Below are 56608 nucleotides of genomic sequence, written 5' to 3'. Positions count from 1 at the left end.
AAGCGCAAGTTCGACGAAGCCGGCGTGCACCCCTCGGACCTCCGCGAACTGAGCGACCTCGGCAAATTCCCGTACACCACCAAGGAAGACCTCCGCCTGGAATACCCGTTCGGCATGTTCGCCGTGCCCCAGGACCAGGTGGCACGCATCCACGCGAGCTCGGGAACCACCGGCCGCCCCACAGTGGTTGGCTACACCAAGCAGGACCTCGCCAACTGGGCAACCCTGGTGGCCCGATCCTTCCGCGCCTCCGGAGTCCGCCCCGGCATGAAGGTCCACAACGCCTACGGCTACGGCCTCTTTACCGGCGGCCTCGGCGCACACGCCGGCGCTGAAGCCCTCGGCTGCACCGTCATTCCGATCTCCGGCGGCCAGACCGAACGCCAGATCCAGCTCATCCAGGACTTCAAGCCGGACGCCATCCTTGCAACACCCACCTACCTGCTGACCATCGCCGACGCCATGGCACACCAGGGCATCGACCCCACCTCCACCTCCCTCAAGTACGCCGTTCTGGGGGCCGAGCCGTGGACCGAAGAGATGCGCCACGAGCTCGAAACCACCATGAACATCAAGGCCTCGGACATCTACGGCCTCTCCGAAGTCATGGGCCCGGGCGTCGCCGGGGAAGCCGTTGAAACCCAGGACGGCTGCCACATCTGGGAAGACCACTTCCGCCCCGAAATCATCGATCCGTTCGATCACTCCACAGTGTTGGGCGACGGCGAACCCGGTGAACTCGTCTTCACGTCCCTGACCAAGGAAGCGCTCCCGATCATCCGGTACCGCACCAAGGACCTCACCCGCCTGCTCCCCGGCACCGCGCGCCCGGCGCACCGCCGAATGGGCCGCATCACCGGCCGCAGCGACGACATGATCATCCTCCGCGGCGTGAACCTGTTCCCGTCGCAAATCGAGGAAATCGCGCTCCGCATCCCGGAACTCAGCCCGCACTTCCAGCTCGAAATCACCCGCCCCGAAGGCAAGCGCATGGATTCGCTGACCGTCAAAATCGAACGCCGCGAGAACGTCTCCACCGATGCAGGCACGACGGCGGCGCACACCTTGCGTGAGCAGATCAAGATTCACGTCGGGTCATCTTGCGTTGTCGACGTAGTAGAGCCCGGTTCCCTTGAGCGGTCCAACGGCAAGCTTCGCCGGATCTACGACATGCGCCCCAAGGGCTGACCTTGCTTGAGATCGTGAGAAAATGCCAGCATGCCTACTGAGACCACCACCAAGCGCGGACGGCCCGGTTATGACCAGCAGTCGGTGCTCCGCATCGCCGTCGACGTCTTCAACCGCCACGGGTACGACGCAACGTCCATGGGCATTCTGGCCGAGAACCTCGGGATCTCGAAGTCAGCTATCTACCATCACGTGCCGTCCAAGGGCGATCTGCTGAAGCTCGCCCTGGACCATGCGTTGGGTGGCCTTGAGGCCATCCTCGAGGAGCCCGCCGCCACCTCCGGGCCCGCTGACGCCCGGCTCGAGTTCGTGCTGCGGCAGACCATCGCGGTACTGGTGGACCGGCTGCCCTTCGTTACCCTGCTGCTGCGGTTGCGGGGAAACACGGAGATCGAGCGCGATGCCCTGGAACGGCGCCGTGCGTTCGACCACAAGGTAGCCGAACTCATCTCCGCGGCCCGCGAGGACGGTTCCCTGCGGCAGGACATCGATCCCCGAACCGTGACGCGCCTGCTGTTCGGCACCATCAACTCGATCGTGGAATGGTACAAGCCGGGCGGCTCGCTGTCCCCGGAGAAGCTCGCGGACGACGTCATCACCATGGCCTTCGACGGCCTCCACACGGCCGCCTGACCGTCTCTCACCTCCCACGCGCTTGAGCCGAACCCTCTTCCACATCCCACGGGCTCGAGCCGAACTCTCTTCCACATCCCCCGGGCTTGAACCAAACCCTCGCTCACATCCCACGGGCTTGAGCCGAACCCTCGCTCACATCCCACGGGCTTGAGCCGAACCCTCGCTCACATCCCACGGGCTTGAGCCGAACCCTCGCTCACATCCCACGGGCTCGAGCCGAACCCTCGCTCACATCCCCGGGCTCGAGCCGAACCCTCTTCCACATCCCCCGGGCTTGAACCAAACCCTCGCTCACCTCCCCCGGGCTTGAGCCGAACCCTCTCTCACCTCCCACTCGGTGGCGCGGCGCGGCAACGGTGCAGCCGTCATGCAGGCCCTCTCGGAAGCGTCCGAGCAGCGGTGAAACCAGGGGTTAGCCCGATTGCCATCGACGTAAATGGACGAAGCACCATCCAAGTCACCGAAGACACCAACCACTTCACCGTGCAGATATGCACCCCTTGGAAAGAGCGAAACGCCTTCCCACATGCCGTGGAAAGGCGTTTCTTCGACGTGAGAGAGGGACCCACCCAAACCCGCGGGACGTGAGAGAGGGACCCACCCAAACCCGCGGGACGTGAGAGAGGGACCCACCCAAACCCGCGGGATGTGAGAGAGGGACCCACCCAAACCCGCGGGATGTGAGTGAGGGTTACTTCTCCACGAGGGTGAGGACGTCGTAGGTGGCCACGATTTCGTCGTTCTGGTTGGTCAGGACAGCGTCCCAAGCAACTTCGCCGTATTCGTCCGTCTCACGCGGAGTGATCTTCTTGGCTGTCAGCGTGACCCGGATCGAATCTCCTGCCGCCACTGGGGTGATGAAGCGCAGGTTCTCGAGCCCATAGTTGGCCAGAACGGGGCCCGGCGCAGGCTCCACGAAGAGTCCGGCGGCCCAGCTCAGGAGCAGGTAGCCGTGGGCCACGATGCCGGGGAAGAACGGGTTGGCTTCGGCGGCTTCCTGGTTGGTGTGGGCGTAGAACGTGTCGCCCGTGGAGTTGGCGAACGCAGTGATGTCCTCGAGCGAGACCTCCCGGAGTTCCGAGCGAACAGCGTCGCCGATGCGGAGGGTGGAGAGGTGCTTGCGGAACGGGTGCTCGCCCTCGGTTTCCACCGTGAAGTTGCGGTCGGCGCCGGTGTGCCACTGGCCCGTGACTGCGGTCAGCATGTTCGGGGAGCCCTGGATGGCGGTGCGCTGCATGTGGTGCAGGACGGAACGGATGCCACCCAGTTCCTCGCCGCCACCGGCGCGGCCCGGACCGCCGTGAACCAGGTGCGGAACCGGGGATCCGTGACCGGTGGAGGAGCGGGCGTCTTCACGGTTGAGCATGTGGACGCGGCCGTGGTGGGCTGCGATGCCAAGCACCAGCTCCTGCGCCACGGAAGGATCGTTGGTGCACACCGAAGCTACCAAGGAGCCGGAACCGCGCGCTGCGAGGCGGACGGCATCGGCCAGATCCGAGTAACCGAGCACGGAGGAAACCGGACCGAAGGCCTCGAGCGAGTGGACTTCCTCAGCTTCGGCGTCCGCCCAGCTCAGGAGAACGGGCGACATGAACGCGCCGTCCTCCACGACCCCCACGGTGCCCCCAACCGAGGTGACCGACGGCGTATCCAGAGAACCGTACGCAAGCTCGCCACCGGCGTCGAGCATTGATTGAACAGCCGCGCGGACATCGGCGAGCTGCTCCAGCGATGCCAAGGCGCCCATGGTGACGCCCTCGGCTCGGGGGTCGCCAACGACGACGCGCTCCTTGATGCGCGCGCCAACGGCGGCGGCGACCTCGGCGGTCAGCGCCTGCGGGACGATGATGCGGCGGATGGCCGTACACTTCTGGCCGGCCTTGACGGTCATTTCGGTGACGACGGCCTTGACGAAGGCGTCGAACTCCGGAGTACCGGGAACAGCATCCGGGCCGAGAATCGCGGCGTTGAGGGAGTCGGTCTCCGACGTGAAGCGGACGCCGCCCTGGACCACGTTGCGGTGGCCCTTCAGCGAGTTCGCGGTTGAGGCGGATCCTGTGAAGGACACGAGGTCGCGGTAGTCGAGTTCATCCAGGATGGTGCGGGCGGAGCCGGAGATCAGCTGGAGGGAACCTGCCGGGAGAATGCCCGATTCAACCATGGCCTTGACCGCGGCGGCGGCGACGTAGCCCGTGGGCGTAGCCGGCTTCACGATGGTGGGGACACCGGCGAGGAAAGCGGGAGCGAACTTCTCCAGCATGCCCCACACGGGGAAGTTGAAGGCGTTGATCTGCACTGCGACGCCGGGGATGCGGGTGTAGATGTGCTCGCCGGCGAACGAACCATCCTTGGAGAGCACCTCCATGGGGCCGTCCACCACAACCTGCGAGTTGGGCAGTTCACGGCGGCCCTTGGAGCCGAACGTGAAGAGCACGCCGATGCCGCCGTCAATGTCGATCATGTTGTCGATCTTGGTGGCGCCGCTCTGGGACGAGGACTCGTACAGCTCCTGGCGCCGGCCGTTGAGGTATTGGGCAAGCTCCTTGAGCTTGAGCGCACGCTGGTGGAACGTCAGCTTGCCGAGTTCAGTTTGGCCTGTGGTGCGGGCGAAATCCACGACGGCGGCAAGGTCCAGTCCGTCGGTGCTCACGTTGGCCAGGACTTCTCCGGTGCTGGCATCGCGGACCGGGACTTTCCTGGCATCAGGCGCCGGCGTCCACCAGGCATCCTGGACGTAGCTGGGGACGGTTGCAACGGCTGTGGTTTCCGGGGCGACTGCGGTAGTGGTCATCGTCGACGGGTCCTTCCAAGGCACGTGAAATCGGCACGGTCTGTCATGCTGCCCGAGGGCAAACATTACTGACCGGCCGTTCGGTAATATATACAGGGTACATGAATGCCCGGAGGAGTACAGCAGTTATTTCGCGGGCGGCCTTAGCCCCGGCCACCCAGCTTCTTTGCCAACAACATCGGCTTCTTGAGGAACTCCCCCACGCTGGTCCGGGCAATGACCGTCTGGTTCAGGGCATCCAGCCGTTCCAGAACATGGTCCAGCTTGGCTCCGGTTTCGTCGAGGCGTCGCTGCTGGGCGCGGATGAGCTCCTCCTGCTCAGCCAGGACGCGCGTCAGGTACAGCATCCCGCCAAGCCCTCCCTGGGCGACGCCATCGCGAAGATGCTCGTCGCGGACCAAGGCATCGTAGCGGGCATGCTCGGCGGCCTTTGCGAAAATGCTGTTGCCCTCATGGCCTTCGGACTCCGGCCGTTGCGACCAGAACGCGAGCGGTTCGCCGTCGATGAATCCCACGCGCGAGTGGCTCAGGGTGCGCAGATGGAACTCCCAATCGCCCACCACGGGGAGGTCCTCGTTGTAGTAGCCCACGGCGTCGTGCAGACTCCGGCGGTACAGGAAGGAAATGGGAACGGCCCGGTTGATCTTCAGCATGTCCGCAAGGGTGATCTGTTGCATGTCTGCCCAGAAAATCTCCCGGCGGATCGGCTCAATCCGGTCCTCCAGCAGTTCTTCAATGACAATCTCCGTCCGGACCATGACGCCACTTTCGGCACCATGCCCAGGATCGTCCAGATAAGCCACAGTGCGCTCAAGGAAGTTCGGCGCCCAGAAATCGTCGTCGTCATGGATCACAATGAACTCACCGGATCCGGCTTTGATACCCGCGTTGGATGCCGCTTCCATCCCCACGGACTCGGCATGGTGGAGCGTGGTGATTCGCTCCCGCTCGCCGTCGGTCCGCTGGGAGGTGAGGCGATCGACGTCGGCCGGGTTGCCGCCGTCGTTCACAATCACCAACTCGAAATCCTGGAACGTCTGGGCGAAGACATCGTCCAGGGCCCGGGCCAGGAAAATCGGACGGTTCTTGGTTCGGGTCACGATGGTGACGCGGGCACCGGCGTTCATGGCGGGTCCATTCCGTTGGGGAAGTGTGATCAATCCTGCATGTTAGCAGCGGTGGTGGCTCCCGAGCCGAGCTTTGACCTCAGTGCGTCAACCTCGTTTTCCGCAACGCCGTGCGCCCTCAAGAAAGCCACGACGTCCAACCCTTCGAGGAACTCGCGCAGGCCCGCCCTTTTCTGTTCCAGCATGGCCTCGAGTTCGGCATCGGGGAGGTACGGATCATGGGCATGCGGGGCACCATGCGTTCGATGCCGCTCATTGATTCCCCGGGCCGCGAGCTCGTAGCCGCTAACAATGTCCTCGTCGCTCATACCCGCCAGCCGCTGCAGCATCAGCGCGATCACGCCACTGCGATCCCTCCCCGCCGAGCAGTGAACCACCACTTTGCCGGGCGACGCCGCGATGGTTTTGAATACCGGCGCGATCTTCTCCGCGAACAGCTCCACGTAATCGCCGTACTTCGCCGGATCCTTCAAGTACGGGCCGAACAGCTCGCTGAAGCGGCGGTGATCCGGATCCTCCGTGGGGCAATGTACGACGTCGATACGCGCCTTCACATCCTCCGGTACCTCGGGATCGGTGTCGCGTTGGCGACGCTCGCGGGAGGCGCGGAGATCGATCACGGTGCGGACGCCGTCGTCGTACATCTGCTGCCAGCCGACCTCGGTGACCCACTCATGCCGGCCCATCCGGTAGACGTCCCCGGCAATCCGCCACGCGTTCACGGCGCCGTCCCAGTGGACGCTTCGGTGAGCTTCAGATGTCCCCTCCATAGCAGCCAGCTAAGCACATGGGAGGGCGCGAGTGTGAGCTTTGAGGTGCGCCGAGGGGTTGGCTCTCAGCACTTTCGGGTACGCCGAGGGGTTGGCTCTCAGCACTTTCGGGTGTGCATACTGCCGAAAGCCCGCCCCTTGACGAACGGGTAGACCTACCGCTTGGCGAGCTGGGCAGGCTTGACGGCGGAGACCAGCGCGGCTGCATAGGCCTGGTGCCCGGCAATGTTCGGATGGAAGTTGGCGTCCGGGAGAGGCAGCCGAAGGTCCAGGACGATCCACGGCACCAAGGAATTTGCCGCGTGGCCGGCGAACCTCTTGGTGACGTCGATGAACTTCGCGTTGGTCCGGCTGTCGGCGACCGCTTTGGCGATGGTGGAGTTGAGGGCGTCGATGGCCTGATTGACCTTTATTTGGTTCGGGACGGGAATGACCGGCACACCATTCACGGGATCAAAGAGACGCGGGTACCCCAGGACAGCGATGGTTGCCTGCGGAGCCGATGCTCGGATGGTTTGGTAGATACCCTCAAGGCCGGCCTCAAGCACGGGGAGGTTGGCGATGATCGCGTCGACGGTCCCTGCGCACGTCACGGTGTCCGGAGTCGCGCAAGCCTGAAGTGCCAAAAGGCTTCCCGCATCGATGGCACCGGCGGTGATGCTCACCAACTCGGCATTTCGGAGTGCGGTCTGGCCCAGTGCGATCTGCTCAATTACGGACGGTGCACCGTTGTAAAAAGGACCACCGGGCACGAGCAGGGCTCCGTGGCATGCGAGGTTCCGAAGTAAGTTGACCCGGCCAGTGTCAGCAACCACATCAACGTACCCTGGATGACTCTGCCAGCAACCCACTGGATCCGGTGCGTACAGCCCGCCCGCCCCGGTCCCCGCAGTGTACGAGTCACCGAGTGCCACGTAGTCAGCGGATGGTGGAGGTGCGGCAGTGGCAGGACTCCCCACGAATCCCAACGAAAGTCCCAAGACAGCGAGCCCGCCCGCTAAAGCCGCCAGCCGTCGTCGTGCTTGATGAGTTGCCATGATTTTCCCCTTCGTACTGCTCAAATGGGGCTCCGGCACTCCGAAGGTGCGGAGGTCACGGCTCGCCCCACCACTCGGCCGTATACCGGGGCAATGTGTTGGCTAGAGTACGCCTGCGGGGGTGCCGTGGAAAGACCTTGACAGTGCGCCGAGGGGTTAGCTCTCAGGTGTATCGGCGCCTGGATACGGGCGAGAGCTCACCCCTCGACGCACGCACTCCCCCGCCACCCTCGCCGAAGGGTTAGCTCTCGGGGGTATCGAGGGCACAAACAGGCGAGAGCTCACCCCTCGGCGCACGCACTCCCAACACCATCGAAGCCTCGCCACCCTCGCCGAGGGGTTAGGTCTCGGGGGTATCGAGGGCACAAACAGGCGAGAGCTCACCCCTCGACGCACGCACTCCCAACACCATCGAAGCCCCGCCACCTTCGCCGAAGGGTTAGCTCTCGGGGGTAACGAGAGCACTTACAGGCGAGAGCTCACCCCTCGGCGCAAACACTCGGGCCACTCTCCGCGTCTACGCGCCGTACTTCGCCAGCCGGAACTCCAGGCCGTTGCGCACAGCCGGCCACTCGTGTTCGAGGATGGAGAACACCACGGTGTCGCGGAGGGCTCCGTCGGCGCTGCGGGAGTGATTCCGGAGCACGCCGTCCTGCTTGGCGCCGAGCCGGGCAATGGCTTCGCGGGACTGCTGGTTCATCCAGTGTGTGCAAAACTCGACAGCCGCGCAGCCCAGCGTCTCGAAGGCATGCCGCAGGAGCAGGAGCTTGGAATCCGGGTTGGTTCCAGTGCCATGAGCCGACGCGGCGTTCCACGTGGATCCGATTTCCAAGCGGGGAGTCACGGCGTCGATGTTCATGTACGTTGTCATGCCAATCAGCTTGCCCGTGGCGTTGGAGCGCGTGGCGAAGGGCACCATGGAGCCTTTCGCCAGCAAGTCCAGGCGGCGATCGATTTCAGCTGCCATGCCTTCCGGGGTCGGGACCGAGGTGTACCAAAGCTTCCAGAGGTCACCGTCGCGGGCTGCATCCACCAGCCCGCCATGGTGTTCCTGGCTCAACGGTTCCAGCGTCACAAATTTTCCGGTCAGGGTGATGGGTTCGATTGAAGTCACCCGGTTAGCCTAACCGCCCGCGGGGTTCAGTCTTTCCAGTCGAAGAAACCCTTGCCCGTCTTACGTCCGAGTTCGCCGCGAGCCACCTTGTCGCGCAGGATCTGCGGCGGCGCAAAACGGTCGCCAAGAGTCGAATGGAGGTATTCCGCAATACCCAGCCGGACGTCCAAGCCCACAATGTCGGTAGTTTTCAAAGGGCCCGTGGGGTGCTTGTAGCCAAGGACCATGGCCGCGTCGATGTCCTCGGCAGAAGCCACGCCTTCCTCCACCATGCGCATTGCCTCAAGGGCAATCGCGACGCCAAGCCTTGAGGAAGCAAAGCCGGGAGCGTCATTGACGACGACGGCGGTCTTGCCGAGTGCCTCCGTCCAGTTTTTCGCCGCAACAGCGAGTTCGGGAGACGTCTTCTCGGCCAGCACCACCTCAATGAGGGTGGAGGCAGGCACCGGGTTGAAGAAGTGGAGGCCCACAAAGTTGGCGGGCCGACGGAGCTCGTTGGCAAGCCCGGTGACGGAGAGCGAGGACGTGTTCGACGCCAGGAAAGCATCGGCGGACAAGTGCTCCTCCACAGCTTTCAGCGCCGAAACTTTGAGGTCGTAGTCCTCAGGCACGGCCTCCACCACGAGGCCACAGTGGATGAACGACTCGTAGTCCGTGGAGGTGCTGAAGCGGGACATTGCTTCGTCAGGGGTTTCGTTCAGGGTGCCCCGGGCAGCGGACTTGGCCACGGCGTCAGCAACGCGACCTTGCGCTCCGGCCGCTGCCTCGTGATCGCGTTCCACCACAATCACGGTGGCACCTTTGACGAGGAAGGCGTGGGCGATGCCGGCACCCATCCGGCCTCCGCCCAGGACTCCGACGACGTGCGGGATGGCGGGAGCTTCTGTCATTTCTGGGTCCTGTCGTCGGTGCCGGAAGTCGGAGCGGAAGTGGCGGATGCGTCCGTGTCTTGCCTTGCCTTCGCCGATTTCTTATCAAGGAAAGCCTGCATCCGGTCAAACTTCGCCTGGGACTCGAAAAGGATTCCCTGGGCCAGGGTGTCGATCAGCGGGTGCGCTTCGGCCGGGGCGTGGAACACGGATTTGGTGATGCGCACTGCCAAGGGATCCTGGCGTCCGATGCGGTCGGCCAGCCTATGCGCTGCGTCCATCAGCTCGGGGGCTTCGTGGATCTCCGTGATGAGGCTGATCCGCAAGGCTTCTTCGGCGCGGAGCACAGTGCCGGCGAGGAGAATTTCCTTGGCCTTCGGTTCTCCCACGAGTTCCTTGAGCCGCCAACTGGCACCCGCTGCGGCGAGGATTCCCAAGCCGGTTTCCGGGTTTCCAATCCGGACACTCGGAGTGCCGATGCGGAAGTCCGCCGCGTAGGCGAGCTCAGCGCCCCCACCCAGGCAGTATCCATCCAAGGCCGCGATGACGGGCATGGGAAGCTTGGCGATCCGGACAAAGATCGTGGAGTTGATCCCCTGCAGGGCGTCGTCACGGCGCCGTTCGCGCAATTGCCCGATGTCGGCGCCGGAAGCAAACACCCCGTCCGTCCCGGCAATGATCAAGACTTTGGGGTTCCGCTCCAGTTCAGCACACACCTGGTGAAGCTCGTCCACCATGGTCTGGTCAATCGCATTGCGTACCTCTGGGCGGTTCAGCAGGACAGTGAGACGGTCTTCGCGATCCTCGAGGAGGAGGGTGGTGAAGTCTTCCGGGTTCAGTGCCATTACACGCCTTCCAGCAGCATTGCGGTGCCCTGCCCGACGCCGATACACATCGTGGCCAATCCGAGCTTAGGTCCGGAAAGTGAGGCGAGTTCACGCTCCATACGCCCCAGCAGCGTAATGGCAATACGCGAGCCGCTGGAACCGAGCGGATGCCCCAGACTGATGGCGCCGCCGTCGTTGTTCACAATGTCCGGGTTCAACCCGAGGCGGCGCATGCTGGCGAGCGACTGCGTGGCGAAAGCTTCGTTGAGTTCAACAGCACCCAACTGGTCCACGGTGAGCCCGGTGCGGGCCAGGATCTTCTGCGTGGCCGGGACCGGACCGATGCCCATGATCTCGGGCTCGCAACCCGCTGAAGCACCGTCGACGATGCGGGCGCGTGGCGTCAATCCGAACTTCTTGATGGCTGCTTCAGAGGCAACGATGATGGCCGAGGCGCCGTCGTTGAGCGTGGACGAGTTGCCGGCTGTGACTACGGATCCGCCGGGCACAACGGGTCGCAAGCCCGCCAGGACGTCCATGGTGGTGCCTTCGCGGGGTCCCTCGTCGGTGTCCACCACGGTCTCGGACTTCCGGGTCTTGACCGTCACGGGAACAATCTCGTCCTTGAAGCGACCGCCCGCAATGGCAGCCAGCGCGCGCTCGTGCGAACGGACGGCAAAGGCGTCAGCGTCTTCACGTGAAATCTGGTCCACGCGGCCTACTTCTTCAGCCGTTTCCGGCATGGAGTAGGTCATTTTGCCGTCGCGTGAGAGCTCGCCCTTGGTGAAGAGCGGGTTGGCAAAGCGCCAGCCGATGGAGGTGTCGAAGGTCTGTCCGGGCTTGGCGAACGCCGTGGTGGGCTTCTCTTGGACCCACGGGGCGCGGCTCATGGACTCAACACCACCGGCCACCACGATGTCCGCGGCACCGGACTTGATCATGTGGCTGGCCATGATGATCGCGCTGAGGCCCGAGGCACAAAGCCTGTTCACCGTGATGCCCGGGATGTGGAGGGGAAGTCCGGCAAGAAGGGTGGCCATACGCGCCACGTTCCGGTTTTCTTCGCCGGCGCCGTTGGCGTTGCCGAGGATCACCTCGTCAATGGAGTCAGGATCGACCCCGGCACGCGCCACTGCTTCACGGACCACCAATGCTGCGAGATCGTCCGGGCGGACGGAGGACAGCGCCCCACCGTAGCGACCTACAGGCGTTCGTGCGCCGCCAACAAGAAAAGCCTCGACCATGAGAACATCCTTCGCGAAAGTGAAAGGGACCGGCCCGGAATAATATACCGACCGTTCGTTCTATAAAGATTACACGGCCCGGCGGGCCGGTCAACAGCTGACGTCATCTGTTGACCGGCCCACGGCGGACCTGAACCAGTCCCGAACCCGGGATCACACCACCCGGATGCCGAGGTGGCCAGCCAGAAGGGGCGCCATGAGGCTGAGTTGGTAGTCGTCGATGACAACCCCCGCCAGCCCGGCCAATCCGTTGATGCCCCGGAACTCGGACGTCCGCAGATCAACATCCTTGAGCTTGGCCCCGGTGACGTCCAAGGTACCGATGGTGCAGTTCTTCAGGGCGATCCTGGTCCCGGCGCAGCCACCGAGATCCAACTCATTGATGATGCAGTCCGAGATCTGGAGGTCCATGAGTTTGGAGCCGCGCAGATTCACGTAGTCCAGCTTGCCGCCGTCGATCCGGACGGATCGCCAGTTGCCCTCATAGAGTTCAGCTGAGCCCCATCGAGGGTTACTGATTTCCACATCCTGCCAGGAGCTCCGTGCGGCGGTGAAGACGGGCGCGTACGGCTCGGCCAGAATGCACTCGCGGAATGTTGCGCCCCGAAGCTGCGCCTCGTTGAAGGAGACACCGTTCAACTCGCATTCGATGAAGTCGGAGCCGCTCAGCTCTTCTCCGTCGGCGGAAACCTTGGTCCACCTGACACCGTCATACCGTTCGCCACGCTGGAAGTCCGGAGCGTCGTCGTCGCGCAGTTCTTCCAAACGGACCGGTGAAATCTTAGGGGCCGCAACCTTCGCAGCCGCCATCAGAGGGATTCCGCCTTCGCTGCGATCTCCGTCAGGTCCTTGGCGAGGGCCTTGCGCGTCATGCTCATGCCGATTTTCCCGAAGAGAGCCATACCCACCTTGCTCAGGAACGACGGCTTGAGGACCTCGGCGCCGAACGTCAGCGTAAGGTCCGTACCGCCGTCGCGGTCGGACAGGGTGAAGCGCGAGGTGTAATCAGCGCCGCCCTGCAGCGCCTTCACGGTAGTGCTACGCGGCGGGTCTGCCTGGGACACCCACATTTCGACGGTTTCCTGCTTGCCCATCAGGGTGCGGGTCTCCTTCCAGCGCGTGCCTTCGCCGTACGGGCCCTCGCTGAGCAACTGGACGGAGTCGATGCCGGAGAGGGTGCCGGCCGAGCCCGGGATGTCCGAGATAACGGCCCAGACTTTCTCCGGGTCTGCCTTAATGTGCTGCGTCAGGGTGGTGGTGTGTTCCATACATCGAGCCTAGACCCGACCCCTGACAGTCCCAATTAAGGCGGTCAGCCAGGTGACCACAGCGCTGACACCAACACCCCAGGCAATGTCGGTCACCGCCACCATCAGCGGGAAGTCCTTCAGGACTGCGAGCGCCGTCAACGCCCAGGTGGAGTACGTGAAGAAGCCAAACAACGCTCCACCCGCGACCCGCCGGCCCAGCGTGAGGTCCGCCCTCCTTGGCCGCACGCCATAGTGAACGATCCCCGCAACGAAGACCACGTAGAACAGCATGGCCGCGACGGGTTGCGGACTGGATGCAAGAAGGTGTCCGATCTGGCTTTGATACTGCCGCTGCGCCACGGTGACGATCCATACGACGTCGATCACTGCAAAGATCACGGCTGCCAGCGCGTAGGACAGAAGCCAGCGCTTCATGCCGGGGCTCATCCCTGGCGCCGGGTGTCAGCGTAGAGGCTGTCCACGATGTGCCGTGCACGTTCTGTGAAAGCCCCCCGCTTGAGTTTCATGGTGGGTGTCACGATTCCGTTGGCCTCCGTGAGGTCGGTCAGCAGCAAGACGAACCGGCGCACCTGCTCGGAGCGTGCGATTTTCGCGTTCGCAGCACCGACGGCCTTGCCAATCACAGCGAGAAGCCGGACATCGTCGATTTGGACTGCACCGCCGTCGTCGGGAATCCGGAGACCCTTCAGATCTGCAATGCCCTCGCGCTCGGCCCACGCCGCCAAGGTTTCGGGGTCCAGCAGCACCAGGCCCCCGAGGTACGGCTTGCCCTCCCCCACCATCACGGCATGGGCAACCAGCGGGTCGCCTTCAACGTAGCCTTCCCAAATGGCCGGAGAGATGGTTTTCCCGCCGGCCGTGACAATGACGTCCTTGATCCGGCCTTTCAAGGTGAGCCGTCCCAGGTGGTCCAGCTCGCCAAGGTCCCCGGTCCGGAAGTAGCCGTCGACGAACGCTTCGGCATTGTCTGCCTGCCGACGGTAGCCGGCAAAGACGCCCCCACCGCGGGCCAGGACTTCACCTTGGCCTGAGAGACGCACGGTGGTACCGGGCATGGGGACGCCCACGGACCCCGAGTTGATGGACCCTGGCAGGTTGCCCGTCAGTGGGGCTGTAGTTTCCGTGAGGCCGTAGCCTTCGATGACGGGAAGTCCCAGTCCCCGGAAGAAAAGTGACAGGTCCGCATCGAGCGCGCCTGCGCCGGACAACAGGTAATCAAGGCGTCCGCCCACCAATTTCCGCAACCGGGCGTAGAAAAGGCGGTCGAACAGAGCCCGCCGGACGCGAAGGGCGGCGGAGGCACGGACGGTAGGGTCGGCGTCGTGCGCTTCTGCAAACCGGCCCCACTCCACTGCCGTGCTTTGCGCCGAAGCCCACACGCGGCCCAGCCGTTTTTGCGTTGCGGCGGCAGCGGCCGATGCCTGGATTTTCTGCAGCACCCGGGGAACCACCACCAGGAACGTGGGTTTCAAAGCGCCCAGCGCGGGCACCACGTCCCGAGGATCTGAGAGGTGGGCGATCCGCATGCCGTTGGCCAGGCAGATCAGTTGCAGGCCTCGAGCCAGGACGTGGGCCATCGGCAGGAAGATGATGGTGTTTCCACCCTCGCGGACCACCTCGGTGTAGGCTCCGGCGACGTTCAGGACCTGCCCCACGAAGTTGCCGTGGGTGATGAGCGCACCTTTGGGCGCCGCCGTGGTGCCGGAGGTGTACACAATGGTGGCCACGGAGTCGAGATCGGCCAGCAGGCGGCGCTCTTCCACGGTGCCGTCCGGGATCCCGACACCGCGGGCCACCAGATCTGCCAGGTCGGCGCCGGGGCAGGCATCAATGGTCCAGATCCCCAGGGGATGGATTCCTGCGTTGCCGAAACCCTGCTCCAGCAAAGCCGCGTGCTCCGCCGTGCCGCCCACGGCAAGCCTGACGTCGGCATCGGCCAGGATCGCCGTTACCTGCGGTGCCGCTGAGGTTTCGTAGACGGGAACCACGACGGCGCCGGCGAACCAGGCGGCCATATCGGCCAGCGCCCATTCGTAGCGGGTGGGGGACATAATGGCCAGGGACTCCCCCGGCTGGATGCCGGCCGCGATGAAACCCTTGGCCAGCGCACGGACCTCGTCAACGAACTGTTCCGTGGTGACTTGCCGCCACGGATCGGTGATGGCCGTATCTGCCGCACGGACTTCAAAAGCGATGTGCCCGGGGTTCGTCCTGGCGCGCTGCATGAGCAACTCGGTGGCGTTGCGGTGGTTGGCCGCGTCAACCAGCGGCGGGGAGGTGAATTCTCTCAACGGACACCTTCAGCAGACAGGGATTGCAGGTGCTCCTGCATCAAGCCCAGAACGGCCTCGAGAAAATCCCCGACGACGGCTTGGTGTTCAGCGGGCAGCGCGTCCACGTGCGCAGTGGCGGCAGACAGGAGCGGATGCAGCAGTTCCTTGACTTGGAGGGATGCCGAACTGGTGACGTTGACGTGCACTTGTCGCCGGTCTTCCGTGCTGCGGAATCGTTCAACGAACCCGTGCGACTCCAAACGACTGACCAGCGCAGTAGTGGTGGCCGCTGTAGCACCCAAGTCCGAGGCGAGGGCCCCCACGGTGACGGGCCCCGAATCGGCCAGGACGGTGAGCGCCCTGTAGTCAGTGAGGTTGAGTCCGAGCGCCCGGGCTACCTCGCGTTCGGTCTCATTAGCCAAGCCAAACAGACCTTGCAACGTCCGGGAGGTCGGGTGGGCCAACTCTCCGGTAGCCTTTTCATGGTTTTGCATGGTTATATAGTAATCAAATTAGTTTGAACATCAAACAGGCTAGGAAATCGGCACTGTCAGGGAAACGCCGCTGGTGCCGCCGTGAGAGGAACACTGTGAAGGATTCAGAGAGGAAGGGCCTCATTGCCCTTCCGGTGGTGGTACTGATGGGCGGACTCGTCGCCGCGGCCGGAAGCCACCACGGAGCAAGCCTGGCCGCGATCCCGGTCTTCGCCGCCGCAGTCGCCGCCGCGTTCATCATTCAATGGCTTGTCTTCATCCCCTCCTTCAAAGCGCAGACAGAGAAGTACTTCGACCTCACCGGCTCTCTGACCTATGTAGCCATCACCGTCCTATTGGTGCTTGCCACGCCCGGGGTTGATGCCCGATCGCTGCTCCTTGCGGCCATGGTTGCCGCATGGGCGCTCCGACTGGGCACGTTCCTGTCCCGGCGGATCCACAAGGCCGGCAAGGACGACCGCTTCGACGAGATCAAGCCATCGTTCGTTCGCTTCCTCAACGTGTGGACCATTCAAGGACTCTGGGTGGTCTTCACTGCCGCAGCGGCATGGGTGGCCATCACCAGCACCAACCGGGTGGCTTTGGACTGGCTGGCCGTCCTCGGATTCGTGGTGTGGGCGGCAGGATTCGTCATCGAGATCGTGGCCGACCTGCAGAAGAGCCGGTTCAAGGCCAACCCCGCCAACAAGGGGAAGTTCATCTCCAACGGACTGTGGTCCAAGTCCAGGCACCCCAACTACTTTGGCGAGATCCTCCTGTGGACCGGAGTGGCCATCATCGCCATCCCGGTACTCCAAGGCTGGCAGTGGGTTGCGTTGGTCTCCCCGATCTTCGTGACCCTCCTGCTCACCAAGGTCAGCGGCATCCCCTTGCTGGAGAAGAAGGCCGACAAGACCTGGGGCGGGGAGGCCGTGTATGAGGAGTACAAGAAGAGCACCCCGGTGTTGATCCCCAAGCTCGGCTAGCCCGCACAGCAGGCCTCGCAACGCAGGCTGATTTCGTTACGGGGCCCGCTCTGCGCGCTTCACACCCGTTTTAGGCCGCACAGCGGGCCCCGCAACAGCAGGCCCACAACGCAAACGGCGCGTGCCCCCGGAAGGAGGCACGCGCCGTCGTACGTTTGAAACGCAGTGAACCGGACGAGTCTTAGCTGAAGAGCTCGCTCTTGGGTTCGTTGTTCTTGACCTTCTGCCAGCCGAGCCACAGGACCAGGGCGAAGAACGGGATGGTAGCGAGGGTCCACAGGCCCAGCAGGAAGACCTCGCCGGTTTCCTCGTCCGTCATGGAATCGAACCCGATCAGCACGGTGATCGCCAGCAAGGCAATGAGCCCCACCCAGCTGGTCCACGGCGAACCGGGCATCGGCAGGCTGGAGACGTTGCCGCGCTTCTTCCGCAGGGCAATCTGGCTCGCGAAGATGGAGCCCCAGGTGAAGATCACGCCGATGGACGCGGTATTCAGTGCGAGGTCGAACGCGTGCGAGCCACCCAGCCAGATGTTCAGGAGGATGCCTACGAGGTAGACGCCGCCGATCGCGAGAATGGCTGCGTACGGCACGTGGCGGGTGGACATCTTGGTGAGCCACTGCGGGGCGTGGCCGTTGTTGGCCATGGTGCGGAAGATACGGCCGATCGAGTACAGGCCCGAGTTGCAGGAGGACAACGCGGCGGTGATGACGATCATGTTCATGACATCGCCCATCCAGCCGAGGCCCATCTGGCCGAACACGGTAACGAACGGCGAGGTGCCGGCAACGTACTGGTCGGACGGCAGCAGCATTGCGAGCAGCGTCACCGAACCAACGTAGAAGACCACAATACGGACCACGACGGCGCGGATCGCCTTGGGAACTTCGCGTTCCGGGTTTTCCATCTCACCTGCGGTGATACCGACGAGCTCGATGGCGTTGTAAGCGAAGATCACGGCGTTGAGCACCAGGATCATCACCAGGCCGCCCTTGGGGAACATGCCGCCGTCTTCGTGGAAGAGGTTGGCGACGGACGCGTTGCCGTCGCCCACCTTGGCGTTGGTGACAACCATGAACGTGCCAACAGCCAGGAAGATCACGATGGCCGCGACCTTGAGGCAGGAAGCCCAGAATTCGAACTCGCCGAACGCCTTGACGCTGAACAGGTTCACGGCCACCAGCAGCACCAGCGCGGCGATGGCGGACAGTTCAATGGGCACGTTGGGGAAGAAGAACTGGAAGTACAGGCCGATGGCGATCAGCTCGGCGATGCCCGTCATGGCCCAGTTGATGAAGTACATCCAGCCGGAAAGGAACGCGCCCTTCTTGCCGAACATTTCACCGGCGTAGCTCACGAAGGAGCCGGACGTCTGGCGGTACATGATGAGTTCACCGAGCGCGCGCATCAGCAGGTAAGCGATGACGCCGGCAATGGCATAGGAGAAGATCAGGGCCGGGCCTGTGGAGGCCAGACGGCCACCGGCACCCATGAAGAGGCCGACGCCGATGGCGCCACCCATGGCGATCATGGTGACGTGGCGGCGGCTCAGGGTCTTCTGGTATCCCTCGGCGCTGAGGTTGGAGTCCGAGGCTGCAGATGAGGCCTTGGAGCTCTGGAGATCTGTGGGAGTACTTTGCGGCACAGCTGTTCCTTGTGGGTTGGGGTGTTGCTGTAGGTGTCACGCCCATGCCGGAACACAGGCGGCTTTGGCACACAAAATTCGAGCTTTTCCTCGTTGGAGGACCCGAAGTGTGACAAAGAACGCAGAACGCCGAAGCTTCGCGCAACCCGTCTATCTTACGGGATTAACCCCAATGCCCGTGACGCAGGCAACAAGGAGCTGTGGACAAGGGCCCGGGCTGCCCTTGGAATTGGTGCTGTTCAGCCCAGTTCAAGCACCATATTTCCGGCCTCATCTGCGAAGACTTTGTAGGACCTCAAGGGCTTGGCGCCCGTGGTGGAGCAGCCTGTTTGGAGTTCGAAAGCGTGTTGATGAAGCGGGCACACCACCACTTGCTGGTCGATGGTGCCGTCCGCGATCGGACCACCTTGGTGCGGGCAAACACCGGACACGGCCCTCAGGTTTCCATCCCGCAGGCGGAACACGGCCACCTGCTCGCCGTCGATTCCAAATGCCCGGCCTTCACCGAACGGGATTTGGTCAACGGGGCCCAGGAGGTGCTGGACGTTCGATCCAGCGGCGCTCCCGGACCCGGCGGCGCTCCCGGACCCGCCGGCCGAACTCAACCCGGCGATCACTGGCTGCGCACTCATCGGACCGGCACCTGCGGCAGGACTGTCAGGGGCAGGGAGGTGCGGAACTGGCCGGGCGTCAGTGGATCATCGCGTTCGCTCCAAGGGTCCACATAGCTGTCCACCGAAGCTTGCATGGAAGCGTCCAGGCGGGCAGCGATCCCCTCGGAATCGTCCAGGATGACACTGCGGATGTGCTCGATCCCCACCCGCGGCACGAACGCATACGTCCGTTCCAGCCAGTTCGCGTTCTCCCGGTAGTACTGCATGAACCGGCCTGCAAGGAGAGTGACCTCTTCCGGAGTATCCACAGTGACCAGCAGATCGCCCTTGCGGATATGGGCACCGGCGGCTCCCCCGAGGTAAATTTCCCAGCGGCCACCTTCCACGGCCACCACACCCACGTCTTTGACCAGGGACTCGGCACAGTTGCGGGGGCAGCCGGAGACGGCGAGTTTCAGCTTGGCCGGCGCTTCAATTCCCTGGAACCTGGATTCCAGTCCGATTCCCAAGCCCGTGGAATCACCTGTTCCGAAACGGCAGTAGTCCTTCCCTACACAGGTCTTGACCGTGCGGAAGCTCTTGCCGTAGGCGTACCCGGAGGGCATGTCCAGATCGGCCCAGACCTGCGGAAGCTCTTCCTTGGGCACCCCCAGGAGGTCGATCCTCTGCCCACCGGTCAGCTTGATCAGGGGAATGTTGTGCTTCTCGGCGACGTCCGCGATCCGTCGGAGCTGCTGCACCGAAGTCACCCCGCCTTTCATTTGCGGGACCACGGAGAAGGTGCCGTCGCGCTGGATGTTAGCGTGGACGCGGTCGTTGATGAACCGGGCGTCCCGTTCGTCCACATAGTCCCCGGCCAGCATCATCTTCATCAGCGACGCCAGCCCCATCTTGGATTTGGCATCCTCAGCACTGCCCGGAGCCAGGGCGGCGAAGACCTCTGACACGGAACGGAGCCCACGGGACCGGATCTCCGCCATCAGGGAAGCCTTGTCCAACGGAATTCCGGGAACGTAGTAGTTGGCGGCCGGGTCTTCCTCCACAGCACCGCCGGCGGCCCACTCCACCACTTGGGTAACCATGAGCTTGCACGAGCCGCACCCTTTTCCAGCACGGGTGGCGTCCATGGCAGCGGACACTGAAGCGCACCCGCCACGAACGGCGGAGACCAACGCCCCTTTGGAGACGCCGTTGCAATTGCAGACCTGTGCGCTGTCCGCCAGTTCGGCGACGCTCTCTGCCTCCCCCGGCGACCCGAGATCGAACATCAGCGAGAGCCGCTCCTCCGGAAGGGGCAAGCCTTGATCAAAGGCCTGGGTCAGGTAGGCCACCTTGCGGCTGTCACCCAGCAGGGTGGCCCCCACCATTTTGTTGTCCCTGATCACGATCGACTTGTACACACCGCGGCTGGGCTCGGAGAACACGATGTGCTCGTCGCTGTCCCGTTCCGGACCATGAAGCCCCATGGAAGCGACGTCGACGCCGGCCACCTTCAGTTTGGTGGCGGTCCTGGACCCCAGATACATCGACGAGCGGTCCACGCCCGTCACATGGTCGGCCAGCACGGCGGCCTGTTCCCACAAAGGCGCAACGAACCCGTACACCTCGCCGCGGTGCTGGACGCACTCCCCCACCGCGTAGATCTCCTCTTCGTCCATCACCCGCAGGTGGTCATCCACCACGATTCCGCGCTCCACTGCCAAACCACTGACGACGGCGACATCCACGTTGGGTCTGATGCCTGCAGTGACCACCACCATGTCGCAGTCGATGGTGGGTTGATCGCGCAGGGCCACCCCGGTGATGCGGTCCGATCCCAGGATGGCCGTGGTCCGGCTTCCGGTGTGCACCCCGATGCCCAGCGCCTCAACGCTTCGCCGCAGTATTGCACCGCCGTCGGGCCCCATCTGGGCGCTCATCAGGTGCCCGCCCGAGTGGACCACGGCGACGTCCAGGCCGTAGGCCTGCAACCCCCGGGCTGCCTCCAGCCCCAGCAATCCACCGCCGATCACCACAGCCTTGCTTTGCTGATCGCGGTGGTGTTCGCGCCGGGCAAACTGGATCATTCGGTGGGTGTCATCCATGGTCCGGAAGGTGAAGACGCCGTGCCGCACCGTGCCGCTGGGCGTGTAGATGCCGTCCATGGGTGGCAGGAAGGAGCGGCTGCCCGTGGCGATGATCAGGTGGTCGTACTGGACCACACGGCCATTGGCGGCGAAAACATGCCGGCTGAACTTATCTATCCGATCCACGCGGACCCCGGAGTGGAGGGTGATGTTGTTCTCCTGGTACCAGGGCAGGTCATTGAGGAAGATGCCCGCATCGCTTTCCTCGCCGGAGAGGACGTGGCTGAGCATGATCCGGTTGTAGTTCCCGTACGGCTCGTCGCCGAACATGGTGATGTCAAAAAGATCGGCACCACCCCGGGCCAGGATCTCCTCCACAGCCCGGGCGCCGGCCATGCCGTTTCCGATCACTACCAGCCGCTTTTTCATCAGTGCTCCACCATTCCGAGATCCACCACCACGGTTCCCCGTACCCCGGCCGGAGCCACGAGGAACAGTTCGATCACGGACCCGCCTTCGGTGTCTTCCACCACCCTGAGCGGGATATGGACATCGCCCTTGGCCCCGATGGGGAAATAGCGCAGGGGAATGCGGTCGCGCATCAAAACCACGGTGATCAGTTCAGGGCTGGAATTGCCGCCACGGAAGTACAGCGTCTGATTGACCACGCCATCCGGAACAAAGTGTGAGAGTTCAGCGTGGATGGGAACCGGTTTATCCAGCCCGGTGCCTTCGAAGTGGTAGATGCCCTGCAGGAAGAGATTCTGGATGATCACGGGACAAGTCCTTTCGGCCGGTTCCCTTCCCATGGTGCTCCGCCGTTGTTTCAGGACGCTCGATGCCGTGTTTCCGCCCGCAGGACAGGGGGTAACGATCCCTTTGCGAACAACTCACCGGAGCACAGAGGACTACAGCAATTCGCCGCCCTGCATCCCGTAGCGGACCCACGAACCTGCCGAAGCGCCCCGGCCGGAGCCGGCGACGCGGCCGCCGTCGACGCGGCCGCCGTCGACGCGGCCGCCGTCGACGCGGCCGCCGTCGACGCGGGCGCAGTGATCGAACCACTCAGCCAAGGCGCGGTCGTGGCTCACGATCACCAGTGTCCCGGCGAACGACGCCAATGCTGCCTCAAGTTGTTCCACCAATACCGGTGCCAGATGGTTGGTGGGCTCATCCACAATCATGGTTTGGTACCCGCCCAGGAGCAGCCGGGCCAAGGCGAGGCGGCGTTGCTGCCCCGCGGACAGGCCACCCACGGGCACGTGGAACTCGGCGGGCCGGAAAAGACCCAGGCGAAGCAAGCCTTCCGCGTGTTCATCGATGTTGCCACCCAGACCAGCGGCGAATGCCGGAAGCAACCGCAGCCCCGGCCGCGTGGGAACGTCGAGCTCCTGCTGCAGGTAGCCCACCTTGCCGCGGACGCCCACCGACCCCGTGGCCGGTTCCAGGTTCCCCGTCAACACGGACAGCAACGTGGATTTGCCGGCTCCGTTGGGCCCGGTGATGAGTACCTTCTGGCCGGTTTCAACCCTAAGGTCGGTGGGCTGAAGCCGCCCTGGGACGCTGACGCCGTGGGCTTCCAGCGCGGGTTCGGACATCACGTCGGTCGCAGAACCCAGCGGAGCTGCCAGTGTCAGCGGCACTGGTGGGCGGTCCACCGGGTTCTCTTCGAGCCGGCGGAGCCGTTCCTGGGCGTTGCGGACCTTGCTGGTGACCGCGCTCTGCCAGGTTCCGGCCTTGAAATCGAAACCCATCTTGTCGTTGTCGCGCTTGCGTCCGTAGCCCATACGGTCGGCCACTGTGGCAGCTTGGAGCCGTTCGGCAGCCATGGCGTCCAGCCATTGATCGTATTCCTGGACCCAACGGGCACGTTCGGCGGCTTTCTCGCGGAGGTAGCCTTCGTAGCCGTTCCCGTAGCGGTTCACGGCACGACGGTCGGCGTCCACTTCGATGATGGTGGTGGCGACTTTGCGCAGCAGGACACGGTCGTGCGAGACCACAACTACCGTGCCGCGATGCGCAGCCAACCGGGACTCAAGCCAGGCGGTACCGTTCGCGTCGAGATGGTTGGTGGGCTCGTCCAGGAGCAACGCTTCGGCAGGATCGGCCAGCAAGCATGCCAGCGCTACCCGCTCCTGCTCGCCGCCGGACAAGGAACCAAGCGTTCGACGGCGGTCCAGGCCTCCCAGCCTCAGCTTGTCCAGCGCTGCTTCCACCCGGGATTCGGCGGCGTAGCCCTCGCGGAGTTGATACTCCGTTTGCAGGCTTCCGTAGAGCTCAAGTTCCTCGGTGTCGGCGTCGGCCAAGCCTGATTCGAGGTCCAGGATGCGGGTTTCAAGGGAACGCAGTGAAGCCAGGGAGGAATCGATGGCATCTCCTACGGTCACCGACTCGGAGAAGCCATGGGTCTGCGCCAGGTAGCCCACGCGATAGCCGGGGTTGCCACTCAGGCCGGCCGCGCCGTCGTCGGGCGTTTCCACGCCGGACAAGAGCCGCAGCAGCGTGGACTTTCCCGCGCCATTTTCGCCGACGATGGCAACGTGCTCGCCGTGGTGGATGACGAGGTCAACGTTGTTGAGAAGTTCGCGGTCCCCATAGCCGTGGGAAACGCCGGAAAGGTAAAGGTGGTCAGTCAAGAGGAATCCTCGCAAGTCCGCAGTGGGTGGCTCAAAGCCGTGTGGGTACTGGGGATGCAGCCGCAGATAAGGGCTGCGCTCAAGACTTCATCGCTCCAGCCTGCCCGGCGAACGCGGCGCCGTCAAGCTGGGACACCACGGATGACACCAGGAGGAACCGGAAAACCCTTGTTGTGGTGACACCATAATGACGTCACAATGGTGTCATGCAGCTAAATCAGTACGTTACCGCCGTCCAGCATCAACTGGACACCGCTGCCGAGGCCGGAGGTCCGGAAGCACGGGCCCTCAGCGAGCGACTCACGGCCGCAGTGGAATCCACAGTCCGGCTGGTCCTCCTCGAGGCCCTCTCCGACGCCGCACGCGAGATCACCCTGGAGCTTGCCCCGGGCTCGGTGGAGGTGAGGCTCCGCGGCCGCGACCCCGAATTCGTGGTCAGCAATCCGCCAAGCGGGGACTTCGAAGCAATGATCGAGCAATCAATCCTGGGCACCATAGCCCCGGAGGACTTCGACGCCACCAGCATCTCGCGCACTACGCTCCGCCTTCCGGATCAGCTCAAACAACACGTTGAGGAGGCCGCCGTCAGGGATGGCGTGTCCGTGAACTCGTGGCTGGTCCGGGCCGTCGCCGAGGCGCTCCACGGCAGCCACCCGGCCAACAAAAGCAAGCGCCGCGAACCCGGCGAGCAGAACTTCACGGGATGGGCGCGCTGATGGCGACCTTCCAGACTCCCCAGCCGATCGCCGTCGTGGTTGACGTCTCACTCCGCGGCGATGTGTTGATCGTGGCCCGCGACCACCCCGAAACCGAGGTAACGGTCCAGCCCCGCAAGGCAAAGCGAAGCCTGGACGTCAGGATGGCTGAGCAAACCACCGTGGACTACTCGGATGGCCGCTTGCAGGTCAGGCTTCACCCCGCCTTCCGCCACAGCTGGTTCAGCGACGGCGGCGCAGTGGAAATAACCGTGGAGGTTCCCTTCGGCAGCAGCCTGGAGCTGAAGACCGCCATGGGCGACCTCCGCTGCGAGGGCGAATTCAGCACCGCCGACCTGAAGACCGACTTGGGCCACATCCGCATCGACCACTGCGGCGAGCTCCGAGCCCACACGGACATGGGTGACGTCACCGTGGAACGCGCGTCAGGACGGTCCAGGATCAAGACCGGCTCAGGCAAGATCCGCGTCCGTAACATCGACGGGGTTGCCACTGTAAAGAACGGCAACGGCAGCACCTACATCTCGCACGCTTCCGGCGAACTCAGCGTCAGCGCCGCCAACGGCGATGTCTCCTTGGAGCAGGCCGGCCTCTCCACGACAGTCAAAACGTCCAACGGGGACATCACGGTAGGGGAAGTGGCCGCGGGCACCCTCACGGTGCAGACGGCAGCGGGCGCACTGTCCATCGGCGTGCGCCAAGGTACCGCGGCCTGGCTTGACCTCAAGACCAAATATGGACGGGTACGCAACGCACTCGACCTCGCCCATGGACCTGGCGAATCCACGGACACAGTGGAGATCCGTGCCCGCAACGCCTACGGCGACATCACAGTGACGCGTTCACCCGCAACAGCGCACGCCTAAACCTACGCCGTGGCCAGGGCCCGCTTCCGACGAGCCTTGGCCAGCCGCGTCCCTATCAGCCCCTGCCGCGGGCTGAACAGATACACAAACGCGAACACCACGCCTTGGGTGAGCACCACCATGGCCCCCGATGCTGTGTCCAGGTAATAGCTGAGGTAGATGCCGGCCACGGAACACACCACGGAGATCACCGGCGCAAGAACCAGCATCCGCGAGAACCGGTCCGTCAGCAGGTAGGCGGTGGCGCCCGGGATGATCAGCATGGCGACCACCAACACCACGCCAACCGTCTGCAGGGCTACAACCGAGGTCAGTGCCAGCAAACCCAACAACAGCGCGCCAAGCCTGCGGGGTGAGAGGCCGATCGCGTGCGCATGCGTGGGGTCGAAGGCGTACAGCGTGAGATCGCGGCGTTTGAGGATCAGTATTGCAAAGGCAACCACGCCCAGCACCACCACCTGGATGAGGTCGGGGATGCTGACGCCCAACAGGTTGCCGAAGATGATGTGGTTCAGGTCGGTCTGGCTTGGAGTCACCGAAATCAGGACCAGGCCCAGGGCAAACAGCGACGTGAACACGATGCCGATCGCAGCGTCTTCCTTCACCCGGCTGGTGTTGCGGACCACCCCGATCAACGTCACCGCGATCAGCGCGAACACCAACGCACCCAACGCGAACGGCGCACCCACGATGTACGCGAGGACGACGCCGGGAAGCACCGCGTGCGAGACGGCGTCGCCCATGAGGGACCAGCCGATCAGGACGAGCCAGCAACTGAGCACCGCACAGACAACCGCTGCGATGGCCGTGGTTGCGAGCGCCCGCACCATGAAGTCGTAGCTCAGGGGTTCCAGCAGGAATTCCACGGTTCAGCCCCTGTTCATGACGTCGAGGCCGAAGGCCATGGCCAGGTTTTCGGGCTGGAGCACGGTGTCAGGACTGCCGTGCATGAGCACCTTGCGCATCAGCAGCACCGCTTCGTCGCAGAGCTGGGGCAAGGCATGGAGGTCATGGGTGGAGACCAGGATGGTGGCGCCGTCTTCCGCCAGCTCACGGAGGAGCCGGGTGATGGTGGCCTCGGACCGTTTGTCCACGCCCGCGAACGGCTCATCCAGCAGCATCATGGTGGCTCCCTGGGCGATGCCACGGGCCACGAAGGCTCTTTTCTTCTGTCCACCGGAGAGCTGACCGATCTGCCGGTCGGCGAACTCGCTCAGTTCCACCCGTTCCAAGGCGTGCCCGACGGCGTCCCGGTCGGCTTTGCGCGGCCGGCGCGTGAATCCGAGGTGCCCGTAGCGGCCCATCATCACCACGTCCCGGACGGACAAGGGGAAGGCCCAGTCCACGTCTTCGCTTTGGGGGACGTAGCCGATCCCGGCGTCCTTGCGCATCTTCACGGGTGGCTCTCCGTTGATGAGGACCCGGCCGGAATCGGGTTTCACCATGCCCATGATGACTTTGAACAGGGTGGATTTGCCCGAGCCGTTCATCCCCACCAGGCCGCAGATCCGGGAATGCTGCAGGGTCAGGGACGCGGAGTCCAAGGCCAGGACCTCACCATAGTGGACCGTGACGTTCTCTACGGCGATCGCGGGGGTGCTCATGACGTTCCTCCTGTGAGTGCCGTGGTGATGACTTTGGCATCGTGGCGGATGAGGTCGAGGTAGGTGGGAACCGGTCCGTCGGCTTCGGACAAGGAATCCACGTACAAGGTTCCACCGAACCTGGCGTCCGTGGCACCCACCACCTGCTGCATGGGGGCGTCTGACACCGTGGATTCACAGAAGACTGCAGGTACCTGGTTTTCCTTCACGAACTCGATGGCCCGGGTGATCTGCTGCGGCGTGGCCTGCTGCTCTGCGTTGACTGCCCAGATGTAGACCTCTTTGAGGCCGGCGTCGCGGGCCAGGTAGGAGAAGGCACCTTCGCAGGTGACCAGGGCCCTTTGCTTCTCCGAGAGGACGGACAGCTTGGACACCATCTCGTCCTGCACGGTCTGCAGTTGGGCGTTGTAGTCCTTGGCGTTGGCTTCGAACTCTGAAGCATGGGATGGATCCAGCTTCGCGAAAGCCTTGGCCATGTTGTTGGCGTAGATCTGGACGTTCTTGGGCGACATCCAGGCGTGCGGGTTGGGTTTGCCCTGATAGGAGTCCTCGGCGATGGGCATGACCTCGACGCCGTCGCTCACCACGGCGTGCGGCACGTCCAGGTCTTCGACGAACTGGGCGAACCAGGCTTCGAGGTTGAGCCCATTGTCCAGGATCAGGTCCGCTTGGGCAGCTTTGCGGATATCGCCGGGTGTGGGCTCGTAGCCGTGGATTTCGGCTCCGGCTTTGGTAATGGACTCGACCCGGAGCTTGTCCCCGGCCACGTTCTTGGCGATGTCGGCCAACACAGTGAACGTTGTGAGCACCACGGGTTTGTCATCACCTCCCGCGGAGGAATTCCCGCCACAGGCGGAGATCCCCAGGGCAAGGGCGATGACAGTCAGGACAGCAGCGAAACGGCGGACATCTTTGGCGCGCCGAAACGAAAAGTTAGGCATACCGAAAAGTGTAGCCAAGCGAGGGCCACCCGGCAAAGCTAGGCTGGTTACATGGGCACTCTTTCCACCAAAGCATCTCTCTATAGATTCACTGCCCTTGACGCCGTCGCAGTGGCTGTCTACCTCGCCTTCACTGTCTACTTCACGTTCGCGGGTGAATCCGTGGAACGGCTGATGCTCCAGCTCTTTCCCGAGCCGGCCACCGCATCCTATGCCGTCAATGCGGTCTTCTATGCCGGCGTCGGAATATTCGCGGTGGCATCAGCCTGGCGGGTGATGGGCAGGGACCTCAAGATCCTTGGCACCCGGCCATGGTTCACCCTGGGCATGGTCCCCTTGGCGATCGTGGTGATGCTCATTCTCACGGCCCTGCTGGTGGCGGCCTTCGGCACGGCTCAAAGCTCAGAGAACCAGCTGGGCATCCAAGGCCTTCTGCAGCAGGTGCCTGCCTGGCTCATGGCGCCCTTGCTGGTGCTGCTGGGCCCCTTTGTTGAGGAGTATCTGTTCCGGCACTTGCTGATCGGCAAGCTGTCGCGGTACCTGAACATTTGGATCTGCTGCGTGATCTCCGTGGTGGTCTTTGCCTCCATCCATGTGGTGGGCCGCGAGGGACTGGTCCTGTCAGCGTTGGCGCCCTATCTGGGCATGGCCGTGGTGCTAGTGGCGGTCTATGTCTGGACGGGGAAGAACCTGATGTTCTCCTACTTTGTCCACGCCGCCAAGAACCTGATGGCCGTTGTCCTGATCTACGCGATCCCGTCCGAGCTGCTGCCCAGCTAGAAGCTGGCCTGCCCAGCTAAGCCACGCTCTTGCCCGTCAGCACCACCCGGTGGCTGCGCGAGGTCCGCCCCGTGATGTAGACCTTCACGCCGTAGCTGGCGTTCGAGCCTCCCGGATAGCGGTAAGCCTCCCCCGGGTTGTAGACGGGCGGGCTGTCCGGGTCTGCTGCGATGCCGGGTCCGAACCCGATCACGTCGTTCCCCACACGGTAGGCACCCATCCCGGAGGTCAGCTGGAAGGTCCCGGACCCAGCGCCGGCCTCCTCCACCCCGCTGAGCTGCCCACCTGCGCGGAAGGTCAGCTCCAGGGCGTACGAGGTTTCGGCACCGTTGAAGTCCAGCTCCAATTCCACTGTTCCGTCCGCCACGTTCGGCGTGACCGTGATGGACGTTGCCAGACGATGCTCCACGGTGGGCCTGTTGCCGAAGTCCATGGAAGCACTGAAGCGTCCTTCGTTGACCAAAGGGTAGATGCCGTCCGAACGCTGCACATCCACCGGCAGCGGAAGGTAGAAGTTGGCGCTCAGCTCATCTCCCAGGCGAACCGCGGGACCATCAACAACTGCGCGCCGGCTGCGGAACGGCCCGAGGTCGAAGAAGCTTCGCGAGAGCCGCACATCCGTCAGGACCGCCTCGCCGTGACTGAAGCGCAGGAAGGTGGGATTGGTGGCAAGTCCCGAGCCGATGCCGGACGTGACATCGTCACACCCACCAAAGACCGTGACCGCACTCCGGCCACCGCGGAAGCGATGGATTCCACAGCTGGCCAAGCCCGCATGCCCGGGAGCCATCGCTGCCGGGAGGCTTTCCCCCACCTCCCCTGCTGGAAGCTCCACGGCTGGAAGCTCCCCGGCCAACCACGGATCAAGCCGGACCCTCGCCAGGGCCTTGGCCGGTTCCAGCAGCGGGAATTGCCGCAACCAGGCCGCAGCAGCAGCGAAGTCGCCGTTCCCGTCCTGATTGGCCAGCCGGCGGTACAGCAGCTGGAAAGCTTCGCCGTCAAACCTGTTCCACTGGTCCTGCCTGCGCGAGAACAAGGACTCCGCACTGCCATCGCTGCCGAACCACGGCAGGAACGCCGTCAGGTTGGCCCGGACATGGTCAAGGAGTCCGGGCCGGCCGGCGTGGTCGGCGATCGCCAGCAGTGATGGGTTGGTCACGGCGGTGGCGTAGAGCGGGCTCCTTTCGGAGTACATTCCATCCGGCAGTTGGTCGATCCCCTCGGCCAGCCATTGGCCGATACGCTGCTGGATGTCCGGACGCGGAGTTCCCTCCGATTCGTGCAGCGCGTGGATGCGGGCCAGCGCGGCACACAGCTCCCAACGGTGGTTGGGGGTGTGAACGCCGCCGCTGATCAAGGCGTCAGTAATACGCCCGACGACGGCGCGCAGCCGGCTGACGGTCCCGGCCAAGCCATCTTTCGGGGAACCCAGGATGTCCAAGGCCATGCAGGCGTCATTGATGGTGAAGGCAGAGTCCGGCGGCGAACTGAGGTTGGTGCCGTCGAACAAGCCGGTGGGCCCTTGCAGGTGCTCAAGCCTGGCCACACAGTCCGCCATGAGCCCGGGCAGCCTGGCCGAGCCCGCGTGAACGGATCCGGGTTGGGTGTAGACGGTGGCCAAAGCCAGCAACCTGCCCATGGCGGGGCGGTGCGCCAAAGCCGGCACGCCGCCGTCGGACGCTTCCAGCAGCGTGTCCACTTGGCGGTCGGCCGCTTTGATCAGTTCGCCGAGGAACGCTGCATCCACCGCAACTGACGCTGTTTGGTGATTCACTCCGGGCCCCTAATCCTTCAGTCCTGCGCTGACGTCAGCGTTGAGCACATATTTCTGGAACACCGCAAACACCAGCACCAGCGGGAGGATGGAGATCACGGAGGCACCCAGCAGCACGGGCCAGTCGATGTTTTCCGCGCCCACAATGCTGCGAAGTGCCACCTGCAGGGTGTACCACTTGGGATCGTTCAGCACGATCAGAGGCCAGATGTAGTCGTTCCAGCGCCACTGGAAAGAGAAAATGGCCAGCGTGAACAGGATGGGCTTGGACAGCGGGAGCATGATCCGGAAGAAGATGGCCAGTTCGCTGGCGCCGTCGATCCTGGCCGAATGCAGGAGATCGTCCGGGACCGTCAGGAAGAACTGGCGGAACATGAACACACCCGTGGCTGTCAGCACGGAGGGCACAATGATGCCCGCCAGGGAGTTGTACAGCCCCAGGTCGCGGATCACCGAGAACGTGGGGTTCAGGATCACTTCGGTGGGCAGCATGGTGGTAGCCAGGATGCACACGAAGAACAGCCGCGTTCCCTTGTTGTTGTACTTGGCCAGCGCATAGCCGGTGCAGGCACTGAAGAACACCGTGAGGACTGTGGTGACCAGCGAAACCGTGGCCGTGTTCAGGAAGTACCGCGCAAAATCCACCCGTTCCCAGGCATCCACGAACCCCTGGAACGTCCATTCCCGGGGAATCATGGACAGCGGATAGCTGAAAAGCTCGCTTCCGGGCTTGAATGAGCTCAGGAGGAACCACAGCAACGGCAGCGCGTAAATGGCCACAATGACCCAGAGCACGGCCGTCAGCGGAGCGGACAGGTTCTTCCGCCTGGCACGGGCCTCGCGGGTTTTGCCCGGGAGTTTGGCCCCTGCAGCAGGGGGCATTTTGGTAGCTGTTGCCATGGTTCAGCCCTTCTTCTTGTTGAAGCGCAGCTGGATGAGCGCGATAGCCAACAGGACCACCATGAGCACCATGGAGGCCGCGCTCGCGTAGCCCACCTTGGACTGTTCGAAGCCGGTCTTGTAGATGTACTGGACAATCAACGTGTTCTCCGTTCCCGGTCCACCGTTGGTGAGCGCCTGGATCATGGCGAACTCCTTCATCGCATGGATGGTGGAGAGCAGGATGACCATGAACGACGTCGGCGCGATGCCGGGCAGGATCACATGCCGGAACCGTTGCCAGGCGTTGGCGCCATCCAATTCGGCCGCCTCCAGGAGTGCCTCGGGGATGTTCTTGAGCGCCGCGATGAACAGCAGCATGTTGAAGGCCGTACCACCCCAGGCCGAGGCGAAAATGACCACCATCAACGCGAGGTTGCCGTTACTGGACCACGGCACCGGGCCGCCGCCCAAGGTGGTGATGACGAAGTTGACGAAGCCGAAGTCCTGGCCGAACATCCATTTCCAGATGACACCCACTACGATCGGCGAGATCAGCCACGGCAGGAAAATAATCACCTTGGCCGCTGTCCGCCCCCGCGTGGCTTTGCTGACCAGCAGCGAGGCGATGCCCAGGGATGAGACGTAAACCAACGGCACCGAAAGAACCGTGTACAGGAACGTCCGTGTCAGCGCCGCGTAGAAGGTGCTGTCAGCGAAGAGCTTTTGGAAGTTGGCCAGGCCGATGAAGTTCAGCTTGCCCACGCCGCGGTAATCCGTGAACGAATAGATCAGCCCCAGCGCACCAGGCCAAACGAAGAACACCAGGAACAACACCACGTTGACGCCGATGAGGATCAGTGGAGCGATGACGTAACGGTTGCGCCGCCGTTGCTGGGACTTGCTGCGCACCGCCGGTGAGCCAGGCTGTTCCGGCCTCACCGCGGGGGTGAGCGTTGAATTGGCCATGGCTTAGGCGCCGTTGTAGAGCTTCACGATGTTCTCCACCGTGGTCTTGGCATCCTGGCTGCCGCCCAACATCTTCACGGTTTCCTCCCTCAAGGGGTCTCCGGAGAACGGGGTCTCGGCATAGGCCTCGGCGACGACGCGTTTGATGGCGTTGTCACCCTTGGCTTGGTTCCCGGCAATCTGCTGCTGGTAGAGCTCAAAGGAGGCCTGCTGGTACGGATACTCCACCTTGAGACTCTCCTTCACCGGCAGGTAGCCGCCCAGCTTGGCGAACTCGGTGTAGTTGGCGTCGTCGTAGAACCAGTCGATGAACTTCTTGGCTTCTTCGTCCGCGCCGGTGTCCTTGAAGGCCACCATGAAGCCGCCGCCGAGATTGGTGGCGTTGACTTCCTTCTTGGGCAACGGCACCGACAGCCACTCAAAGTCCTTGATGTTCTTGTTGAAGTCCGCCACCTGCCAGCTGCCGGAGTAGTAGGCAGCTACCTGCCCGCTCTTGAACATGGCGTTGCCGTCTTCTCCGCTGAGCCATACTGACTTGGGCATCGTGGCGTCGTCGTTAATTTTCTGGAAGTACTCCAAGGTCTCTACGGCCTTGTCATCCGCGGCGTACTTGTCGCCGTTCTTTGCAAAGGCGTCGCTGCCGAACTCGTACATCATGGCGCGCAGGCGGTGGCCGGAACGGTCCATCACCATGCCGTACTTGGCCCCGGCCTTCTCGCGGACCTGATTCACGGCTGCTACGAATTCGTCCCAGGTCCAGCTGTTGTCGATAGCCGTGGGGTAGGCCACTCCGGCTTTGTCGAAGAGGCTCTTGTTCACAAACAGGCCCACTGCGGTGAGGTCTGACGGGATGGCCGGGAGCGTTCCGTCCGGGGCCGTCTGCAGGAACTTTTCATCAATGTTCCGGGCCTTGGCGATATCGCTGAGGTCCTGGAGCTGATTCACCCAGAGGGGGTCCAGGCCCGTGACGCGTGCCAGCGCCGGAAGGTCATTGGCGGTTGCAGCATTCTTGAGCTTTGTAGTGATGTCCGCAGTGGGAACGTCCACCACCTCGATGGTGATCCCGGTGGCTTCCTTGTACTTGGCCGCAGCCGCGGCGAATGCGCCTCCCTGGTTGGTGTCCCCTGAAAGGACCAGTTGGAGGGTCTTGGCACCGCCCTCGGCGGAGGTGCCACCACCGCTACAGGCAGAAAGTCCGACCGCGAGGGCGGAGAGGCCGAATGCCGTCAATCCGAATTGCCTGCGGCTGATGCTGGAGATGCGTGTCTGCTCTGACAATGCTCTGTCCTTTTCTCACGGGGCTGCCGGCCGGGGCCTGACTGCGGAACTAGGACGTGGCGCGGGGGGCCACGTTGCCTTGGTAGGAAAAGCCTTTCCTGCACCCACTGTGATCTATGTCATGACAATATGTCAAGGTAATGTATGTACATCTCCAACGTTGGAGAGGGTCCTAGGGCCCGTGACCAGCAGGCTCTTCGGAATCCGGACCAAACATGACCGCAAAGGCCTACCAGCCATCCGGCGTCGGGAATAGCGTTGGGGGCATGACACTGAACATCCAGGTAGTAGTCGATTGCAAAAAGCCGCATGACCTCGCCGACTGGTGGGCCGAAACCCTCGACTGGAGTGTGGAACCACAGGATGAGGCGTTCATCCGATCGATGATTGAGCAGGGCTACGCCACCGAGGACCAGACCATCACGCACAACGGCAAGCTGGTCTGGGCCGAGGGCTGCGCGATCGTGCCTGCCGAGGACACGGACCCCACGTCCGGCCGGCGCATCCTGTTCCAGACCGATGCCAACGAAAAAACCGTCAAGAACCGCGTGCACTGGGATGTCCGCCTGGACGGCCGGGACAAGGATGAGGTGCGGAAACAATTGGAGGCCCGCGGAGCAAAGCACCTCTGGACCGCCAGCCAGGGACCCCACGAGTGGCACACCATGGCCGACCCCGAGGGCAACGAGTTCTGCATCAGCTAAGGCCATTACTAGACTCGGAGTGTGAACAACCAACTCCCTGCCAAGGTTTCCGACATCTTTGACCCCTCACGCTGGCGCACCGTTTCCGGCTTTGATGACTTCAAGGACATGACCTACCACCGGCAGGTAGAGCGTTCCGCGGACGGCACCGTCAAGGACCTCCCCACGGTCCGGATCGCGTTCAACCGCCCCGAAGTCCGCAACGCCTTCCGCCCGGGAACGGTGGACGAGCTCTACCGCGCCATGGACCATGCACGCATGACGCCGGACGTTGCCACGGTGCTGCTCACTGGCAACGGACCGTCGGAAAAAGACGGCGGACACTCGTTCTGCTCAGGTGGAGACCAACGGATCCGCGGACGCGACGGCTACCGCTACGCCCAAGGGGACACCCAAGAGACCATCGACCCCGCCCGTGCCGGCCGGCTCCACATCCTGGAAGTACAGCGGCTCATGCGGACCATGCCCAAGGTGGTCATCGCCGTCGTGAATGGTTGGGCGGCAGGCGGCGGCCACTCACTGCACGTGGTCAGCGACCTCACCATCGCCTCCCGCGAGCACGGGAAGTTCAAGCAGACGGACGCCACGGTGGGAAGTTTCGACGCCGGTTACGGCTCTGCGCTGCTGGCCCGCCAGATCGGGCAGAAAGCCGCGCGGGAGATCTTCTTCCTTGCCCGCGAATACTCTGCCGATGACATGGTCCGCATGGGTGCCGTCAACGAGGCCGTGGACCACGCACGCCTGGAGGAAGTAGCCCTGGAGTACGCTGCGGACATCGCCCGCCAGTCACCGCAGGCCATCCGCATGCTCAAATTTGCCTTCAACCTGGCCGACGACGGCCTGGCAGGCCAGCAGGTCTTCGCCGGCGAAGCCACCCGCCTCGCCTACATGACCGACGAAGCCGTGGAGGGCAAGGAAGCGTTCCTCCAGAAACGCGACCCCGACTGGTCCAGCTTCCCCTACTACTTCTAGGACTCACCCTGTGGACATTGATCCCGTACTCAAAGCACTGATGGCCGCCCTCCACGGCGAGGGTCCCGCCGTCGAAATCGTCACCGGCGACGACGGCGAACCGCAGGCGGTCCCGGTGGAGACCGGCGTCGAGGATGCCGCTGTGGTGGTCCGCACTTCCGGTTCCACAGGCACCCCCAAGGCAACCGTCCTGACCATCGACGCCCTCGCGGCCTCGTCCGTGTCCACCGCCATGGCCCTGCGCGGTGAAGGCCAGTGGTTGCTCGCGCTCCCGCTGCAGTATGTGGCCGGAGTGCAGGTCTTGGTCCGCTCGCTGTACGCAGGCACCCGGCCATGGGTCATGGATCAGTCTGACGGTTTCACGCCCGAGGCGTTCACCGCGGCGGCCGGGGAACTGACAGACAAGATCCGCTTCACCTCCCTGGTTCCCACGCAGCTGCAGCGGCTCCTGGACTCCCCCGCGCCGGAAACCCTGGCCGTCCTGCGCCGGTTCAATGCGATCCTGCTGGGCGGCGCTCCAGCGTCGCCTGATCTCCTTGCCACCGCCCACGCAGAGGGACTCACGGTGGTCACCACCTACGGCTCAGCCGAGACCTGCGGCGGGTGCGTCTACGACGGCGAGCCGCTGGACGGCGTCGAGGTCCGCATCGGTGAGGGCGAGCTGGAAGGCCGCATCCTGCTCGGTGGCGACACCGTGGCCGCGGGCTACCTTGACGCCGCCCGCGCGTCCAAAGCCGCCTTCTTCGAGGAGGACGGCGTCCGCTGGTACGTCACCGGCGATCTCGGCGAGCTGGACGACGACGGCAGGCTCACCGTACTGGGCCGGGCGGACGATGTGATCATCACCGGCGGCGTCAAAGCCTCCGCCGCCTACATCCAGTCCAAGCTGGAAGAGCTCGACGGCGTCACCGCGGCTTTCGTCACCGGCGTCCCGTCGCGCGAGTGGGGCCAAGCCGTGGCAGCTTTCGTAGCAGTGACCGATCCCAGCCCCGAAGGCATCGAGGGCTTCACGTCCCGGCGCGAGGCTGCGCTTGGAGTCCTGGCACCGAAAACTGTGTTCGCTGATAAGGAATTGCTCATGCTGCCCAATGGGAAACCGGACAGGCTGGCCATGATTGAACGGCTTTCCGAACTGCATCAGGGACAATAGACACGTTCTTCCTCCCGAAACTGACTCTAGATCAACCGCGAAATACACGAGGTACTACACGTGGCGACAGCTGCACAATGGATCCAAGGAGCCCGGCTCCGCACACTGCCCGCGGCCATCGCGCCCGTCCTGATCGGTTCGGCAGCGGCGTACGAGCTCCACGCGTTCCGGCTGCCGAACGCGATCCTGGCTGCGCTCGTGGCGCTCCTGCTCCAAATCGGCGTGAACTACGCCAACGACTACTCCGATGGCATCCGCGGCACCGATGAGGACCGCGTTGGACCCCTGCGCCTCGTGGGATCCGGGGCTGCCTTGCCTGAGCAAGTGAAGTGGGCAGCGTTCGGACTGTTCGGCGCCGCAATGATTTGCGGGCTGATCCTGGTGATCATCACCCAGTCATGGTGGCTGATCCTGGTGGGCATCGGATGCGTCCTGGCCGCCTGGGGCTACACGGGCGGCAAGAATCCCTACGGCTACATGGGCTTGGGCGATGTCTTCGTGTTCGTGTTCTTCGGGCTCGTTGCCACCCTCGGCACCACCTACACCCAGGCCGGCCAAGTCAGCCTGGCCGCCGTGATCGGTGCAATTGGTACCGGCCTCATCGCCTGCGCCCTGCTGATGGCCAACAATGTCAGGGACATTCCAACGGATACAGCCGCCGGAAAGCGGACCCTGGCAGTGCGTCTTGGCGACCGGCATGCCCGTGAAAGCTACGTGTTGATGCTGGCCGTCGCCATCCTGCTGGTCATCGTGCTGGCGCCCACCAAGCCGTGGATGCTGATCGTCCTGCTGTTGATCCCCGCGTGCCTGATGCCGGCCTGGCTGATGGTCAATGGGAAGAAGCGCAAGAGCCTCATTCCCGTGCTCAAGCAGACCGGCATGATCAACCTCGGCTACAGCCTGCTGTTCTCGCTGGGGCTGATCCTGAGCCGCGGCTTCTAAGTTTTTGTACAGCTAACGCCCCCAAGAAGGCTTCTTGGGGGCGTTAGCTGTACAAAAACTCCTAGACGGAGCCCGGGCGTTTGTCGTTGTTGACGGCGATGTCCGGGTTCTTTTCCACCAAGCCGTCCTCGGCTGCGGCGTCCTCAACCTCGCCGGCGGTCCTGATGGGCTTGGCCCGCCCGGAGAAACGTTCGCGCATGGCAGCCGTGGCGGCGTCGCGCTGTTTCTGGAAGAACAGGTAGCTGATGGCGAACGCCATCAGCCCGGCGAAGATCACCGCCGGGATCAGCCCAACCCCCAAAAAGTAGAAGAGCACGAGCAACGGCGCGAAGAGCGCCAGGCGAATGAGGGAATACTTCAGGAAAGCCACCATCCAAGTTTAGCCGCCCCTATGGTTGCACTCTGATCACGGGCCTGCAGAGGGCGTCCAGTGAACGGCTTCCGGCGACTAGACTTGGTGCATGCTCCGCGTTGTAGGCGTCGTCGTTGTCCTTGTCATCTTCGTCTATGCCCTGGTGGATGTTATCCGCACGGACAAGCACCAAACACGCGGTATTTCCAAACCCGCGTGGATCATCGTGATGATCGTCCTGCCGCTGCTGGGTGCCATCCTGTGGTTCATCTTCGGCCGGCCCTATGGCAAGCCCACGGCAAAGGCCGTACGCCGCTATCCAACAGCTCCGGACGACGACCCCGAATTCCTCAGGAACCTGGAAACCCGACGCCGCAACCAGGCCGAGGATGACCGCCTGAAGAAACTCAAGGCTGACCTTGAAGCCAAGGAGCGTGAGCTGGGCGATAAGCCCTCGGGCGGCTCCGAGGAGGCGACAGGCAACGGTTTCAAACCCGGCGATGCCAAGCGCAGTGAGCCGGACCCCCATGACACGGACGAGCTGAAGTAGGCAAACATGGCCCAGCAAGCTGATGGTTCACGGCAGTTACCTTCCACCACACCATCAGCCATCGGGCCCACAGCGCGTCCCGCACCGCCACCCCGTCCAGGTGTTTCCCTGTCGGTGCCGCCTCCCATTGCCGCGGCCGTAGTGCCACCAGGCACCGCACGGCTCTCCCGCTCCCTGTGGGTTGCCAGCTTTGTGGCGGGAATCGCCGTCGTCGTCTTTGGTTTCCTCGGCCGTGACGCCCACTTTGAACGCCTGAAAGGCGTCATCGGTGGCATGGTTCCCGACGGTGACGCCCAAGCTGTCGAGGGGTCCACCGCCGTCGTTTTCCTGGGCAGCCTCGCCATGATCGCGCTGGTGGTGGCCATGGAAGCTGTCCTGCTCGCGGTGCTTTTCAAACGCCGCGTCTGGGCACGGTGGACCTTGGCGCCCCTGGTCCTCCTGCACGCGGTGGTGACAGTGATCACTGCCGACTTTGTGGTGGCTCCCGGCACGGACGGCATCTTGCCCACGGTGTTGCTGGCGTCCCAGTTCATCCTTGCCGCGGCAGGGCTGATCCTGCTGTTTTTCCCTTCGACTACCGCTTGGCTCCTGAGCGAAAAATACAGCGAACGGCTCAGCGACCGGCCGGCATAGCGGCCAGCATCCCTTCGCAACTTCGCATGACCACGCGGCACGCTTCCAGTGCCGACGGCTCTGTCAACGGATTTTCTGCGATCAGCCGCCAACGGCTCAAAGAGCTCCGGGCAGCCTCGCTGATCTGCCCGGGATCCGCCTCCGGGTCCACGCCCAACCGCAACGAGGGAGTGCTGCCACGGCCACCCACCAGCCGTTCTGCTTCAGCTTCCTGTTCCCCGCCCAGTCCCACCCCACCTGTACGCAACGCGGCGAGGAGCTTGAGCTCCCGGAACTCATGAGCGCCGGTCTGGAGCCGTTCCAACGCCGCTTCCAGCTGCGCCGCCCGCTCCCTGGGAGCGCCGCGGACCAATGACTCCAAGCCCACGACGACGGCACGCGCCTTGAGTGCGTCGGCACGGCTCTGGAAGAGATAGCTGATGGCGTCCAGCAAGGTACCCAGCCCGCTGCGACGTGCCAGTTCATGGGCCAGCTCGTTGGAATCAGTGGGACCGCCCCGGATCAGGGCAACACCCAACCGGATCCCGAACAGGCCAAACCGTTGCACCAGCGATGCTTTGGTGTCCGGGTTGAGGCCTTTCGGATCCTCTGAACGGACAAAACGGTCTGCGGACAGCATCATTCGTTCCCGTTGGTTCCGGTCCATCTGCGCCAACATCACCATGGCCTCATAGTCCGCCTGCCGCATGGTCCGTGAGCTCTGTGCCAGCAGCCCGGCCACGGGCACCACACCCAGGGCCAGGGGTTTGAGGTTCTGGTCCCGGCTGTACCTGTCGGCGATGACCGCTGCGGAAATCAGGGAGTCGATCCTTCCGGCGCCGATCTCGTCCGCCCGGGACAGGACAGCCAGGGCATTGACGGTACCGGATCGTCCGGCGGCGGTGTCCTTGAAGGATTCAAGGAACCGGACATCGGAGGCGTGCAAGTGCCGCATGAGATAGATGACGGCGTCCGCTGCCGTAGGTTCGTCTTCCGGCAGCAGGAAAGCCGCCGATCTCCCGGAAATGTCCTCGGACAATGAGGCTATGCCGGGAGTATCGATCAAGGTGAGATTGCGCAAGCTGGCTGATGGCCAGTCCACCACCAGACGCTCCACATCCCCGGCCGGCATATCGCCCAAGGACAAGACCAGTCGGCCGTCTGCACGGGTCACGGGGAGGTCTTGTGGTGCGCCCCTGAACGGGTACACCGTGATTTTCGGAGTGTGACCGTACTGGTACCACGTGACCACGCGGGTGCATTCACCGGCGTCAGTGGGAGCGATTTCCTCGCCAATGATCGCGTTGAGGAGTGTTGATTTCCCGGCCTTGACCATCCCGGCAACAGCGATGCGCAACGGCCCTTCCAACCGGCGGTCCAACTCGTCCACCACCGCGAGCGCGGCGGCGTCACCGTTGAAGACTTCCCGTGCGTGCCGAAGCAGGTCCGTGGCTCCGGCAATTCCCGGTTCCATCAGCCGGCCGGGACGGTTGAGGGTTTGGGTTGGTTTTCCATGGACGGAGCTTCCAGCAACTGCTGTGCTTCCCTGGCCAAGGTGTCCACTGCCTTGAGTTGGCCCCGGATCTCCTTGATCCTCATGTCCCGTTCCACGGCGTAGGTTGCGGCAACTTTTTGGGCAGCCGCCACGGATTCAGCCAGGGAGCGGTGGTGCTCCTCGGCGATCTCCGTGAAGTGGTCCCGGGTGGCCCGCTGGACCAGCCGCAACCTGTCCCTCAGCTGTTTTCCGACTTGGAACACAACATCGTCCACGTGCTTCCTGACCAGGATCTTGGCTTCGGCTTGCCGCTGCTTCAGCCGGGCTGCTTTGTCCTCCCGAAAGGCTTTCCGTCCCAACAGGAGGCCGGCGCCGACCGAGAGCGGGTTGATGAGGGCCATCCCAAAGATGCCAGTCAGGAGGCCGAACATCAGCACGCCGCCGTAGGAGCCGCGCATACCGATCAGCACCTTTTGCAGGGGTCCGAGGCGCCCGTTGTCCATCTTCTGGATGTCAGCCACAGGGTCCAGCACTCCGCCCGTATCGGCCACCTTCAACGCCGGCAGGGCCACCTCATCCTCGGAAAAGTGGTTCGCCACCTGGGTGGCCAGCCACTGGGCCCGTTCGCTGGTCCAGACGAAGGTATCGGAGACCGCAGCAGCGGTGCTCTGTTCCAGCCACTGGGTGAACTGATCCCAGGCAGGGCCGGGGTCCCCCTGGTCAATGGCGATTTCCGCTTCGCGTTGGATCCGGCGCAACCTGTCTTTCAGGTCGTACTCCATGTCTGCGATGAGGTCACCGATGCCGTCGTTGAGGGTGATCTGCCAGCGCGCAGACCGCTTGCGCAGCGAGTCCGCGTCCTCCTTGGCCGCGTTGAGGCCGGCAATCATCTGCGGCGTACCCTCGGGGTTCTCCAGGGCACCAAGCTCCGACTGCAGGGCGAGCCTCAGGTTTTCGGCCACGGACAAGAGATCATGGCCAACGGACCGGCGTTGAATTCTGGCCGCCTCCCCCACGATGTTGTTCCTTAGGTGGTGGATCAGCGCAGGGAACCCTGATTCGGCGTTCAGTTCCGTGTCCTGCAGACGCGCAGCCTGAAGCCGAAGCTCCGAAGAGACGGGGAACAAGGGTATGTCCGGCCCCACCTCGGCAAGGTGTTTCCGGTCGAGGTCCTCAATCTGCCGCCAGCTCGGATAGAGGTCGGTCTTGGACAGCACGCACACCACGTTGGGACTGATGCGCATGGCTTGGCGCAGGAACCGCATCTCCGGTTCGGTGTATTCCTGGGAGGCATCGGAGACGAACACCATGGCATGCGCTGACGGGAGGGCCGTCAGCGTGGTCAGTGTGTGGGTTGACCCCAGCCCACCCACCCCGGGCGAATCCACCACTGTCAGTCCGCCCGCCAGCAGTTTCCGCGGCAAGACAACCTCCGCCGCCACGATGTTCTTCGCGTTGCCCGGATTGCCTTTTTCGGAGACGTAGTCGGCAAGGTGGTCCAGCTGCACGGTTTGGCGTTCAAGCGTTCGTTCGCGACCGTCGCTTTCGAGTTCCGAACGAGTGCCTTCCGGCGCGCCACCATCCGCAGCGGGAACCAGGACAACGGCCGACGCCGGATCCCCCTGCCGTACCACCGTCGGCACAGTGGTGGCAATGTCGTCATCCACGGGACAGACGGGCGCATTGACCAAAGCATTGATCAGTTGGCTCTTGCCTTGCTTGAATTCGCCCACCACAATCACTCGAACGCTGGGATCCTGGAGGCGGTTTCGAGTGTTCTCCAAGCGTCGTCGAAGGTCGTTCCGCTCCCCCACCAGTGCCATGCCCTGCTCTACCAAGGTGGTCATCCGTACAGTTTCCGCCACGGTGTGTCCTTTGTTCTGCCTGCTCCGGTGCTGCCGTCCGGAGAGGCCACGAAGTGCCCGGCAGGCGTCCATCCGCCTGCCGGGCACTGCTGGGGGTGCTCTGCGCCGCAGCTCTCGCTACGGCGTGTGGACCGTTTTGCTGCTAGTCGATCTCAACGTCGTTCTTGGCAATGACGTTCGAATGGTCAATGTCGTTGTATTCGACGTCAACCTCGTTGTCCTCGATGTTCGTGTAGCTCGACTTATCAACCTCGAGCTCGTTGTCCTGGATCACCGTGGAATCGTAGTTGACCTGGACGTCCTCCAGTTCCACGTTGGTGGAGTGGTCGTTGGTGTATTCCAGCTCCACCTCGTTGTCCTTGATGATGGTGGAGTTCTCGATGTTCGTGTACTCCACGTCCACGTCGCCGACCTCCAACTCGTTCTCCGTGTTGTAGGAGTCCTTGTTGAACGAATCGGTGTTGTGGATGTTGGTGTGGGAGTTGTCGGTGTGTGAAGAGTTGTCCTCATTGAAGGAGTCCTCGATGTCCACGTCCACATCAACATCGGTGTTGTAGGAGTCCTTGGTCACCGAATTGTCCGAATTGTCGTTGAACGAATCCTTGACTTCGATGTCCGTGTTGCCCACTTCGACATCTCCGGGACCCGTCTCGCGGATGGTCACCGAGTTGTCCGTTGAGTGATCGTCGGTATTTGTGGTGGTGGTAGTCGTGGTGGTGTTACCGGAGTCCTTGACGTCATCACCGGCAGCAATGGCGCCGTCGCCCGAGGCGATGACAGCGTCCTGGTTGAAGAGCTGTGTGACATCACCGTCTGCCCAGATGTTCTGGTTCACCGACTGGTCGGTGATCGTATCGCGGTCATCAATAGTGGTGGTGTAGGAGTAGTTGTTCACCACGTGGACCAGTTGTTGAACGGCGTGGGCATGGTCATCGTGGTCGTCTCCGCCACCCCAGCCACCGCCACCGCCGCCACCGCCACCGTGGCCGTGATCGTCGTCGTCATCATGACCACCCCAGCCACCACCACTGCCGCCACCACCGTGGCCGTGATCGTCGTCGTCATCATGGCCACCCCAGCCACCACCACCGCCGCCGTGATCGTCGTCGTCATCATGGCCACCCCAGCCACCACCACCGCCGCCGTGATCGTCGTCGTCATCGTGTCCGCCCCAGCCGGCGCCGCCGCCGGTGGAGCCCTGGTTGCCGCCGGTGTTGTATTCACGGTCGAACGACGAACGGGCGTTGATCGGTGCGTAGTCCAGGACCACCGGGCGAACAGCATCGACGTCGGCCGAGGAAACGTCACGGAGGCCGGCTGCGGCAAGGGCAGCCTCGGGGTCGCGGACAAAGTCCTCGGCTGCGTCGGGATCGTTGAACAGGCTCATCAGGAACTGCACGAGCTGTTGTGCGAGTGTAGGCATTGGAATGCTCCCTCAAATTCTGTGGTGGGTGGTAAATGGCCCGGCGCCTTTGCCGGGCTCCCCTTCAACGTATGGCTGTGGTGAGGGCCCGGGCATCGGGGGTGGTCCCCCTACCGCTTGCCCCGGCGTTAGGGGGGCGCGGGATTTTCCGTTAGGGGGTGGAGGGGGCTGCCGCTCACGGAGGCGGGTACCCCTCCCCCAAGGCAAGGCGCAGGCGGACCAGGAGGTCCGATCGGCTGTCGGCCCCCAAGCGCCTGCGCATGCGTGCCACATGGTGTTCGGCAGTGCGTGGCGAGATGTAGATGGCCTCACCGATCTCCCGGTAGGTCTTGCCTTCAAGGAGAAGCCGGGCCACTTCACGTTCCCTGGCGCTCAGCCCGGACGGATCCCCTGCACCCGGGCCGGCGCCGTCCGGAGCAGGGGTGCCCGCAACGCCATGGTGCGGCTCCTCCGCCCCATCGTGGCCCGCTGCGGCCGGAGCGCCCTGGGGATGGATGTCCCTGGCGCAGGCCAGCAGCCTTACGAGGTCACGCCGTTCCTCCGCGTGCGCGGCGGCATGGCCGGCCAGCCGTGCCCCTTCCCAAGGCATGCCGACGGCGGCCAACCCGCGGGCCGCCGTTTCGACGTCGGACGCTTCAAACCGGCCGGCCAAGACCGAAACCCAGGCTTTGCCACCCACGGCGAGAACGGACGCCAGATGGCTGTGTTCCGAAGCCCGAACCAGCGAGGCAGCGTGCGGCGCAAGCTCAGCGGGGCTTTCGCTCAGCAGCGCAGCCTGCACTGCCGCCCAATGCAGCGGCACCGACCAGAGCGGTGGGTTCCCCAAACTCTGTAAGAGCTCCCAGGCACCGTCCAGATAGTGCGAGACGCGACGTGTTTCCCGCAACCGTGCAGCAGAAACCATCAGTTCGCCCCACGGCAAAAGGCTGTAAAGATCCACAGCTACGTGCATCATGGCTTCCCGGGCCCGGTCCCAGGCCAGGACCAGCGCGTGCACGTCGCTGCCACGCCGCGCCAACCCAACCTCCAGCGCTGCCAGCAGCAACTCGTCGCGGGGTGCCAAGGACCAGTGGTTTGCCTTGACGGCCTCGTTGATGGCCAACCGTGCCTCGTCAGCGTTGTCTTGCTGCATTGCGGTCCATGCCTGCAGGAGGAACAGCCGGGGTCGGGCAGCATCCCCTCCCTGGCCCGCGGCCAACGCCGCCCTGAGCACGGTGTCCGCTACCGCCGGTTCCCCATTGTGGAGTGCGCAGAGGGCTGCCAAGGCCCCCGGAGTCTCCGGCAAGGGAATCGCCGCGCCAGAGGCATTCATCATGTCCGAGGCCCTGATGAGCTCCGGCAGGGCCAATTGCGGGTTGGGTCCAAGGGTCTGCCGCAGGCCCTCCTGGGTGAGCGTCAAAGCCACCGCCAGCAGCGTTGGCGAACCGGACGGCACGGCGGCTGCAAGGATCTCTTCAGCCCGCACGGCGTTTCCGGTGCCGATCATGGCCACTGCGGCCAGCGGCGCAGACCCCTGCAACCTGTCCGGCCCCAACCAGCTGTACGTGTCAGCGCTCCGCGACAACATTCCCCGCTGTGCCCACACTGCGGCTGCCACGTCCACCCCCAGGCGAAGGTGGGGAGGTTCGGGCAGCGCGAGCAGCCTGTCAACGATCCTGCCAGCTTCGTCCAGATCCCCGGTGGCGGCCAAAGCCTGGGCACGCTTCGCGGAAATGTGGAGCTCCTTGTTCCCGGCAAGAAGCGCTTCGGCATAGAGATCCACGGCAAGACGCGGATCCGTTTCCAGCACGCTGTTTGCCACCTCTTCAAGTTCCGCGGCAACGCGGGCATCCTGCATCCCACTCCTGGCGAGGTCGCGGGCCAGGTCTCCCAAGGGACGGCCTTCGTCCAGGACCTTGTCCACGAGCTCCCGCTGCAGCGCGCGGATGCGGGAGGGCGGGGTTCCATGCAGCAAGGCATGCTGGACCGTCCCCACTACGGACCCGTCGGCCAGCAGCAAGCCCGCATCCATGGCTGCAGTGATAATCGAGTCCAGGCCATCATGGCCTTCAAGGCCACGCGGCAGGGGTGAAGGCAGCGTGAACCCCACGGATAGGGCGAGGAGCAGCTCGCGGACTTTCGCGGAATCCCCGGAAAGCTCCGGAACAGGGTGTGGCGCTGCCTCGTGAAGGGCGGCAGGTTCCTTGAACGGGTGATCGTCCGGCCCGGGTGGAAGGTGCCCGGGCTTAGGGTCATGTCCCGTCATGGGCTACACCGCCGGAAGCATCGCTGGATCCGGAATGGTGCCCGTTTCCGAGGGCTCGGGTAAGGGATCAGCCGTGACAGGCGGGGGTACCGGTTCCGGCGTTGGCTCGGGTGACGGCGGTGGGGGGTCTTGCGTGAGCGTCGGTTCAGGCTGCGGCACTGTTGGCTCGGGCGACGGCGGTGGCGTGACAGGATCAGCCGGGGTCGCAGGTTCTATGACCGGTGGTGGCGTGGTGGGGGGCGGGGTAGGCCCACTGGCGGCGCCACCAGTAGGTGCCGGTGTGGGGGTGGTGGGAGCTGGAGTGGTGCCCGGAGCAGCGGGGGTTCCCGTGCCCGGCGCGGCAGGAGTGGCGGTGGCAGTTCCACCGGATGAGGTGCCCGAGGAGGTGCCGGCAGCCGGTCCGGCGGCAGATCCTGCGCCGGGTCCCGCAGCGGCCCCCGATCCAGTGCCGGTATTCGTGGTGCCGGTCCGGGCCGGGCTCTTCCCCGCCCCATTCCCTGCCTTGGTAACCCCAGCCCTGGCGCTGGCTTCAAGTCCACCCGTTGGCTTGCCGGCCGTCGGGGTTTCCCCGGTCTTCCCGCCACCAGCATCACTGCTTTGGCCCCCGGAAGCCTGAGGACCGCCGTCGCGCATGACATCAGCGGTCTGGTTGCCGAATACGGTCGCCAGCAGCCCACTGCCTTCGGGACTCTGTGCCGCCGTCGCCGTAGCGATGGTCAAGGCTGCTGCCGCTACTGCCGCGGCCGCCGCCATCCGGACACGCGGCCGGGGAGCGTGCCGGCCGGGCTTTGCGGACGCTGCTGTGATGACGCCCAGGGCCGGGGCCCGGCTCGCGGTATGCGGACGCCCCAGCGCACCACCTGCCACCACGTTGGCAGCCGCCGCCCGTCCAGCGACCGCTGCCGCCGCATCCACGGCGTCTTCGCCCCTTGAGCGCAAACCAGCCACCGCTGCACCAAGGCAGATGGAGGACTTGGGATCGGCGTCGACGGCGATGGGCCGGCCAAGTTCCACCGAAATCATCTCGGCCACGAGGGGAATGCGCGATGACCCACCGATGAGCAGCACGGCGCTCAGGTCCTGGGAGTCCACGTTGACGCTCTGCAAGCTTCGTTCCAGTGCTTCCACGGTTTCCCGGAGGGGTTCCTCGATCAGCGCTTCGAATTCGGCGCGGACCAGCCGCACGGACTGCTGTGTGCCCGGCAGTGAAACGGCCACACTGGATTCGCTGTCCATGGACAGCGCTTCCTTGGCCTCACGGCATTCCCGCCGCAGCCTCGAAAGGGCAGCCAGCATGTCCGGTGCCTCCGGATCCACGTCCGCAGACGCCTTGACGTGGCCCATCACGTGCCGCAGGACGGCGGCGTCGAAGTCTGCGCCACCAAGGGTTTCAATTCCGTCCGGGCGTCCCAGCAGCTCAAAGTTCCCGGCTCCGGCTTTGCGGAGGACGGCGGTGTCGAACGTACCTCCGCCGAGGTCGTACACAGCGATGACGCTGCCGTCTTCCACCCGCGTTTGGGAGGCGTAATGCAGGGCCGCCGCTTCCGGCTCACTGATCAGGGTGATGTCCTGGAGGCCCGCCACGTTGAGCGCTGCGAGGACCACCGACGTCCGGTGCCGGCCCCAGGCAGCGGGGTGCGTCATGATGATCGACGACGGCGCCGTCCCCTCCCGCTCCCCGGCCCTGTCCACCACCCACCGGGCCATGGTGGCGTACACATCCTCCGGGGCCAGCCACCCCTCGCCGACTGCGAGGGGGACGGAATCCCCGATCCGGCGTTTGAACTCACGCACCATGCGGTGGGGATCGTCCAGGCCCCGGCGTTCGGCCGCTTCGCCTACCAGCACCCGGCCGTCGTCGGCGTAGAACAACACCGAAGGCACGGCGCTGCCATGTAATCCCAACGGGAGGATTTCCGGTGTAGGGGTTGGACTCTGGTCCGGCTTAACCAGGGCTGCTGCGGTAAAACTCGTCCCGACGTCAATGGCGAGAACATAGTTCATAGCTACCTCAAAAGAACACGGCGCGTCGCTAGCGGGCTGCATCACAAGCGGGTCCTCAACAAGTTAGCACCTGCCTTGGACAGGCAAAAGGCTTGTTGAGTGCACCGTTTTGTTGTTTTCCGAGGGTCGGTCCCGGGCCAGGGACAACGCCCCTGCTCAGGCCCGGATTGGGACTCTGCCCCGAATTTAGAGACCGGAGTAAGAATGCAGGCCGTTAAAGACCGTGTTCACCAGTGTGAAGTTGATGATGACGCAGGCGTAGCCAACAATCGACAACCAGGCGGCACGGGTTCCGGTCCAACCGCGGGTGGCCCGGGCGTGCAGGTAGCCGGCGTAGACCACCCAGATCACAAAGGTCCAGACTTCCTTGGGGTCCCAGCCCCAGAAGCGACCCCAGGCTTTTTCGGCCCAGATGGCGCCGAACATGAGGGTGAACGTCCAGCCGATGAAGGCGATGGCATTGATGCGGTAGGAGAGATTCTCCAGGCTCAAAGCGTTGGGGACCAGGCGCATGAAGCCCAGCTTGTCCGTACGGCCAGCAGCAAGGCTCTTCTGGCGGTGCGACTGCAGCAACTGCAGCACGGACATGGCGAAGGTCAGCGTGAACAGCGCTGAAGAGAGCACTGCGATGGAGACGTGGATGATCAGCCAGTAGCTCTGCAGTGCCGGAACCAGATGACCCACCGGGGTCCAGAAAGCAGCCGATGCGGCCACCAGCATAATGATGGCCAAGCCGATCACGAACGTGCCCAGGAACCGCAGGTCGCGGCGGATGAGGACGATCAGGAACACAGCCACGGCAACAAAGGCGCCGGTGGTAAGGAACTCGTACATGTTGCCCCACGGCACGCGGCCTGCACCGAACGCGCGGGTGACCACGCCTGCGCCGTGGATGAGGACGCCCAACACCGTCAGGGCCACAGCTACGCGGGCAGGTGCGCGGCGTTCGCCGGCGTACTTCATGTCGCCGGCGGCGGTGCCGCCCTCAAAGGTGAGGCCCGACGTCGGACGCTCGGCGCGGCCTGCCGGCCCACCGGCGTCGGGACCTCCCAAGCCTCCCGCGACGCGGCCTGCAGCAACCGTGACCTTCTCGCCGGCAGTGCTGGCCGCAGCCTTCAGGTCCACGGCGCGGAGCATCTTGCTGCTCTTGGCCAGGTCCCAGGCAAACGCGATGAACGCCACGGTGTAGGTGCCGGCGGCCAACAGCATGAACAGCTCGCTGTATTGGCCCAGGGTTTCGTTGATGACGGGCATTACTGGTCCTTCGAGGTTGAGGAAGATCCTGCTGTTGTTGTAGCGGTGTCCTGCGTCTGTGGGATGTTCCATTCCCGGGCAAAGATCTCGCGAAGTGCTGCGGCTTCGCCGGCAAGGCGGTGGTCTTCACCGCGGGCCAGCAGGCCGTATTCCACCATGGTGCGGCCGTCCGCGTGGGTTCCGGTGCGGACCCAGACGCGGCGGCGGTTGATGTAGAGCGACATGACCAGGCCACCCACTGCGAGGAAGCCGAAGATCAGTGCATAGAGCTGGCCGGGGTTGTGGTGGATGTCCACGCCGATGTACTTCTTGACGCCGTCGAATGTGATGCTGCCCTTGCCTTCGGGCAGGTTGACGGTTGCGCCCGGGGTCAAGGTGATGCCCCCTGCCGCGAGGTCGCGGGCATTGAGCGGTTTCAAGTCCTTGACGTCCAGTTCGAACACGTTCTGGGGCACGCCCTTGTCCAGGCCGAGGTCTCCGTAGAACGAATTCAGGCTCAGCTGGGGGTTGAAGAGCTCCGGGGAAGCGCTGAACGAGGTGCCGTCTTCGGTGACGAACGCCGTGGGGAGGAAGAAGCCCACAAAGCCGAGCTGCTCAGGCTTTGCGTCCGGGACCTTGATGACCACCGACGAGTAGTAGTTGTCGCCCTGGACTTTGGCCGTGACCGGGCCTTGGAAGGAAACATTGCCCTCGCCGTCGCGGACGGTGACCAGGGGTGCGTAGCCGTTGCCGGTCAGGTAGAGGCTGGTACCGCCGAGGGAAACGGGATCGTTGACCTTGAGGGTTTCCTTCTTGACCGGTGAATCCGGTCCTTCCTTGGTGGTGACTTCGGCCGTGTAATCGATCGGCTGGCCGGCTTTGCCCGGGGATTCACGGTCGAACTTGGCTTCGAAGTTGTCCAGTTGCATCGAGTACGGCTGGAGCGCGCTGCTCTGGAAGTTGGTGCCCGGAGTGAATTGGTCGTAGCCCACCAGGGTGTTGACGAACGTTTCGCCTTCCACGAGGATGCGCTGGCCGCTGTACCCGTACAGGCCGCCGATGGCCACGGACACCAGCACCCCGATCAGCGAGGTGTGGAAGACCAGGTTGCCGACTTCCTTCAGGAAGCCGCGCTCGGCACCCAAGGACGGCAGGGCGCCGTCGACGTCCCTGACTTCCACGCGGTAGCCGCGCTTCTTCAGCAGCCCGGCGGCATCGTTGATGGCCTTCGACGCCGGGATCCCGGCGTCGGCGGGTACCGCCAAGGTGCCGTACTCCGGCAGGCGCGAAAGGCGCTTGGGGGTGCGGGGCGGCTGGGACTTCATGGCCTTGTAGTGGGCGATGGCGCGCGGGGTGACGCAGCCGATCAGCGAGATAAAGAGCAGGATGTAGATGGCGGAGAACCAAGCCGACGAGTAGACGTCGTATAGCTGCAACGCGTCCAGGAGCTCGCCGTAGGACGGGTTGTCCTTGATGTACTGCGTGACCACCGACGGGTTGGCCGGCCGCTGCGGGAACAGGGAACCCGGCACTGCGCCCACGGCGAGCAGCAGCAGCAGGAACAACGCTGTGCGCATGCTGGTCAACTGGGTCCAGGCCCACCGGAGCATGCCCTTGAACCCGAGGGCGGGAAGTGCGGCCTCGGACTTGGCCTGCTGGAGTTTTCCTTCCGCTGTGTTTTCAGCGGACGGTGACTTCTTCTTGGCTTTCACGGACTCGCTCATCAGATTGGCAACTTCACATCGTTTTGGAACCAGTACTGCAACTCGGTCACCCAGGTTCCCCACACGCCGGTGGCCATCAGGATGCCGAGCAAAATCAGGATGCCGCCGCCGATCCGCTGGATGGCCAGACGGTGCTTGCGGAAGTAGGACATGACTCCCATGCCTCGGCGGACAGCCAGCGCAATCAAAAGGAAGGGGATGCCCAGTCCAAGGCTGTAGACGAACGCCAGGAGCGCGCCCTTGGCTGCCGAGGAACCACCGGACAGGCTCAGCAACTGTACCGCGGAGTACGTCGGCCCAATGCAGGGCGCCCAGCCCAGTCCGAAGGTCAATCCCAGGAGCGGGGCGCCCCAGAGGCCGGCCGGCGGTTTGGCATGGATCTTCGCGTCGCGCTGCAACCAGCCGAAGCCGCCCATGAACACCACTCCCATGATGATCACCAGAATGCCCAGCAACTGCGTAATCCAGGCGTTCTGCGGGCCGGTCAGCAACGTGCCCAACTGCCCGAAGGCGCCACCCAGGAGAACAAAGATCACCGAGAAGCCCAGGACGAACAGGCCGATTCCGGCCAGCATGCGGCCACGCCGCTGCTTTTGGAGGTCGACGCCGGTCAGTCCCGTGACGTAGCCCAGGTAACCGGGGACCAGGGGCAGCACGCATGGCGAAAGGAAGGACACCAGCCCGGCCAGCAAAGCCACCGGCACAGCCAGCAGCAGCGATCCGTTGAGGATCGTCTCGGCGAAGGGACTGTTCATGGGTGCTACTCAGCCACTGCAGAAGTAATGAGGGCTTTCAACGTGCTCTTCTCAATCTCACCGAGCACGCGGGAGGCGACCTTGCCATCCTTGTCCAGGACCAACGTTGTGGGCACTGCGCCAGGAGGCACGATGCCGGACACGGACAGGAGCACAGCCCCGTCCTTGTCGTTGAAGCTCGGGTAGGTGATGTTGAAGGTCTTGTCGAAGGCCTCAGCCGTAGCTTGTTCGTCGCGCAGGTTGACGCCGAAGAACTGGACGCCCTGGTCCTTGAAGTCCTGGTGCAGGGCTTCAAGCTGGGGCGCCTCGATGCGGCAAGGTGCACAGGCAGCAAACCAGAAGTTCAGGACGGTGACTTTGCCCTTGAGGTCCTCGGGCTTTACCGTCTCCCCATTAAAGAGGGTGCCTTTGAGTGCCACTGGCGCGGCACGGTCCGCCTTGGCGAACTCCGTCACCGAACCATCGCCGGCTACGTAGTTCTTGTTGTCGCCTGCCTTGGCTTGCTTAGCCAGGGAATCTTCCTGGGCACAAGCGGACAGGCCCATGGTCAGTCCTGCGAGGAGGACGCCGCCGGCAGTCAACGCGCTGCGACGTGAAAGGTTCTTGTCCATGCTTCTATGCCCCCGGGGTGCTGGCCGCGCCGGGGAGCAGGACGGCAGCAGGTTCGGTGTATTCAACGCGCACGATCTTGCCGTTCCCGTCCAGGGTCAGGGACGTCAGGGAGGTGAGCGTGCATTCGCGCTTGCGGGGATCGTGTGCCAGCCGGCGTCCCTCTGCCGTCAAACGGGTCGACCAGATGGGGAGCTGATGGCTCACGAGGATGGCTTCGGCACCGTCGCCACCCAACTCAACCGCCTTTGCCCGGGCGTCTTCAACCGCAGCCAGAACCCGCGCGGCTTGCTCCTTGTACGGCTCGCCCCAGGAGGGACGCAGTGGATTGCGGAAGTAGATCCAGTGCTTGGGCTTCAGGAACTCGCTTTTGGTGGGGTGCAGCCCCTCAAAGTGGTTCTCGGCCTCGATGATGCGGGGCTCGGTGGTGATCTCCAGGTTCAGGGCCTCCGCAGTGGGCATGGCCGTTTCCTGGGCTCGCGTCAACGGCGAGGCCACCAAGTGGACAATCTTGGCGCCCTGGCCGGCCCGTGCCACAAAGTGGTCGGCCAGCATACGGGCCATCTCCCGGCCACGCTCGGAGAGGTGGAATTCCGGCAGGCGGCCGTACAGGACGCCGTCGGGATTATGGACCTCGCCATGGCGAAGCAGGTGGACAGTTGCTTGGGGCATGTTTACCAGTTTCTCAAAGAAGCGGGGCGATCCGAAATCTTCTACCGCTAGTAGAACTCAAAGTTTTTCCGAAATGTTCCCCGGAGTTGGAATAAAAGATGCATATGCATGTTTATACTAGACACGAAGCTCGGTTGACGTTTCAAGCAATGAGCTCGACCAGGCAAGCACGCAGTACCTACCAATCGATATAGGAGCAACACCATGATGACTCTCCCCGCTTCCGTCACCACCGGCACCTGGGCCCTCGACGCTTCCCACAGCGAGATCGGCTTCACCGTCCGCCACGCAGGCATCAGCAAGGTACGCGGCCAGTTCAAGGACGCTTCGGCCACCCTCGAAGTTGGCGAAACCCTGACCGACTCAAAGGTCACCGCCACCATCCTGACCGCCAGCTTCGACTCCGGCGACGTCAACCGCGACGGCCACGTCAAGGGCGAAGACTTCTTCGACGTGGAGAAGTTCCCGGAGATCACGTTCGTGTCCCGCCACGTCAAGGCCAACGGCAACAGCTTCGACCTCGTGGGCGATCTCACAATCAAGGGCGTGACCAAGGAAGTGTCCATCGAAACCGAATTCAACGGTGTCGCAGTGGATCCCTTTGGCAACACCCGCGCCGGCGTCTCCGGCGAAACCACCATCAGCCGCAAGGACTTCGGCCTCACCTGGAACGCCGTCCTCGAAGCCGGTGGCGTGCTGGTCAGCGACAAGGTTGCCATCAACCTGGAACTCGCTTTCATCGCACCGGCCGCTGCATAGTCTTTTTCTCCCCCGGCCCAGGTGCACGGGTCCCGCCCTTGTTCGCCATCCACACCGCACTTCGCAGAGGATGGCCAACAAGACGCGGATCCGTAGCCAGGCAAGCCAAACGGCGCCACCCACAGTCCCCGGCTGTGTGGGGGCGCCGTTTCGCATATCCGGAAGTCACCCCGCAATTGTTCGGCAAACAGCCTGTAATTACCTGCGAGTTGGCTCCGAAGTTCCTATGCAACCCTCAACCTGCGGTCTACAGTGATGCCATGAGTACCCCAGACGAAGCACCACAGCCACAGCAGCCCGGCTCCCAGCCTCCGCAGCCCGGCAATGTTCCTCCTGCGGGTTACCAGCCTCCGCAGGGCTACCAGCCACCCCAGGGTTACCAGCCGCCGTCGCAACCGGGCCAATATTCACAGCCCGGCCCGGGGCAGCCCGGCCCACCGCAGGCAGGCCCCGGACAGCCTGGTTTCCACTTCGAAATGCCCACCGACGGGCCCCGCAACTTCAACGACGTCATGCCCCAGGGCGGATTCTCGGGAATGTTCAAAACCCAGGGCCTCCCCACCGAGCTGAAGGTTTCCTACTTCATCTGGGTGATCTCCGGACTCCTTGGCCTGCTGTTCGGGCTGATCGGATTCTTCGCGATCATTGCCCTCTTCGCGTTCGCTCCCGGCGTTGCAGCCATCCTGCTGATCATCCTGATTCTTACCCTGGCCGTGGCAGCGGCGCAGGTAGTCCTGGCGATGAAGATGAAGGAAGGGAAAGAGTGGGCCCGCCTCGCCCTCACCATCGTGGCCGGCATCTCCCTGCTCCTCACCATTTTCAGTGCGGCCAGTGCCGGCGGATCCAGCACGGGCCTTGGCAGCAACTGGTTCGGTTTCCTCGTCAGCGCCGTAGCCGTAGTCCTGATGTGGCTCCCGAATTCACAACTCTGGTTCAAGGCAGTCAAGGGCCACGCTTAGCGCTGACGCAACTGCCGTCGTCGTGCCTTATCGACGGTGTACAGGCTGAAGGCCGCGGTAAATCCTCCCGGATTGCCGCGGCTTTCATCATGAAGGCGTAAGCCAACATGATGATTTTTGCCGTGAGCCGGAAATACCTGCGTGGGATCACCTGCAGCGTCAGACCCGGGAGGTACGGTGGAAGCAGAACCACGCTGGGGGCAGGGTCATTTTGCTGATCCCGGCGGCCGCACCAGCAGTCGAACAAGCAAAGGAATGCCATGAGCAACCCTCCCTACCCGCCGTCAAACCCGGGCGATGCCAACCAGCCCGAGCAGCCGGGCACCCAGCCTGCCGCTCCCGCCGCGCCCCAGTACGGACAGCAGAGCCCCGCCGCGCCGCAGTACGGCCAGCCCGCTGCCCCGCAGTACGGACAGCAGAGCCCCGCCGCGCCGCAGTACGGCCAGCAGTCATCCCCGTACGGCCAGGCTCCCGGCGCTCCGCAATACGGACAGGACACCAACTGGCCCAGCCAGCAGCCTGGTCCCACAGCTGTGCCGCCCATGGTCAACTACGCCTTCTGGATGATCGTTGCCGCCGGTGTTCTCTCCGCCATCAGCTCGCTCCTGTTGGCCACCACTGGTGCTGATGCCTTCATCAACGCCATGAACCAGCAGGCAAGCCAGCAGGGTACCGACCTCCCCGCAGGGTCCATGGAAAGCATGCGCGGTGTGATCGGCGTCAGCGCCGTCGTCGGCGCGATTCTGGCCCTCGGCCTCTACGCCTTGGTCGCTTTCCCCGTCCGTAAGGGCAAGAACTGGGCACGGATCCTGGGAACCGTCTTCGCGGCCATCTCCGTCCTGGGCCTCACCAGCCTGTTCCAGTTCGGCGCCACCTACGGCATCCTGCAGCTCATCGTGATCCTGCTGGGAGTCGCGGCGATCGTCATGCTGTACCTGCCGGCGTCGGCCCCGTACTTCCGCAAGGCGCAGCCGTTCGGCAACCCGTACCAGAACCCGTACGGCCGCTAGACACTCAGAGTTCCAGACGCTTCAAGCGCGGGCGCGGACCCGGCGAAGGCTAAACAGCCTGGCCCGGCGTCTGCGCCCGTTGTGCGTGGTACGCCAAAATCTGGAGCTCCGTGGCCATGTCCACCTTGCGGAGGTTTACGTGCGGAGGGACCTGCAACAGCACCGGCGCGAAGCTGAGGATGCTCCGGATCCCGGCGGCAATCACGCGGTCGCATACTGCCTGGGCTACCGTGGCGGGCAAGGCCAGCACCACCATGTTGGTGTGCGTGCGCTCCAGGACGCGCTCAAGCTCCGCGGAGTCGCTGACGCGCAGCCAGCCCACTTCGTTGCCGATCACCATGGGGTCGGCGTCGAAGATGGCCACGACGTCGAAGCCGCGGGACTCAAAGCCCCCATACCGGGCCAGGGCCTTGCCGAGGTTACCGGCGCCCACAATGGCAACTTTCCAGTCATGGGTCAGGCCCAGGGCCGCGGCGATGTGGCGGCTCAAATACTGGACTTCATAGCCGACACCGCGCGTCCCGTACGAGCCCACGTAGGAAAGATCCTTGCGCAGGGTGGACGAGCTGACACCTGAGGCTTCCGCCAGCGCTTCGGACGAGACCCGCTCCACGCCTTCGGCCAGCAGGGAGTTGAGCGCGCGCAAATAGAGCGTCATCCGGGCCACAGCCGCGGGCGGGATCTGCTTGGTGGCAGGTTCATTGTCCCCGGTGGCAGCCTCCGGGGACGGTTCCAGCGCAGTCACGGTATTCTCCATTGCGTCGCTTTGTTGTTCCACTCTATGACCCCCGGCCGGACTCAACAAAAGCCATTACCAACGGGTAATCCCTCAGCCCTCCAGCACCTTCTTCAGGGTGCGGGTGAGCCGTTCCTCGTCAATCTTCCAAAAATCACGCTGGACGCCGTCCACCAGCACCACGGGTATCTCTTCCGCGAAGCGCTCCTGCAGTTGGGGATCGCCGTCGATCCGTTGCTCCTTCCACGGCACGCCAAGACTCTTAGTGACACGCTCGACGGCGGCACGCGCCTCAGTGCACAAGTGGCAGTCAGCTTTGGTGAGGAGAACGACGTCGGGAATAGCCATGTCTCAAAGGTACCGGCCCGACCCTCGTTACCTTTTTCGTAGCCCGTTTCCTGGTGCAGGATATGGGTGTGCTGGCCTGCTGACCCCGGCATGATTGCGACCCTCTGTTGATTCG

The 56608-nt window shown here is 63.9% G+C and carries 53 protein-coding genes (1 of these 53 cut by a window edge); 15 read left to right on the top strand and 38 right to left on the bottom strand.

Annotated elements, in window-relative coordinates; all coding sequences use genetic code 11:
- A protein-coding gene (paaK, locus tag ACIQLI_RS03215; protein ID WP_354229545.1) for a phenylacetate--CoA ligase PaaK crosses the window boundary here: on the top strand, window positions 1-1188 show its 3' portion. It extends 162 nt beyond the left edge of the window; the window shows 1188 of its 1350 coding nt (coding positions 163-1350); its start codon lies beyond the left edge, outside the window; it ends in the stop codon at window positions 1186-1188.
- Window positions 1189-1218: 30 nt separating this feature from the next.
- Window positions 1219-1821 carry a TetR/AcrR family transcriptional regulator gene (locus tag ACIQLI_RS03210; protein ID WP_089596031.1) on the top strand — a complete coding sequence of 201 codons (603 nt, stop codon included), beginning with the start codon at window positions 1219-1221 and terminating at the stop codon, window positions 1819-1821.
- A 694-nt stretch (window positions 1822-2515) separates the two neighbouring features.
- On the opposite strand, the gene paaZ is transcribed toward ACIQLI_RS03210, so the two are convergent.
- The 13 genes from paaZ to ACIQLI_RS03145 form a co-directional block, all read right to left on the bottom strand.
- Window positions 2516-4615 (bottom strand): phenylacetic acid degradation bifunctional protein PaaZ, encoded by a 2100-nt coding sequence (gene paaZ, locus ACIQLI_RS03205; protein ID WP_400384906.1) that lies wholly within the window; start codon window positions 4613-4615, stop codon window positions 2516-2518.
- Window positions 4616-4758: 143 nt separating this feature from the next.
- Complete coding sequence (locus ACIQLI_RS03200) at window positions 4759-5775, bottom strand: glycosyltransferase family 2 protein (protein ID WP_400384903.1); 1017 nt, start codon at window positions 5773-5775, stop codon at window positions 4759-4761.
- A complete protein-coding gene (locus ACIQLI_RS03195) occupies window positions 5772-6512 on the bottom strand; it encodes a tyrosine-protein phosphatase (protein ID WP_400384900.1) in 741 nt (246 codons plus the stop codon). The genes ACIQLI_RS03200 and ACIQLI_RS03195 overlap by 4 nt, the downstream gene beginning before the upstream one ends.
- Window positions 6513-6667: 155 nt before the next feature.
- Window positions 6668-7549, bottom strand: a complete 882-nt coding sequence (locus tag ACIQLI_RS03190; RefSeq protein WP_400384897.1) for an SGNH/GDSL hydrolase family protein — start codon at window positions 7547-7549, stop codon at window positions 6668-6670.
- 517 nt (window positions 7550-8066) lie between these two features.
- Window positions 8067-8663 carry a GNAT family protein gene (locus ACIQLI_RS03185; RefSeq protein ID WP_354229534.1) on the bottom strand — a complete coding sequence of 199 codons (597 nt, stop codon included), beginning with the start codon at window positions 8661-8663 and terminating at the stop codon, window positions 8067-8069.
- A 26-nt stretch (window positions 8664-8689) separates the two neighbouring features.
- Window positions 8690-9553 carry a 3-hydroxyacyl-CoA dehydrogenase family protein gene (locus tag ACIQLI_RS03180; protein ID WP_400384893.1) on the bottom strand — a complete coding sequence of 288 codons (864 nt, stop codon included), beginning with the start codon at window positions 9551-9553 and terminating at the stop codon, window positions 8690-8692.
- Window positions 9550-10377 carry an enoyl-CoA hydratase/isomerase family protein gene (locus ACIQLI_RS03175; protein WP_400384890.1) on the bottom strand — a complete coding sequence of 276 codons (828 nt, stop codon included), beginning with the start codon at window positions 10375-10377 and terminating at the stop codon, window positions 9550-9552. The genes ACIQLI_RS03180 and ACIQLI_RS03175 overlap by 4 nt, the downstream gene beginning before the upstream one ends.
- Window positions 10377-11603, bottom strand: coding sequence for a thiolase family protein (locus ACIQLI_RS03170; RefSeq protein WP_400384887.1), 1227 nt, complete (start codon window positions 11601-11603; stop codon window positions 10377-10379). The genes ACIQLI_RS03175 and ACIQLI_RS03170 overlap by 1 nt, the downstream gene beginning before the upstream one ends.
- Before the next feature lie 153 nt (window positions 11604-11756).
- Window positions 11757-12413, bottom strand: a complete 657-nt coding sequence (locus ACIQLI_RS03165; protein ID WP_231340438.1) for a pentapeptide repeat-containing protein — start codon at window positions 12411-12413, stop codon at window positions 11757-11759.
- Window positions 12413-12871, bottom strand: coding sequence for an SRPBCC family protein (locus ACIQLI_RS03160; protein WP_400384884.1), 459 nt, complete (start codon window positions 12869-12871; stop codon window positions 12413-12415). The genes ACIQLI_RS03165 and ACIQLI_RS03160 overlap by 1 nt, the downstream gene beginning before the upstream one ends.
- A gap of 9 nt (window positions 12872-12880) precedes the next feature.
- Window positions 12881-13288: a DUF2177 family protein gene (locus ACIQLI_RS03155; RefSeq protein WP_400384882.1), complete on the bottom strand. Its 408-nt coding sequence runs from the start codon at window positions 13286-13288 to the stop codon at window positions 12881-12883.
- An 8-nt stretch (window positions 13289-13296) separates the two neighbouring features.
- Window positions 13297-15165 (bottom strand): AMP-dependent synthetase/ligase, encoded by a 1869-nt coding sequence (locus ACIQLI_RS03150; RefSeq protein WP_400384879.1) that lies wholly within the window; start codon window positions 15163-15165, stop codon window positions 13297-13299.
- A complete protein-coding gene (locus tag ACIQLI_RS03145) occupies window positions 15162-15641 on the bottom strand; it encodes a MarR family winged helix-turn-helix transcriptional regulator (protein WP_400384877.1) in 480 nt (159 codons plus the stop codon). Before ACIQLI_RS03145 ends, ACIQLI_RS03150 begins: the two co-directional genes overlap by 4 nt.
- Window positions 15642-15736: 95 nt before the next feature.
- On the opposite strand from ACIQLI_RS03145, the gene ACIQLI_RS03140 reads away from it, so the two are divergent.
- Window positions 15737-16606 carry a DUF1295 domain-containing protein gene (locus ACIQLI_RS03140; protein WP_400384874.1) on the top strand — a complete coding sequence of 290 codons (870 nt, stop codon included), beginning with the start codon at window positions 15737-15739 and terminating at the stop codon, window positions 16604-16606.
- A 181-nt stretch (window positions 16607-16787) separates the two neighbouring features.
- Here the strand turns inward: ACIQLI_RS03140 and ACIQLI_RS03135 are convergent, their stop codons facing one another.
- The 5 genes from ACIQLI_RS03135 to ACIQLI_RS03115 form a co-directional block, all read right to left on the bottom strand.
- Entirely contained in the window at window positions 16788-18251 is a 1464-nt protein-coding gene (locus ACIQLI_RS03135) for an amino acid permease (RefSeq protein ID WP_400384871.1), read from the bottom strand.
- Between the two features lie 239 nt (window positions 18252-18490).
- Window positions 18491-18883 carry a Rieske (2Fe-2S) protein gene (locus ACIQLI_RS03130; protein WP_400384868.1) on the bottom strand — a complete coding sequence of 131 codons (393 nt, stop codon included), beginning with the start codon at window positions 18881-18883 and terminating at the stop codon, window positions 18491-18493.
- A complete protein-coding gene (nirB, locus tag ACIQLI_RS03125; protein ID WP_400384866.1) occupies window positions 18880-21360 on the bottom strand; it encodes a nitrite reductase large subunit NirB in 2481 nt (826 codons plus the stop codon). Before nirB ends, ACIQLI_RS03130 begins: the two co-directional genes overlap by 4 nt.
- Window positions 21360-21707 (bottom strand): molybdopterin oxidoreductase, encoded by a 348-nt coding sequence (locus tag ACIQLI_RS03120; protein ID WP_400384863.1) that lies wholly within the window; start codon window positions 21705-21707, stop codon window positions 21360-21362. The genes nirB and ACIQLI_RS03120 overlap by 1 nt, the downstream gene beginning before the upstream one ends.
- Window positions 21708-21839: 132 nt before the next feature.
- On the bottom strand, window positions 21840-23567 hold the full coding sequence (locus ACIQLI_RS03115; protein WP_400384860.1) for an ABC-F family ATP-binding cassette domain-containing protein: 1728 nt from the start codon (window positions 23565-23567) through the stop codon (window positions 21840-21842).
- A 206-nt stretch (window positions 23568-23773) separates the two neighbouring features.
- Here ACIQLI_RS03115 and ACIQLI_RS03110 point away from each other — a divergent pair, with 206 nt between their 5' ends.
- Window positions 23774-24283 carry a histidine kinase gene (locus ACIQLI_RS03110; RefSeq protein ID WP_400384857.1) on the top strand — a complete coding sequence of 170 codons (510 nt, stop codon included), beginning with the start codon at window positions 23774-23776 and terminating at the stop codon, window positions 24281-24283.
- A complete protein-coding gene (locus tag ACIQLI_RS03105; RefSeq protein ID WP_400384854.1) occupies window positions 24283-25149 on the top strand; it encodes a DUF4097 family beta strand repeat-containing protein in 867 nt (288 codons plus the stop codon). Before ACIQLI_RS03110 ends, ACIQLI_RS03105 begins: the two co-directional genes overlap by 1 nt.
- 2 nt (window positions 25150-25151) lie before the next feature.
- Here ACIQLI_RS03105 and ACIQLI_RS03100 read toward each other — a convergent pair whose 3' ends face one another.
- From ACIQLI_RS03100 to ACIQLI_RS03090, 3 genes are read right to left on the bottom strand one after another with little or no spacing between them, the layout of a single operon-like run.
- Window positions 25152-26015: a metal ABC transporter permease gene (locus ACIQLI_RS03100; RefSeq protein ID WP_400384851.1), complete on the bottom strand. Its 864-nt coding sequence runs from the start codon at window positions 26013-26015 to the stop codon at window positions 25152-25154.
- A 3-nt stretch (window positions 26016-26018) separates the two neighbouring features.
- Window positions 26019-26753: a metal ABC transporter ATP-binding protein gene (locus ACIQLI_RS03095; protein WP_400384848.1), complete on the bottom strand. Its 735-nt coding sequence runs from the start codon at window positions 26751-26753 to the stop codon at window positions 26019-26021.
- Complete coding sequence (locus ACIQLI_RS03090; protein ID WP_400384845.1) at window positions 26750-27694, bottom strand: metal ABC transporter substrate-binding protein; 945 nt, start codon at window positions 27692-27694, stop codon at window positions 26750-26752. The genes ACIQLI_RS03095 and ACIQLI_RS03090 overlap by 4 nt, the downstream gene beginning before the upstream one ends.
- A 51-nt stretch (window positions 27695-27745) precedes the next feature.
- Between ACIQLI_RS03090 and ACIQLI_RS03085 the strand changes: the two genes are divergently transcribed.
- Window positions 27746-28474 carry a lysostaphin resistance A-like protein gene (locus ACIQLI_RS03085; RefSeq protein ID WP_400384843.1) on the top strand — a complete coding sequence of 243 codons (729 nt, stop codon included), beginning with the start codon at window positions 27746-27748 and terminating at the stop codon, window positions 28472-28474.
- 16 nt (window positions 28475-28490) lie between these two features.
- On the opposite strand, the gene ACIQLI_RS03080 is transcribed toward ACIQLI_RS03085, so the two are convergent.
- Genes ACIQLI_RS03080 through ACIQLI_RS03065 form a run of 4 tightly spaced genes read right to left on the bottom strand, consistent with a single transcriptional unit; the run spans window position 28491 to window position 33374 of the window.
- Window positions 28491-30248 (bottom strand): hypothetical protein, encoded by a 1758-nt coding sequence (locus ACIQLI_RS03080; RefSeq protein ID WP_400384840.1) that lies wholly within the window; start codon window positions 30246-30248, stop codon window positions 28491-28493.
- Window positions 30249-30257: 9 nt separating this feature from the next.
- Window positions 30258-31148, bottom strand: a complete 891-nt coding sequence (locus ACIQLI_RS03075) for a carbohydrate ABC transporter permease (RefSeq protein ID WP_400384838.1) — start codon at window positions 31146-31148, stop codon at window positions 30258-30260.
- 3 nt (window positions 31149-31151) lie between these two features.
- Window positions 31152-32096 (bottom strand): carbohydrate ABC transporter permease, encoded by a 945-nt coding sequence (locus tag ACIQLI_RS03070; RefSeq protein WP_400384836.1) that lies wholly within the window; start codon window positions 32094-32096, stop codon window positions 31152-31154.
- A 3-nt stretch (window positions 32097-32099) separates the two neighbouring features.
- Window positions 32100-33374 carry an extracellular solute-binding protein gene (locus tag ACIQLI_RS03065; protein ID WP_354229492.1) on the bottom strand — a complete coding sequence of 425 codons (1275 nt, stop codon included), beginning with the start codon at window positions 33372-33374 and terminating at the stop codon, window positions 32100-32102.
- Between the two features lie 266 nt (window positions 33375-33640).
- On the opposite strand from ACIQLI_RS03065, the gene ACIQLI_RS03060 reads away from it, so the two are divergent.
- Genes ACIQLI_RS03060 through ACIQLI_RS03045 form a run of 4 tightly spaced genes read left to right on the top strand, consistent with a single transcriptional unit; the run spans window position 33641 to window position 37142 of the window.
- Window positions 33641-34078, top strand: a complete 438-nt coding sequence (locus ACIQLI_RS03060; protein WP_400384833.1) for a VOC family protein — start codon at window positions 33641-33643, stop codon at window positions 34076-34078.
- Between the two features lie 21 nt (window positions 34079-34099).
- Window positions 34100-35050: a 1,4-dihydroxy-2-naphthoyl-CoA synthase gene (locus ACIQLI_RS03055; RefSeq protein ID WP_400384831.1), complete on the top strand. Its 951-nt coding sequence runs from the start codon at window positions 34100-34102 to the stop codon at window positions 35048-35050.
- Between the two features lie 10 nt (window positions 35051-35060).
- Window positions 35061-36200 carry an AMP-binding protein gene (locus ACIQLI_RS03050; RefSeq protein ID WP_400384829.1) on the top strand — a complete coding sequence of 380 codons (1140 nt, stop codon included), beginning with the start codon at window positions 35061-35063 and terminating at the stop codon, window positions 36198-36200.
- 60 nt (window positions 36201-36260) lie between these two features.
- Complete coding sequence (locus ACIQLI_RS03045; RefSeq protein WP_400384827.1) at window positions 36261-37142, top strand: 1,4-dihydroxy-2-naphthoate polyprenyltransferase; 882 nt, start codon at window positions 36261-36263, stop codon at window positions 37140-37142.
- Window positions 37143-37203: 61 nt separating this feature from the next.
- Here the strand turns inward: ACIQLI_RS03045 and ACIQLI_RS03040 are convergent, their stop codons facing one another.
- The gene (locus ACIQLI_RS03040) at window positions 37204-37515 is read right to left on the bottom strand and encodes a DUF4229 domain-containing protein (RefSeq protein WP_172323847.1); all 312 of its coding nucleotides are present in this window, start codon (window positions 37513-37515) and stop codon (window positions 37204-37206) included.
- An 88-nt stretch (window positions 37516-37603) separates the two neighbouring features.
- On the opposite strand from ACIQLI_RS03040, the gene ACIQLI_RS03035 reads away from it, so the two are divergent.
- Both ACIQLI_RS03035 and ACIQLI_RS03030 read left to right on the top strand, forming a co-directional pair.
- Window positions 37604-38044: a PLD nuclease N-terminal domain-containing protein gene (locus tag ACIQLI_RS03035; RefSeq protein ID WP_400384824.1), complete on the top strand. Its 441-nt coding sequence runs from the start codon at window positions 37604-37606 to the stop codon at window positions 38042-38044.
- Between the two features lie 6 nt (window positions 38045-38050).
- Entirely contained in the window at window positions 38051-38677 is a 627-nt protein-coding gene (locus ACIQLI_RS03030) for a hypothetical protein (RefSeq protein WP_400384822.1), read from the top strand.
- Here the strand turns inward: ACIQLI_RS03030 and ACIQLI_RS03025 are convergent.
- From ACIQLI_RS03025 to ACIQLI_RS02980, 10 genes are all read right to left on the bottom strand, one after another.
- Complete coding sequence (locus ACIQLI_RS03025) at window positions 38658-40130, bottom strand: dynamin family protein (protein WP_400384820.1); 1473 nt, start codon at window positions 40128-40130, stop codon at window positions 38658-38660. The genes ACIQLI_RS03030 and ACIQLI_RS03025 overlap by 20 nt on opposite strands.
- Window positions 40130-42016 carry a dynamin family protein gene (locus ACIQLI_RS03020; protein ID WP_400384818.1) on the bottom strand — a complete coding sequence of 629 codons (1887 nt, stop codon included), beginning with the start codon at window positions 42014-42016 and terminating at the stop codon, window positions 40130-40132. The genes ACIQLI_RS03025 and ACIQLI_RS03020 overlap by 1 nt, the downstream gene beginning before the upstream one ends.
- Before the next feature lie 142 nt (window positions 42017-42158).
- The gene (locus tag ACIQLI_RS03015) at window positions 42159-43439 is read right to left on the bottom strand and encodes an IniB N-terminal domain-containing protein (protein ID WP_400384816.1); all 1281 of its coding nucleotides are present in this window, start codon (window positions 43437-43439) and stop codon (window positions 42159-42161) included.
- Window positions 43440-43614: 175 nt separating this feature from the next.
- A complete protein-coding gene (locus tag ACIQLI_RS03010) occupies window positions 43615-45684 on the bottom strand; it encodes a LuxR C-terminal-related transcriptional regulator (RefSeq protein ID WP_400384814.1) in 2070 nt (689 codons plus the stop codon).
- A 3-nt stretch (window positions 45685-45687) separates the two neighbouring features.
- Window positions 45688-47688, bottom strand: a complete 2001-nt coding sequence (locus tag ACIQLI_RS03005; RefSeq protein WP_400384812.1) for an Hsp70 family protein — start codon at window positions 47686-47688, stop codon at window positions 45688-45690.
- 186 nt (window positions 47689-47874) lie between these two features.
- On the bottom strand, window positions 47875-48942 hold the full coding sequence (gene ccsB, locus ACIQLI_RS03000; protein ID WP_400384810.1) for a c-type cytochrome biogenesis protein CcsB: 1068 nt from the start codon (window positions 48940-48942) through the stop codon (window positions 47875-47877).
- On the bottom strand, window positions 48942-50645 hold the full coding sequence (locus tag ACIQLI_RS02995) for a cytochrome c biogenesis protein ResB (protein WP_400384808.1): 1704 nt from the start codon (window positions 50643-50645) through the stop codon (window positions 48942-48944). Before ACIQLI_RS02995 ends, ccsB begins: the two co-directional genes overlap by 1 nt.
- Window positions 50645-51400: a cytochrome c biogenesis CcdA family protein gene (locus ACIQLI_RS02990; RefSeq protein WP_400384806.1), complete on the bottom strand. Its 756-nt coding sequence runs from the start codon at window positions 51398-51400 to the stop codon at window positions 50645-50647. The genes ACIQLI_RS02995 and ACIQLI_RS02990 overlap by 1 nt, the downstream gene beginning before the upstream one ends.
- 5 nt (window positions 51401-51405) lie before the next feature.
- Window positions 51406-52011 (bottom strand): redoxin domain-containing protein, encoded by a 606-nt coding sequence (locus ACIQLI_RS02985; RefSeq protein ID WP_354229461.1) that lies wholly within the window; start codon window positions 52009-52011, stop codon window positions 51406-51408.
- A 4-nt stretch (window positions 52012-52015) separates the two neighbouring features.
- Entirely contained in the window at window positions 52016-52681 is a 666-nt protein-coding gene (locus ACIQLI_RS02980; protein WP_354229459.1) for a histidine phosphatase family protein, read from the bottom strand.
- Window positions 52682-52888: 207 nt separating this feature from the next.
- Here ACIQLI_RS02980 and ACIQLI_RS02975 point away from each other — a divergent pair, with 207 nt between their 5' ends.
- The 3 genes from ACIQLI_RS02975 to ACIQLI_RS02965 all read left to right on the top strand — a co-directional run bounded on the left by ACIQLI_RS02975 (window position 52889) and on the right by ACIQLI_RS02965 (window position 55409).
- Window positions 52889-53440 (top strand): YceI family protein, encoded by a 552-nt coding sequence (locus ACIQLI_RS02975; RefSeq protein WP_400385797.1) that lies wholly within the window; start codon window positions 52889-52891, stop codon window positions 53438-53440.
- Between the two features lie 260 nt (window positions 53441-53700).
- On the top strand, window positions 53701-54399 hold the full coding sequence (locus tag ACIQLI_RS02970; RefSeq protein ID WP_354229457.1) for a hypothetical protein: 699 nt from the start codon (window positions 53701-53703) through the stop codon (window positions 54397-54399).
- 260 nt (window positions 54400-54659) lie between these two features.
- Window positions 54660-55409, top strand: coding sequence for a hypothetical protein (locus ACIQLI_RS02965; RefSeq protein WP_354229455.1), 750 nt, complete (start codon window positions 54660-54662; stop codon window positions 55407-55409).
- 49 nt (window positions 55410-55458) lie between these two features.
- On the opposite strand, the gene ACIQLI_RS02960 is transcribed toward ACIQLI_RS02965, so the two are convergent.
- Window positions 55459-56166 carry a redox-sensing transcriptional repressor Rex gene (locus ACIQLI_RS02960; protein WP_089596074.1) on the bottom strand — a complete coding sequence of 236 codons (708 nt, stop codon included), beginning with the start codon at window positions 56164-56166 and terminating at the stop codon, window positions 55459-55461.
- Between the two features lie 72 nt (window positions 56167-56238).
- Entirely contained in the window at window positions 56239-56493 is a 255-nt protein-coding gene (locus ACIQLI_RS02955) for a glutaredoxin family protein (RefSeq protein WP_089596075.1), read from the bottom strand.
- Between the last annotated feature and the right edge of the window lie 115 nt (window positions 56494-56608).

It is taken from the genome of Paenarthrobacter sp. NPDC091669, from assembly GCF_044756725.1.
Classification (GTDB): Bacteria; Actinomycetota; Actinomycetes; order Actinomycetales; family Micrococcaceae; genus Arthrobacter; species Arthrobacter bambusae_C.
The sequence above is the reverse complement of the archived record's forward strand: the minus strand, read 5'-3'. Positions and strand labels throughout refer to the sequence as shown.

Coding starts and splice junctions, on each gene's coding strand:
- ACIQLI_RS03070 (WP_400384836.1), bottom strand. CDS start 32,096: ATGGCCAATTCAACGCTCACCCCCGCGGTGAGGCCGGAACAGCCTGGC.
- ACIQLI_RS02985 (WP_354229461.1), bottom strand. CDS start 52,011: ATGGACAAGAACCTTTCACGTCGCAGCGCGTTGACTGCCGGCGGCGTC.
- ACIQLI_RS03170 (WP_400384887.1), bottom strand. CDS start 11,603: ATGGTCGAGGCTTTTCTTGTTGGCGGCGCACGAACGCCTGTAGGTCGC.
- ACIQLI_RS02955 (WP_089596075.1), bottom strand. CDS start 56,493: ATGGCTATTCCCGACGTCGTTCTCCTCACCAAAGCTGACTGCCACTTG.
- nirB (WP_400384866.1), bottom strand. CDS start 21,360: ATGAAAAAGCGGCTGGTAGTGATCGGAAACGGCATGGCCGGCGCCCGG.
- ACIQLI_RS03030 (WP_400384822.1), top strand. CDS start 38,051: ATGGCCCAGCAAGCTGATGGTTCACGGCAGTTACCTTCCACCACACCA.
- ACIQLI_RS02995 (WP_400384808.1), bottom strand. CDS start 50,645: ATGAGCGAGTCCGTGAAAGCCAAGAAGAAGTCACCGTCCGCTGAAAAC.
- ACIQLI_RS02970 (WP_354229457.1), top strand. CDS start 53,701: ATGAGTACCCCAGACGAAGCACCACAGCCACAGCAGCCCGGCTCCCAG.
- ACIQLI_RS03130 (WP_400384868.1), bottom strand. CDS start 18,883: ATGAGTGCGCAGCCAGTGATCGCCGGGTTGAGTTCGGCCGGCGGGTCC.
- ACIQLI_RS03075 (WP_400384838.1), bottom strand. CDS start 31,148: ATGGCAACAGCTACCAAAATGCCCCCTGCTGCAGGGGCCAAACTCCCG.
- ACIQLI_RS03210 (WP_089596031.1), top strand. CDS start 1,219: ATGCCTACTGAGACCACCACCAAGCGCGGACGGCCCGGTTATGACCAG.
- ACIQLI_RS02965 (WP_354229455.1), top strand. CDS start 54,660: ATGAGCAACCCTCCCTACCCGCCGTCAAACCCGGGCGATGCCAACCAG.
- paaZ (WP_400384906.1), bottom strand. CDS start 4,615: ATGACCACTACCGCAGTCGCCCCGGAAACCACAGCCGTTGCAACCGTC.
- ACIQLI_RS03040 (WP_172323847.1), bottom strand. CDS start 37,515: ATGGTGGCTTTCCTGAAGTATTCCCTCATTCGCCTGGCGCTCTTCGCG.
- ACIQLI_RS03035 (WP_400384824.1), top strand. CDS start 37,604: ATGCTCCGCGTTGTAGGCGTCGTCGTTGTCCTTGTCATCTTCGTCTAT.
- ACIQLI_RS03095 (WP_400384848.1), bottom strand. CDS start 26,753: ATGAGCACCCCCGCGATCGCCGTAGAGAACGTCACGGTCCACTATGGT.
- ACIQLI_RS03060 (WP_400384833.1), top strand. CDS start 33,641: ATGACACTGAACATCCAGGTAGTAGTCGATTGCAAAAAGCCGCATGAC.
- ACIQLI_RS02990 (WP_400384806.1), bottom strand. CDS start 51,400: ATGAACAGTCCCTTCGCCGAGACGATCCTCAACGGATCGCTGCTGCTG.
- ACIQLI_RS03025 (WP_400384820.1), bottom strand. CDS start 40,130: ATGGAACCGGGAATTGCCGGAGCCACGGACCTGCTTCGGCACGCACGG.
- ACIQLI_RS03010 (WP_400384814.1), bottom strand. CDS start 45,684: ATGACGGGACATGACCCTAAGCCCGGGCACCTTCCACCCGGGCCGGAC.
- ACIQLI_RS02975 (WP_400385797.1), top strand. CDS start 52,889: ATGACTCTCCCCGCTTCCGTCACCACCGGCACCTGGGCCCTCGACGCT.
- ACIQLI_RS03105 (WP_400384854.1), top strand. CDS start 24,283: ATGGCGACCTTCCAGACTCCCCAGCCGATCGCCGTCGTGGTTGACGTC.
- ACIQLI_RS03145 (WP_400384877.1), bottom strand. CDS start 15,641: ATGCAAAACCATGAAAAGGCTACCGGAGAGTTGGCCCACCCGACCTCC.
- ACIQLI_RS03175 (WP_400384890.1), bottom strand. CDS start 10,377: ATGGCACTGAACCCGGAAGACTTCACCACCCTCCTCCTCGAGGATCGC.
- ACIQLI_RS03155 (WP_400384882.1), bottom strand. CDS start 13,288: ATGAAGCGCTGGCTTCTGTCCTACGCGCTGGCAGCCGTGATCTTTGCA.
- ACIQLI_RS03110 (WP_400384857.1), top strand. CDS start 23,774: ATGCAGCTAAATCAGTACGTTACCGCCGTCCAGCATCAACTGGACACC.
- ACIQLI_RS03195 (WP_400384900.1), bottom strand. CDS start 6,512: ATGGAGGGGACATCTGAAGCTCACCGAAGCGTCCACTGGGACGGCGCC.
- ccsB (WP_400384810.1), bottom strand. CDS start 48,942: ATGCCCGTCATCAACGAAACCCTGGGCCAATACAGCGAGCTGTTCATG.
- ACIQLI_RS03160 (WP_400384884.1), bottom strand. CDS start 12,871: ATGGAACACACCACCACCCTGACGCAGCACATTAAGGCAGACCCGGAG.
- ACIQLI_RS03085 (WP_400384843.1), top strand. CDS start 27,746: ATGGGCACTCTTTCCACCAAAGCATCTCTCTATAGATTCACTGCCCTT.
- ACIQLI_RS03190 (WP_400384897.1), bottom strand. CDS start 7,549: ATGGCAACTCATCAAGCACGACGACGGCTGGCGGCTTTAGCGGGCGGG.
- ACIQLI_RS03005 (WP_400384812.1), bottom strand. CDS start 47,688: ATGAACTATGTTCTCGCCATTGACGTCGGGACGAGTTTTACCGCAGCA.
- ACIQLI_RS02980 (WP_354229459.1), bottom strand. CDS start 52,681: ATGCCCCAAGCAACTGTCCACCTGCTTCGCCATGGCGAGGTCCATAAT.
- ACIQLI_RS03180 (WP_400384893.1), bottom strand. CDS start 9,553: ATGACAGAAGCTCCCGCCATCCCGCACGTCGTCGGAGTCCTGGGCGGA.
- ACIQLI_RS03090 (WP_400384845.1), bottom strand. CDS start 27,694: ATGCCTAACTTTTCGTTTCGGCGCGCCAAAGATGTCCGCCGTTTCGCT.
- ACIQLI_RS03165 (WP_231340438.1), bottom strand. CDS start 12,413: ATGGCGGCTGCGAAGGTTGCGGCCCCTAAGATTTCACCGGTCCGTTTG.
- ACIQLI_RS02960 (WP_089596074.1), bottom strand. CDS start 56,166: ATGGAGAATACCGTGACTGCGCTGGAACCGTCCCCGGAGGCTGCCACC.
- ACIQLI_RS03015 (WP_400384816.1), bottom strand. CDS start 43,439: ATGCCTACACTCGCACAACAGCTCGTGCAGTTCCTGATGAGCCTGTTC.